We start from the raw sequence: 57,499 nt of genomic DNA on the forward strand, positions 1-57,499 counted from the left end.
TGCAGCGCACCGTCGAGGCGCTGTCGGGTGTGTTGCTGCACAAGGGCAATTTCCGCCGGCTGATCGAGCAGCAGCGCCTCGTCGAGGAGACCGGCGAGGCCACCTCCGAGACCGGCGGGCGGCCGGCGCGCCTCGTGCGCTTCCGCCGCGAGGTGCTATTGGAGCGCCCGGCGCCCGGCGTGCGCCTGCCCGGCGGCGGCGGGCGGCGCTGAGCCTCCCCTCATTCCCGACCCGAAAGCAAACGACATGGCCCGCCTCGACATAGCCCGTTTCGACTTGGCCCGCCTCGACATGGCCCGTTTCGACGGAAAGCGCATCCTCATCACCGGCGGCACCAGCGGCATGGGCCTTGCGGGCGCCCGCCGCATCGTCGCCGAGGGCGGCCGCGTGGCCGTCACCGGGCGCAATGCCGCCCGCCTTGCCGCCGCCGCGGGCGAATTGCCGGCCGGTACGCCGGTGCTCGACAACGACGCCGCCGACCCGGCCGCCGTCGCCGCCCTCGCCGGGGCCGCGGACGCCATGGGCGGCCTCGACGGGCTGTGGCTCAACGCCGCCTATGCCGAGATCGGCCCGGTGGAGGAGGTGACGGCCGCGGCCTTCGACCGCATGATGGCCGCCAATGTGCGCGGCCCGATGCTCCAGCTCGCCCGGCTGTCGCCGCTGCTCGCGCGCGGCGCCTCGGTGGTCGTCACCGCATCGAGCTCGGCCTATGAGGGGGCGGCGGCGACCAGCCTCTATGCCGCCACCAAGGGCGCGGCGATCGCCATGGCGCGCAGCTGGGCGAGCGCGCTGGCGCCCCGCGACATCCGCGTCAACGTGCTGGTGCCGGGGCCGATCGAGACCAATTTCCGGCATTTCCTGCCGGAGGAGGCGCGCGCGGGCTTCGAGGATTTCGTCGTCGGCCAGGTGCCGCTGCGCCGCGCCGGCACCGCGGAGGAAGCCGCCGCCGTCGCGCTGTTCCTGCTGTCGGACGACGCCTCCTATGTCACCGGCAGCCAGTATGCCGTCGATGGCGGACTGATCATGCAGTAGGCCGCCCATGGGGGCGGATGGGGGCGCGGTCATCCCCCGCCGACGATGCGCCGCCACCAGCCTCGCGCCGTCGGCGCCACGGGCTCCGGCCGAGGCTCCGGTGCCGGCGCGGGCTCCTGCGGCGCGGCGAGCCTGGCCTCGATGGCGTCGAGCCGGCGCATCAGCTCGGCCTGGTTGTCGCCGATCACCTTCAGCAGCGTCATCAGCGACCCGGCCGCCGCGGGGTCGGCGTCGAGATGGGCGCGCAGCAGCGCGTTGCGGTAGAGCGCGCCATAGCGGTTGTGCAGCGGGCGCCCGGCCTCGACCGAGTTGCCATAGGAGCCGGTCGCATCCGGCCGCAGGTGGTAACAGGCCAGCGGCTCGTCGAGCGTGCCGATATCGCCGACCGCGAAGATGCGCAGGTTGTAGTCCCAGTCGCCCAGCACCGGCAGCTGGTCGTTATACGCGCCGATCTGCCGCACCACCGCCATGCGGATGAGGAAGGCGATCGGCACGATGACGTTGCGCGCCAGCAGATGGCCGCCTTCGACATGCGGCCGCCAGTCGCTCCACGGGGCGCGGCTGAGCTCGACCACCCGGTCCGGCTCCAGCCGCTCGTAGACGCAGGTGATCCGCGTGGTGACCGCGGCATAGCGGCGGTTCTCCTCGCGGGAGAGGAAGGCCACGGTCTGCCGGAGGAAATCCGGGTGCCAGGCGTCGTCGTCGTCATGCACCACCACGAAGGCGCCGTCGGCCTGTTCGAGCGCCCGGTTCGAGGCTCCCTCCATGCCGAGGCTGACCGGGTTGTGGATCACCGTCAGCCGCCCGGCGAAGGCGGCGCGCCGCGGCGCGACCAGCGCCTCGACCGCCCCGGCATCGCCGCCGTCATTGACCAGGAACAGGTGCCAGTCGGCATGGCTCTGGCCGAGCACGCTCGCCAGCGCCCGCGCCAGCAGCAGCGGCCGGTCGCGGGTGCGGGTGATGACCACCACCCTGCCATCCGCCGGTGCGATGGCCGACATCCAGTCGCTCTGCGAGGGAAAGGGCGGCGTGAACGCGGTCATGCAAGGCTCCTGCAAGGCCCCTGGAGGGGGCGGCGCTCCCCCCAATACACGACATTCGGCGGGAATGCCGCTAGTGCCCCCCGCGCCGGCGCCGCTCGCCGACGGCCCGTCCGCTGCCGGTGCGAAAGCGGCATGGATCGATTTGTGACGGGCTGTTGACAACGACTTATACTCAGTCTTAGCATAAGCCAACTCAGGAACGGAAAGCCGGGCCATTGGCCCGGTTCTTCTTGGCCCTGGATATACTCAATTCGAGCATAAGGGAGGTCGCGATGCTCGATACCGCCATCGCCGCCCGTGACGTGCAGAATCCCGACTCCGCCGCGCCCGTCCCTGCCGGGCCCGTCCCCGCCGCCTTCCAGCCCTATCGGCCGGACGGCGACGACGAGCACGCGCGGCTGCCGCTGCCGCATCTCTATGCCCGCGTCGCGCGCCACGTCACCCCGGCCGAATGGCCGCTCCATGCCCGCGAGATCGCGGCGATCGAGCGGCTGAAGCGCGAGCGCAACGCCGTCATCCTCGGCCACAACTACCAGGCGCCGGAAATCTTCAACACCGTGGCCGACATCGTCGGCGACAGCCTGGCGCTGGCCCGCGAGGCGGTGAATGTCGAGGCCGACGTCATCGTCATGGCCGGCGTGCATTTCATGGCCGAGACGGCCAAGCTGCTCAACCCGTCGAAGACGGTGCTGATCCCCGACGCCAGGGCCGGCTGCTCGCTCGCCGAATCCATCACCGGCGCCGATATCCGCCTGCTGCGCCAGCACTATCCCGGCGTGCCGGTGGTCACCTACGTGAACACCTCGGCCGACGTGAAGGCCGAGAGCGACTATTGCTGCACCTCCGGCAATGCGGTGAAGGTGGTGCGCCACGTCGCCCGCGAATATGGCGTGAACCGCATCCTGATGCTGCCGGACGAGTATCTCGCCCAGAACGTGCAGAAGGAAGTGCCGGAGCTGGAGCTGATCGCCTGGAAGGGCCATTGCGAGGTGCATGAGCGCTTCACCCCGCAGGACATCCGCGACCTGCGCGAGAACCATCCCGGCCTCGTGGTGCTGGCGCATCCCGAATGCCCGCCGGAGGTGGTGGCGGAAGCCGACTATGCCGGCTCCACCGCCGACATGGCCAATTATGTCGGCAGCCACAAGCCGGGCCGGGTGGTGCTGATCACCGAATGCTCGATGGCCGACAATGTGGCGGTGAATCACCCGGACGTCGAGTTCGTGCGCCCGTGCAATCTCTGCCCGCACATGCGGCGCATCACGCTCGGCAATATCCGCCGGGCGCTGGAGACCATGGGGCCGCAGGTCGAGATCGATCCGGCGATCGCCGGGCGCGCCCGCGCCGCCGTCGAACGCATGATCGCCATCCGCTAGCGCCCGCGCTCCTTCGCCGGCCGGCCGCGTCGCGGCCCGGCCGGCCGGATCCTGCTTGGTTCGAGAACGCTCCAGGAGGGGCGACATGCACATATCCCCGGATCGCACCGTCGTCATCGGCGGCGGCGTCGCCGGGCTGGCGACCGCGCTGCGCCTCGCCGCCCTCGACCTGCCCGTCACCCTGCTGATCGCCGGCCTGCCCGGCGCGAATGGCGGTCTCCACGGCGCCGCGACCTTCTGGGCGCAGGGCGGCATCGCCGCGGCGATCGGCGACGACGACCGGCCGGACCTGCACGCCATCGACACGCTCAAGGCCGGCGCCGGGCTGTCCGAGCCGGAGGTGGCGCGCCGGGTGGCCGGCGCCGGGCCGGCCGCCGTCGACTGGCTGGTCGGGCTCGGCACCCCGTTCGACCGCGAGGCGGACGGGCGCATAGCGCTGGGGCTGGAGGCCGCGCATGCGCGCCGGCGCATCGTCCATGCCGCCGGCGACGGCACCGGCCGGGCGGTGCTGGAGACCCTCGTCGCGGCGGTGCGCGGCTCCTCGGCGATCACGGTTCTCGAAGGCGCCCGCGCCACCGCGTTGCTCGCCGACGCGCAGGGCCGCATCGCCGGCGTCGCGCTGCGCGACGCACGCGGCGGGACCACCGAGCTCGCCGCCCGCGCGGTGGTGCTGGCGACCGGCGGCCTCGGCGCGCTCTACGCCTCGACCACCAATCCGCTCGGCGCCACCGGCTCGGGGCTGGCACTGGCGGCCCGCGCGGGCGCGGTGATGCGCGACATGGAATTCGTGCAGTTCCACCCCACCGCCATCACCTGCGGCGCCGACCCTATGCCGCTCGCCACCGAGGCGCTGCGCGGCGAAGGCGCGCGCCTGTTCAACGAGCGCGGCGAGCGCTTCATGGCCGACATTCCCGGCGCCGAGCTCGCCCCGCGCGACGTGGTGGCCCGCGCCATCTTCGCTGAGATCGCCCGCGGCGGCCGCGTGGTGCTCGACGCGCGGCTGAAGGATGTCGAACGCCGCTTTCCCGGCGTCGTCGCGCTGTGCCGCGCCAACGGCCTCGACCCGGCGGCGGCGCCGATCCCGGTGCGCCCGGCGGCGCATTACCACATGGGCGGCGTCGAGGTGGACGGCGCCGGCCGCACCAGCCTGCCCGGCCTGTGGGCCTGCGGCGAGGTTGCCTCCACCGGCCTGCACGGCGCCAACCGGCTCGCCAGCAACTCGCTGCTGGAAGCCCTCGCCTATGCCGGGTGGATCGCCACCGATATCGCGACGACCGGCACCGCCGGCAGGCCGGAGCCGGCGGCCGCGACGCCGCTTGCCGCCCCGCCCTCGCCCACCCCCGCATTGCGGGCGCTGATGGACCGGCATGTCGGCGTGGTGCGCGAGGCCGGCGGCCTCGTCGAGGCGGTGCGCACCCTCGCCGAGGCGGGGCCGGACGACGATGCGGCGCTGGTCGCGCTGATGGTGGCGCAGGCGGCGCTGGAGCGCACCGAGAGCCGCGGCGGCCATTTCCGCGCCGACCATCCGCACCCGCAGGGCCATGCCCGCCACGGCCGCACCACCCTCGCCGAGACCCTGAGCGCCGTCGCCGCCGGCGGGCACGCCGCCGAGCGGCGGGTCGCCTGATCTCCCCTGCGCCTCCGACGCCATAGCCGTCCGGCCGATACCAGAGACGCCCACATGTCCGCTGCCCTCTCCCCGCTGCCGCGCCTGATGATCGAGCCGCTGGTGCGCGCCGCCTTCCTGGAAGATCTCGGCCGTGCCGGCGACATCACCACCGATGCGGTGATCCCGGAAGACGTCCGCTTCTCCGCCGTCATCGCCAGCCGGCAGAACGGCGTGCTGGCCGGCATCGACGTCGCCCGCCTCGCCTTCGAGCTGATCGACCCGGCGCTGTCCGTCGAGGCGGTGCGGGGCGACGGCAGCGCGGTGGCGCCGGGCGACGTGGCGCTGCGGCTCGAAGGCTCGGCGCGCTCCATCCTGACGGGCGAGCGGGTGGCGCTGAACTTCGCCAGCCACCTGTCCGGCATCGCCACCGCCACCGCCTCGCTGGTGGCGGTCGCCCGCGCCCATGGCAAGGCGCAGGTCGTGTGCACCCGCAAGACCACGCCGGGCCTGCGCGCCCTGGAGAAGCACGCGGTGAAGGCCGGCGGCGGCTCCAACCACCGCTTCGGCCTCGACGACGCGGTGCTGATAAAGGACAACCACATCGCGGTGGCCGGCGGCGTCGCCACCGCCATCGCCCGCGCGAAGGCGCATGCCGGCCACCTGGTGAAGATCGAGGTCGAGGTCGACACGCTCGCCCAGCTGGAGGAGGCGATGGCGGCCGGCGTCGACGCGGTGCTGCTCGACAACATGGACCCGACGACGCTGGCGCAGGCGGTGAGGATGGTCGGCGGCCGCGCGATCACCGAAGCCTCCGGCCGCATCTCGGCGGCGAGCATCGGCGCGGTGGCGGCGAGCGGGGTCGACCTGATCTCGGTCGGCTGGATCACCCACAGCGCCCCGGTGCTCGACCTCGGGCTGGACGCGATCACCGTGGTCTGAACCCGTCTCATCCCTTGGTCGGGGAGCGAATGTCGCCGCCCTGCCCTTGAATTGGGCATGCGTTTGTGCGATGCATATAGGTGTCTGCTAATGACCATGCGGGAGAGATCGACAGTCCTCCCGAGCCGCATGTTTTCGGATATGCGGCAAGGACGCGTGCCGGCGCCGACGGAGCAACCCCCCAGGAAACTCTCAGGCAAAAGGACCGCATGGTGAGGACAATCTGGAGAGAGGCGGCGGCGCTTCCTTGATGCGCGCCAGTCGCCCACCGAAGGGGAAGCCCGGGAAGGTGACGGTTTGTTGCCGTCGGTCTCGGGGCGAGCTCTCAGGTATCCGCGACAGATTGGGGACAGCCGGCCGAAACGCCAATGTGCCAGCCAGGCATGTGCGTTCCAGCCTCGTCGTCCTCAAGCGCGGGAGAGCCCCATGCGCAGCTTCGCCGTCATCGGCGCCGGCATCACCGGCATCACCACCGCCTATTCCCTGGTCCGCAAGGGCTATGACGTCACCGTCATCGATCGCCAGCGCTATCCGGCGATGGAGACCTCGTTCGCCAATGGCGGCCAGCTTTCGGCTTCCAATGCCGAGGTGTGGAATTCCTGGGCGACCGTGCTCAAGGGCATCAAGTGGATGCTCAAGCCGGACGCGCCGCTGCTGATGAACCCCATGCCCTCCTGGCACAAATACAGCTGGATGGCCGAGTTCCTCGCCAATATCCCGAACTACCGCGCCAACACGGTGGAGACCACCCGCCTCGCCATCCAGGCGCGCCACCACATGTTCGAGATGGCCGAGCGCGAGAAGATCGACTTCAATCTCGAGAAGCGCGGCATCCTCCACATCTACCGCGACAAGGCGAGCTTCGAGGGCGCCGGCCGCATCAGCAAGATGTACGCCGAGGGCGGGCTTGAGCGCCGGGCGGTGACGCCGGATGAGATGCGCGCCATCGAGCCGACGCTGCACGGCACCTATTTCGGCGGCTACTTCACCCCCTCCGACTCCACCGGCGACATCCACAAGTTCACCCGCGGCCTCGCCGATGCCTGCAAGCGGCTCGGCGTGACCTTCGTCAACGAGGCGACGGTGGAGAGCGTGAAGCACACCGGCAAGGGCCACGCCGGAACCGGGATCGACATCGCCTTCGCGATCGCCGCCTCCGACGAGAGCGGCCTCGTCACCCACCAGACGCTGTCCTTCGACGGCGTGGTGGTCTGCGCCGGCGTCGGCTCGCGCGACATCGCCGCCGCGCTGGGCGACCGGGTCAACATCTATCCGGTGAAGGGCTATTCGATCACCGTCATGCTCGACGACGAGGCGAGCCAGAACGGCGCGCCCTGGGTCAGCCTGCTCGACGACAAGACCAAGATCGTCACCAGCCGCCTCGGCAAGGAGCGTTTCCGCGTCGCCGGCACCGCCGAGTTCAACGGCGAGAACCGCGACATCCGCGACGACCGCGTGCGCCCGCTGGTCGACTGGACCCGCCGGCTGTTCCCGGACGTGAACACCAGCCGCGTGGTGCCGTGGGCCGGCCTGCGGCCGATGCTGCCGAGCATGCTGCCGCGCGTCGGCGCCGGCAAGCTGCCGGGCGTGTTCTACAATACCGGCCACGGCCATCTCGGCTGGACGCTGTCGGCGGTGACCGCGCATCTGGTCGCCGAGAAGATCGCCGCCGACATGCCGGTGGAGACCCCGGCGCCGTTCCGCGCCGCCGCGGAATAGTCGGCGGGGCGGCCCGCGGCGAAGAGACGTGGCAGGCCATGGCGGCAACGCACCGCGATGGCCTGTTCACACCCTGCCCGCTCACACCCTGCCTGCTCATGCCCTGCCCGCTCACACCCTGCCTGCTCATGCCCTGATCGAGGGACGCAGCGGATCGGCCGGCGGCGGCAGATCGAAGCGGGCGGCGGCGGCATCTTCCTGCGACATGGCGTGCACGAACTGCACCCGGCGATCGGCCAGCGCCCGAGCCATTTCCGGGAAACTCGACCAGTAGGGCTGAAGCACGAACGACGCGGATGCCAGCAGGTAGAGATCCGCGACGGCGGCCTGGAGACCGACCGGCGCATTGAACACGCCCTTGTCGTCCTGGACGATGACGCGATCGAAGCGCTGCTGGACGGCTTCCCGAGCCTCGGGCGAATCCGTGCTGAGGAAGAAGCCGATGCCGGGAAACCGCTCGACGAGCTCCTGCATCCGGCCGAGATACCATTCGACCGGCGAATGCTGCAGGGTGAGCGCGGGCGCCTGGTGCGCCCGGATCATCATGCCGACATAAGGGGCGGCACCGAGCCCCTTGCTCCATGTCTCGCGCACCCGGCGCTCGACCTCGGGAAGCGGCTTCAGGGCGCGGAACTCCTTGCGCCAGCCGGTCCTGAGCAGCGGATGACGCATCTCGCGCAAGGTCTTGATCCAGACCTGGTCCTCGAGATCGACCGAATCCAGATCGGCAAGATTCTCATCATGGAATTTCAGGTGGGCATTGCGGTCCTTCCAGCTGAAAGCATTGCTGACGCACTGGTAGCGGAAGTCCCACACATCGCAGATATGGGCGCTGAACTTCTCGTTCATCGGCCAGATATAGGTAAACGTCCTCTTCTGCATTTTTGCCAGGGTGAGCGCGCCAAGCAGTGTTCTCATGCGATTACCCAGACCGCCTTCCGTAAAGACGGTCAAAGATCGCGAACCCATATGCCGCTCCACACCACTGGAACACTATCCTTGCCAACTATACGTAGGGCATTTCCGCGCTACAAGGGCGACGCCTGAAGGATAGCCGAGGTCTTCACAGCCGCGCCGCCCTGAGCCGCAGCGCATTGGCGATGACGCTCACCGAGGAGAGCGACATGGCAAGCGCCGCCACCATCGGCGACAGCAGCAGGCCGAACGCGGGATAGAGCACGCCCGCCGCGATCGGCACGCCGGCGGCGTTGTAGACGAAGGCGAAGAACAGGTTCTGCCGGATGTTCGCCATGGTCGCCGCCGACAGCCGCCGCGCCCGCACGATGCCCATCAGGTCGCCCTTGAGCAGCGTCACCCCGGCGCTCTCGATGGCGACGTCGGTGCCGTGGCCCATGGCGATGCCGACATCGGCGCCCGCCAGCGCCGGGGCGTCGTTCACCCCGTCGCCGGCCATGGCGACGACGCGGCCTTCCTTCTTCAGCCGGGCGATCACCTCGGCCTTGTCCTCCGGCGACACCTCCGCCTCGACCTCGGCAATGCCCAGCCGCCTCGCCACCGCCTGCGCGGTGGTGCGGTTGTCGCCGGTGAGCATGACCACGCGCACCCCGTCGGCCGCCAGCGCCTTCAGGGCATCCGGCGTGGTCGCCTTCACCGCGTCGGCGATGGCGAGGATGGCGGCCGGCTTGCCGTTCACCGCGAGATAGATCGCGCTCGCCCCGTCGGCGCGCAGTTCGTCGGCGCGGGCGGCGAGCGGCGCGACGTCGATGCCGTTCTCTTTCAGGAAGCCGGCCGAGCCGATCATCACCCGCTTGCCCTCCACCAGGCCATAGGCGCCCCTGCCGACCGGCGAATCGAAGCCGCGCACCTTGGGAACCTCGATGCCGCGTGCCTTCGCCGCCTCCATGATCGCGTGCGCCAGCGGATGCTCGGACGGCGCCTCGACGGCGGCGGCGAGCCGCAGCGCGCCCTCCGCGTCGAAGCCCTCCGCCGGCTCGATGGCGATGAGGCTCGGCCGGCCTTCGGTGAGGGTGCCGGTCTTGTCGACCACCAGCGTATCGACGGCGGCGAGCCGCTCCAGCGCCTCGGCATTCTTGATCAGCACGCCCATCTGCGCCCCGCGCCCGACCCCGACCATGATCGACATCGGCGTCGCCAGCCCGAGCGCGCAGGGGCAGGCGATGATCAGCACCGCCACCGCCGCGATCAGGCCATGGGCGAATTTCGGGTCCGGCCCGAACATCGCCCAGGCGGCGAAGGCGACCAGCGCGCACAGAACCACCAGCGGCACGAACCAGCCGGCGACGCGGTCGGCGAGGCGCTGGATCGGCGCGCGGGACCGTTGAGCCTCCGCCACCATCTGCACGATGCGCGCCAGCATGGTGTCGCGCCCGACCTTGGTCGCCACCATGGTCAGGCCGCCGGAGCGGTTGAGCGTGCCGCCGATCAGGCCGTCGCCGACATCCTTGGTAACCGGCATGGATTCGCCGGTGACGAGGGATTCGTCGATGGCCGAGCGCCCCTCCGCCACCGTGCCGTCGACCGGCACCTTCTCGCCGGGCCGCACCCGCAGCCGGTCGCCGACGGCGATGGCGTCGAGCGCGATCTCCTCCTCGGAACCGTCGGCGTTCAGGCGTCGCGCAGTCTTGGGCGCAAGGTCGAGCAACGCCTTCAGCGCGCCGGAGGTCTGCTCGCGGGCGCGCAGTTCCAGCACCTGCCCGAGCAGCACCAGCACGGTGATCACCGCCGCCGCCTCGAAATACACCGCCACCGTGCCGTCGGCGGCGCGGAAGGCGGCTGGGAACAGACCGGGGGCCAGCACGGCGACCACGCTGTAGAGCCAGGCGACGCCGGTGCCGAGCGCGATCAGCGTGAACATGTTGAGGTTGCGGGTGACCAGCGACTGCCAGCCGCGCTGGAAGAACGGCCAGCCGGCCCACAGCACCACCGGGGTGGCGAGCGCCAGCTGCAGCCAGTTCGACACGTCCGGCGGCACCAGATGGTGCAGCGCCGGGATCAGGTGCCCACCCATTTCCAGCGCCAAGACCGGCACGGCCAACGCGAGGCCGATCCAGAAGCGCCGCGTCATGTCGATCAGTTCATGGTTCGGCCCGTCGTCGAGGCTGACCAGCATCGGCTCCAGCGCCATGCCGCAGATCGGGCAGGAGCCGGGTCCGATCTGGCGGATCTCCGGGTGCATCGGGCAGGTATATTCGGTGCCCTCCGGCACCGGCTCGGCCGGCGCCTTGTCGCCGAGATATTTCTGCGGGTCGGCGATGAACTTGGTGCGGCAGCCCGGCGCGCAGAAATAATAGGTGACGCCGTTGTGGTCCGCCTTCAGCGTCGCGGTGTGCGGGTCGACATCCATGCCGCAGACCGGGTCCTTCGCCATGTGGGCGGCCGGGGCGGCGCGATGGGCGTGCGCGTCATGGGCGTGCGCATCATGTGCGTGATCGTGCGGATGGGCAGGCGCGGCGGCATGGTCATGATCCTGATGCCCGCCGCAGCACGACTTGCCCTCGCCGTGCCCGTGAGCTGCGTGCCCGTGAGCCGCTTGAACGGGATCGCTGTCAGCCATGGCACCCTCCTTATACCCCCTCAGGGTATCGAACATGCTTGCGATATATACCCCCCAAGGGTATATGACAAGCATGCAGAACGAGACCCGCAGTGCCTGCCTGAAACGCCTCAGCCGCATCGAGGGCCAGGTGCGCGGCCTCTCGCGCATGGTCGAGGACAACCGCTATTGCATCGACATCGTCACCCAGGTGGCGGCGGTGCGGGCGGCGCTGAAGCGGGTGGAGGAAGAGGTGCTGCGCGACCACGTCGCCCATTGCGTCGAGCACGCCATCGCCTCCGGCGACCCGGACGAGCAGCGCCGCAAGATCACCGAGCTGGTGGAGACGCTGGGCAAGGTGAACGGCTGAGCCGCCTCAGGGCGCGTTCAGCCCCAGCGAGGCGACGTAGCCGCGATTGACCTCGGCATTGGCGAAGCGGGCATTGTCGATATAGGCGCGCAGGGTCGCCGCCACCGCCTCGCGCGAGGGCTTCGGCATCCCGTCCCATTGCGCGCGCGGCACCGAGCCGAAGGCGGCGATGGCGTCCCAGCCCTCGGGCTTCCTGATCGACACCACGGTGGAGCGGGAATCGAGGTTCTTGAAGGTCCAGAAGCTCCAGCCGATGCCGAATGTCTCGTTCATCGCCCGATATTTGGCGTTCCACTCGTCGGTGAGCTCGCCGGTCTCGCCGAGGAAGATCGGCACCCCCCAGCGATTGGCGAAGTTGACGTAGTCCTGCACCTCGCGCCGCTCCGGGCTGGCCCAGAACTTGTGGTAGGTGTAGCCGACATTCCGAGTGAAGGGCGGGCCGAACACGCCGAAATTGGTGCTCCACTGCGCCGCCGCCAGGATCACCGGGTGGTTCGGGTCCACGGCGCGGATCGCCTGCGTGATCTCGGCATAGAAGGGTTCGAGGCGCGGATTGAGATAATCCGTGTCGTGATAGGGCGAGATCGGCTCGTTGAGCAGGTCATAGGCCAGCACCGCGGTCTCGTCGCGGTAGCGCGCGGCGATCGCCTGCCACAGCGCGACGGTGCGGCGACGGAATTCCGGCACGTAGAAGGTCAGCGGGTAGCCGACGCCGTCGTCATGGTTCACCCCGGTCTGCCCGCCCGGCGCGGCGTGGATGTCGAGGATCACCTTGATGTCGTGCGCCCTGGCCCAGCCGATGGCGCGGTCGATCAGCGCCCAGCCCTCGCCGTCCGGGTCGACCCGCGCGGGGTCGGCGGGGTCCATGAAGAACTTCCAGTGCAGCGGGATGCGCACGGTGGTGAAGCCGGCCGCCTGCATGAAGGCGAGGTCGTCCTCGCCGATATAGACGTCGCGGAAATCGCGCCAGAACCGCGCCGCCTCCTCCGGGCCGGCGAGGTAGTCGATCACGTCCTCGATCTCGCGCGGCGAGCGCTGCACCTTGAACTTGAACATGTAGCCTTCCGGCAGCAGCCAGTTGCCGAAGCTCATGCCCTTGATGGGAAAGGTGGACCCGTCCGGGTTGACGAAGCGGGTGCCCTCGGCGCGCACGAAGCCGGGCGCCGCGACGGCCGGGGCGCGCGCGTCCGGCACGGCATCCTGGGCGGAAGCCGGCGCGGCGAGCGCAACGAGGGCGGCAAGAAGAACGACGGCGCAGCGGATCATGCGCGGGAAGCTAGAGCATTTCCCGACGGGTGAACATCACCCGATCGACGCCAGCCGCGGCGACGACCGGCGAGCGGGGCGTCGCGCGCCGCCGGCATGCTGCAATGCGATGAGTTGAGGTGACAGCGCCGCCCGCGCGGGCTAATCCAGGGCGTCCCTCCGCATCGCCCCGGCTTCTCCCGCTCATGTCGCTTCCGCCCGTCTCGCTTCAGCAGGCCGCCTTCTTCCTCGTCGCCATCGTCCTCGTCATCGCGCTCACGGCGCGCGGGCGGGTGCTGCCGCCCCTGGCGCTCGTCATCGCCAGTGCCGGCTTCGGCGCGGCGGCGGGCATGTCGACCAGCCATTTCGCCAAGGCGTTCGGCCTCGGCTTCTCGCAGGCGGTGAGCGGGCTCGGCCTCACCGTGCTGACGGCGGCCTTTATCGCCTCCATTGCCGACGCCGCCGGCGCCACCGCCTTCATCAGGGAGAAGGCGCGCGGCTGGCGCAGCCGCTCGGTGCCGCTGGCGCTCGTGGGCCTCGTCGCCGGCATCGCCTCGACGCCGGCCGCCGCCTTCGCCGTGCTCTCGCCGCTGCGCCGGGCGGTCAGCGGCAGCCCGCGCGCGGTGCTGGTGCTGGGCCTCGCGCTTTCCGGCGCGCACGGGCTGCTGCTGCCGGCCCCGGTGATGCTGGCGAGCGCCACCATCCTCGGCGCCGACTGGTCGCTGGTCCTCACCTATGGAATGCCGGTGGCGCTCGTGGTCGTGCTTGCCGGCACGCTGTTCGCCCGCGCCGCCGCCTCCGGCCTGCCGGTGGCCGATGACGGCACGCAGGCGATGAGCGGGGCGAGCCTGCATGCGCCGCGGCGCGCGGCGCTGGCGCTGATCGCGGTCGGCATCGGCCTCGTCGCGCTGCTCGTCGTCCAGTCGCTCGGCGACATCGCCTCCGAACCGCTCGGCGGCGGCTCCAACCGCGAATTCCTGCTGGCGCTGGGCCGCCCGCCGGTGCTGCTGCTGGCCGGCGTGGCGCTGATGCTGGCGCTCAGCTGGCATTGGGAAGAGAACGCCTTCGGCGAGAAGGGCTGGGCCGGCCGTGGGCTGGCGGCCGCCGCCGGGCTGATCATCCTCATCGGCGTCGCCGGCGGGCTGTCGAAGATCGCGCAGGAAACCGGCATGCCGGAGATGAATGCCGAGCGGCTGCTGTCCTGCCGTCCGCCGGGCGCGCTGGCGCTGCTCGTGCCCTTCGCCGTCGCCGCGGTGATGAAGACGCTGCAGGGCTCCTCGCTGGTCGCCGCCATCACCAGCGCCGGCATGATGATGGAGCTCGCCGTCCCGCTCGGCCTCGGCGATCCCACCGGGCGGGCGCTGGCGGCGCTGGCCATCGGCGCCGGCGCGATGACCGCCGCGCATGTCAACGACGCGCTGTTCTGGCTGGTGGCGAGCGCCGGGCGCTTCGATGCCGGCACCGCGCTGGCGCGGTTCTCGCTCGGCACGGTACTCCAGGGCGCAGTAGCGCTGGTCGCCCTGGTCTTGCTACGTTCCGCGCTTCCCTGAGCGTCCCGGAAGGCTGCTTCATGATCCGACGCCGCGATCTTCTGCTGTCCGTTCCCGCCGGCCTCGCCCTGTCGGCGTTTTCGCGTGACCTGCTGCAGGCACAGGCCGTGGCCGAGCCCAAGCTGCCGGCCGGCTTCGTCTGGGGCGCCTCGACCTCGTCCTACCAGATCGAGGGCGCGGTGAACGAGGACGGGCGCGGGCGCTCGATCTGGGACACGTTCTCGCACCAGCCGGGCCGCATCAAGGACGGCAGCAACGGCGATGTCGCCTGCGACCACTACCACCGCTTCGCCGAGGACGTGGAGCTGATGGCGCAGGCCGGCTTCGGCTCCTACCGCTTCTCCATCGCCTGGCCGCGCGTCCAGCCCGCCGGCGCCGGCGCCCCCAACGTGCCGGGCCTCGATTTCTACGACCGGCTGACCGACCGGCTGCTGGCGCGCGGGGTGAAGCCCTTCGCCTGCCTCTATCACTGGGACCTGCCGCAGGCGCTGCAGGACAAGGGCGGCTGGACCGATCGCGACATCGTCCAGCGCTTCGCGGACTATGCGCAGCTGGTGGTGGCCCGCCTCGGCGACCGGGTGCCGCGCTGGGCGATGCTGAACGAGCCCTCGGTGCACGCCATCTTCGGCCATGCCTTCGGCAATCACGCGCCGGGCCTCACCGGCTGGAAGAACTACCTCGCCGCGCAGCACCACATGAACCTCGCGCAGGGCACCGCCATCCGCGCGCTGCGGGCGTCGCACCCGGCTCTCGGCCTCGGCACGGTGTTCTCGCTGCAGCCGGTGCTGCCGGCGACCGACAAGCCCTCGGACGCCGCCGCCGCCGTGCGCTTCGACGCGGCGTGGAACGGCAACAATCTCGACCCGCTGTTCCACGGCCGCTATCCCGAGGTCAGCGCGCCCGACTTCGCGCCGCTGATCAGGGACGGCGACCTCGAGACCATCAAGGTGCCGGTCGACTTCCTCGGGGTGAACTATTACGGCCGCGCCCATGTGGTGGACGATCCGAACGGCGTCATCGCCGACGCCGGCTGGGGTCCGCACCCGCCCGGCACCCAGGTGACCGCCATGGGCTGGCCGATCGAGCCGCACGGCCTCGTCGAGGTGCTGGCCCGGCTGCGCGACGATTACGGCAACCCCGCCAGCTTCGTCACCGAGAACGGCGCCGCCTATGACGACCCGGCGCCGAAGGGCGGGGTGGTGGAGGACCCGCAGCGGGTCGCGTTCCTCCGCGCGCATCTCCTCGCCTGCCAGCAGGCGATCGCCGAGGGCTGCGCGCTCAAGGGCTATTACGTCTGGTCGCTGCTCGACAATTTCGAATGGGCGGAGGGCTACAGCCGGCGCTTCGGCGTGGTGCATGTCGATTTCGCCACGCTGGCGCGCACGCCGAAGGCCTCGCTCGCCTATCTCGCCGCGGTGATGCGCGCCCCGGCCGGCGGGGTCGCCGCAAGCCCGTGAGCGCCCATAAGCCACCCGTGAGCCGCCGCCCGGCCATTGCGCCGCGACGCCGACATGCAAGCGACACATATCTCGGTCAATTGACGCCTATTGCTCGAACCTCCCGGGTTCGTGCTACCTAAACATACCCTTTCAAGGCCTCGCGCCGCCGGCGCGGCGCAAGACAAACCGAGCATTGGCATGCAGACAGACGACCCCGCCGTCGCCGACATCGTCGAGTTCATCTCCGCCGAGGTGGGCGTCGATTCCAGCCTGCTCACGCCGGATACCCCGGTGTCGGAGCTCGGCATCTCCTCGCTCGACCTCATCGAGACCATCTTCAAGCTGGAGACCCGCTTCGGCATCGAGATCCCCAATGACGGCCCGCTCAACGGCACCGACGTCACCGTCGGCACGCTGGTCGAGCATGTCGCGACGCTGCTGCGCGCCAAGCAGGCCGGCGCCGCCTGATGGCGCGCGTCGCGATCACCGGGCTCGGCTCGCTCTCCGCGCTCGGCAATGATGTCGCCGCCCATCTGGCGGGGCTGCGCGCGGGCACCGTCGGCATCGGCGAGACGCAGGGCGTCGACGTCTCCACCATGAAGACCAGGATCTCCGCCGAGGTTCGCGGCTTCGTGCCGGAGCAACATTTCGAGCCGCGCCAGCTCGGGCTCGTCGATCGCACCGCGCAATTCGCCGTGGTCGTCGCCCGCCAGGCGCTGGCCGATGCCGGCCCGGCGCTGGAGGGCGTGGCGCGCCACCGCGCCGGCGCCATCTTCGCCGCCTCGGTCGGCTTCCACGCCGTCGACGACAGCTACCGCAAGCTCTATGCCGACAAGGCGCCGCGCCCGCACCCGTTCACGGTGCCGCGCGCCATGCCGAGCGGGCAGGTGAGCCATGTCACCATGGATCTCGGCATCCACGGCCCCGCCTTCTCCATCGCCTCGGCCTGCTCCTCGGCCTCCCATGCCGTCGGCACCGCGTTTCACATGATCCGCTCCGGCATGCTGGACGTCGCCATCGCCGGCGGCGGCGAATCGCAGCTGACCTACGGCATGCTGAAGAGCTGGGAAGCCCTGCGGGTGCTCGCCCCGGATGGCTGCCGTCCGTTCTCCAAGGATCGCGGCGGTCTCGTCATCGGCGAGGGCGCCGGCGCGGTGGTGCTGGAGAACATGGAGCGCGCCGTCGCTCGCGGCGCCGTCATCCATGGCGAGATGATCGGCTTCGGCATGAGCGCCGACGGCATGGACATCACCGCCCCCGACATGGCGAGCGCGGCGGCCTCCATGCGCTTCGCGCTGGAGGATGCCGGCGTCGCGCCGGACCGGGTCGACTATGTGAGCGCCCACGGCACCGCCACGGTGCTGAACGACAGGACCGAGACGGCAGCGCTGCGCCAGGTGTTCGGCGACCGCCTCGGCAAGCTGCCCGTCTCCTCGTCGAAATCGCAGTACGGCCATACGATGAACGCCTCGGGCGCGCTCGACCTCGTCACCACGGTTCTCGCCCTGCGCGAAGGCTTCCTGCCGCCGACCATGGGCTATCGCGAATTCGACCCCGACTGCGACATCGACTGCGTGCCGAACGCGGCGCGCGCCGGCTCGCCGGAGATCGCCATCTCCTCCAGCTTCGCCTTTGGCGGCCTCAACGCCGTGCTGGCGCTGCGCCGCTACGACGGCTGAGAACCGGCCTCCTCGACGCGGATCCGCCCGGCGATCTCCGCCCCGACGAGGCGCTCCAGCGCCGGCGCCAGCCCCGCCAGCCGCGCCCGGCAGAAGGCGGCGATCTCGCGCGGCAGCCGGCCGAGCTCCTGCCGCCGGGCGATCAGCGTGAGATGGCGGGCGACCGCCGGGCCGGGCATCGGCCGGCAGGCGAGGCCGTCCATCGGCAGCGCCGCCTCCATGACGCAGAGCGGGGTGGTGACGGCGAAGCCGCCGCCGGCCGCCACGCTCGCGGTCACCCCGTAGGGCGTGTCGAATTCCAGCCGGCGCGGCAGGTCGAGCCGCAGCCGCCGCAGGTGCCGCTCCACCTCCATGCCGGTCTTGGAGCGGGCGGAGAAGCGCACCAGCGGCAGCCTTTCCGCCAGCTCGACGAGATCGGCCGCCCGCGCCGGGGCGGGAAGGCCCGCCGGCATCAGCAGCACATAGGGCTCGGAGAACAGCGGCCAGCGCTCCAGCCCCTCGATCTCGTCGAGATCGTCGGCCCCGACCAGAAGGTCGAGCTGGCGGGTGAGCAGCGCGCCGGCATGCGAGGCGGTGAGGCCGGACAGCACCGAGGCCTGCTCGGCCATCTCGTTGAGCTTGCCGGCCAGCGGCGCCATCAGCGCCCGCGACAGCGAATCGACGAGGCCGGCGCGCAGCAGCGGCAGCCTCGCATGCTCGGCCTCGCGCAGCAGCGGCGCGATCTGCCGGGCTTCGGAGATCAGCGCGCTCGCCCGCTGGCGCAGCGCGCCGCCGGCGGCGGTGAGCGCCAGCGGGCGGGCGCCGCGGTCGAACAGGCCGACGCCGATGCGCCGCTCCAGCTCGGCCACCGCCTGCGACACCGCCGGCTGGGTGAGGAACAGCCGCCGCGCCGCCTCCGCCATGGTGCCGGCGTCGCAGACCGCGAGGAAGATTTCGAGGCCGCGCAGGTCGAAGGGCAGCGTGTCGGGGATGGGGGGCATGGCGTTGCTTTGCTCTCGCCAACATGACGGCTACCGACACCGTACAGGATCAACAGTTTGGGCGGCCGGTCCCCGCCTCCGTGAGAACACCGTCATCCTGAGGTGCCCGGCCACCGGCCGGGCCTCGGAGGATGGCCGCCCGATGCGCTCAAGACCCATCCTTCGAGGCTCGCTCCGCTCGCACCCCAGGATGACGGTGCATCTACGGGAGATGCACTATAAGCAAAACTTATATTACAACCAGCATCCGCACGCTCTATAGCTTCCTGCACAGAGCAAGCGAGCCGCCTGATGCGCTATTCCTTCCTCAGCCTTCTCCGCAACGGATTTTCCGGCCAGTCGAGCTGGAAGCCGGCCTGGCGCGATGCCAGCCCCAGGCCCGCCTATGACGTGATCATCGTCGGCGGCGGCGGCCACGGGCTCGCCACCGCCTTCTACCTCGCCAGCGAGCACGGCATCCGCAATATCGCGGTGATCGAGAAGGGCCATGTCGGCTCGGGCAATGCCGGGCGGAACACCACCATCATCCGCTCCAACTATCTGCTGCCCGGCAACGAGCCGTTCTACGAATGGTCGATGAAGCTGTGGGAGGGGCTGGAGCAGGCGCTGAACTACAACGCCATGGTCAGCCAGCGTGGCGTGCTCAACCTCTACCATTCCGATGCCCAGCGCGACGCCTATGCGCGGCGCGGCAACGCCATGCGGCTCGCCGGCGCCGATGGCGAACTGCTCGATAAGGAGCAGGTGCGGGCGATGTACCCGTTCCTCAACTTCGACAATGCGCGCTTCCCCATCCAGGGCGGGCTGCTGCAGAAGCGCGGCGGCACCGCCCGCCACGACGCGGTGGTGTGGGGCTATGCCCGCGCCGCCGACCGGCTCGGCGTCGACATCATCCAGAACTGCGAGGTGACGGGCTTCCTCACCGCGGGCGACACCGTCACCGGCGTCGAGACCACGCGCGGGCCGATCCGCGCCGGCAAGGTCGGGCTGGCGGTGGCCGGTTCCTCCTCGCGCCTCGCCCGGCATGCCGGGCTCAGGCTGCCGATGGAGAGCCACGTGCTGCAGGCCTTCGTCTCCGAGGGGCTGAAGCCGCTGGTCGACGGGGTCGTCACCTTCGGCGCCGGGCATTTCTACATCAGCCAGTCCGACAAGGGCGGCCTGGTGTTCGGCGGCGACATCGACGGCTACAATTCCTACGCCCAGCGCGGCAACCTGCCGGTGGTCGAGGACGTCGCCGAGAGCGGCATGGCGCTGATGCCGCGCATCGGCCGGCTGCGGCTGCTGCGCATGTGGGGCGGCATCATGGACATGTCGATGGACGGCTCGCCGATCATCGACCGCACGCCGCGGCCCGGCCTCTATCTCAATTCCGGCTGGTGCTATGGCGGCTTCAAGGCGACGCCGGCCTCGGGCTGGTGCTTCGCGCACCTGCTGGCGACCGACGACCCGCACGCCACCGCGGCGGCCTATCGCCTCGATCGCTTCCGCACCGGTCATCTCATCGACGAAAAGGGAGTCGGCGCCCAGCCGAACCTGCACTGATGACGCACGCTCTCCCCTTCACCGCCGCAGGAAACGGCTTCTGATGCGCATCCCCTGCCCCTATTGCGGCGCGCGCGACGCGCATGAATTCGCCTATCTCGGCGACGCCACGGTGAGCCGCCCCGACCCGGCGGCGCCGGATGCGGCCGACCAGTTCCACGATTACGTCTATCTGCGCGACAACCCGGCCGGCGCGCATTCCGAGTGGTGGTACCATTCCGCCGGTTGCCGGCGCTGGGTGAAGGTTGAGCGCGACACCACCACCCATGCCGTCGCCGGCGCCGAACTGGCGGGGGGCGCCCGATGAGCCGGCTCGCGAAAGGCGGCCTCGTCGACCGCGCCCGCCCGCTCTCGTTCGCCTTCGACGGCAAGGCCCACACCGGTCTCGCCGGCGACACGCTGGCCTCGGCGCTGCTGGCGAACGGGGTGCGCCTCGTCGGCCGCTCGTTCAAATATCACCGCCCGCGCGGCATCTTCTCGGCCGGGCCGGAGGAGCCGAACGCCCTCGTCGAGCTGCGCTCCGGCGCCCGCCGCGAGCCCGATACCCGCGCCACCGTGGTCGAGCTGTTCGACGGGCTGGAGGCGTCGAGCCAGAACCGCTGGCCCTCGCTGGCGCTGGACGCGCTCAGCCTCAACGGCCTCGTCGCGCCCTTCCTCGGCGCGGGCTTCTACTACAAGACCTTCATGTGGCCGGCGAGCTTCTGGGAGAAGGTCTACGAGCCCGCGATCCGCCGCGCCGCCGGCCTCGGCCGCGCCGCCGAGGGCGACGACCCCGACGCTTACGAGAAGGCCAACGCGTTCTGCGACGTGCTGGTCGTCGGCGCCGGCCCGGCCGGGCTGATGGCAGCGCTGGCGGCCGGCCGCGCCGGCGCCCGCGTCATCCTCGCCGACGAGGACTTCCTGCCCGGCGGCCGGCTGAACGCGGAGATCGCCGAGATCGACGGCATGCCGTCGAAGGACTGGGCGGCGCGGACCGTCGCCGAGCTGGCGGGCCTGCCCAATGTCCGCCTGATGACCCGCACCACCGTGTTCGGGGTCTATGACGGCGAATATGGCGCGGTGGAGCGGGTGTCCGACCACCTGCCCGTTCCCGCGCCGTTCCAGCCGCGCCAGCGCCTGTGGCGCATCGCGGCCCGGCGCGCCGTGCTCTGCGCCGGCGCCACCGAGCGGCCGATCGTGTTCGGCGGCAACGACCGGCCGGGCGTCATGCTCGCCGGTGCCGCCCTCACCTATGCCAATCGCTACGGCGTGGCGGCGGGAAACAACATCGCCGTCTTCGCCAACAACGATTCCGCTTGGGCCTCGGCCTTCGACATGAAGGCGGCCGGCGTCAATGTCGCCACGCTCATCGACATACGCGACGAGATCGCGCCGGCGCTGACGGAGCGCGCGGATGCGCTCGGCATCCACACCCTGCTCGACACCCAGGTCGTCGGCACCGCGGGACGGCGGATCGGCGGCGCGCTCACCCGCCTCGCCCTGCGCGTCGGAGGCTACCGCGACACCGTGGATGCCGACACGCTCGCCATGTCCGGCGGCTGGTCGCCGAACCTGCATCTCACCTGCCACCATGGCGGCAAGCCGGTGTGGAACCCCGACATCGCCGCCTTCGTGCCCGGCCGCACCCCGCCGGGAATGGCGGTGGCCGGCGCGGCGGCCGGCACGTTCGAGCTCCGGCGCATCCTTGCCGACGGCGCGCATCGCGGCGCCGAGGCCGCCGCCGATCTCGGCTTCGCCACCGCGGCGCCCCATGTGCCCCGCACCGAGGACACCCCGCACGCCATCACCGCCTTCTGGCAGGTCGACGGCTCGAAGGGGCCGGCCTTCGTCGACCAGCAGAACGACGTCACCACCAAGGACATCGCCATCGCCTGGGAGGAAGGCTTCCGCTCGGTCGAGCTGATGAAGCGCTACACCACGCTCGGCATGGCGACCGACCAGGGCCGCACCTCCAACGTCGCCGGCCTCGCCATCATGGGCGAGCTGACCGGCGCCGGCATTGCCGAGACCGGCACCACCATCTTCCGCCCGCCCTATACGCCGGTGTCGCTCGGCGCGCTGGCCGGCCATCATCGGGGCAAGGACTTCCGCCCCACCCGGCTGACCCCCACCCATGACTGGGCGGTCGAGCAGGGCGCCGTCTTCGTCGAGACCGGCGCGTGGCTGCGCGCGCAATATTTCCCGCAGGCGGGCGAGACGAACTGGCTGCAAACGGTGAACCGCGAGGTGAAGGCGGTGCGCGCCTCGGTCGGCCTGATCGACGTGTCGACCTTCGGCAAGATCGACCTTCAGGGCGCGGATGCCGGCGCCTTCCTCGACCGGGTCTATATCAACACCTTCTCGACGCTGGCCGTCGGCAAGGCGCGCTACGGCGTCATGCTGCGCGAGGACGGCATGGTGATGGATGACGGCACCACCGCCCGGCTGGCGCCCGAGCACTATGTGATGACCACCACCACCGCCAATGCCGCCAAGGTCTACCAGCACCTCGAATTCTGCCTGCAGGTGCTGTGGCCGGAACTGGAGGTGACGCTGGCCTCGGTCTCCGAGCAATGGGCGCAGATCGCCGTTGCCGGGCCGCGCTCGCGCGAGGTGCTCGCGCGGGTGGTGGACGCGGGTATCGACGTCTCCAATGCCGGCCTGCCCTTCATGGGCGCCATCGAGGCCGGCGTGATGGGCGGGGTGAAGGCGCGGCTGTTCCGCCTCTCCTTCTCCGGCGAGCTCGGCTTCGAGATCGCGGTGCCGGCCCGCCACGGCGCGGCGCTGGCGCGGGCGCTGATGGCGGCCGGCGCCGAATTCGGCATCACGCCCTATGGCACCGAGGCGCTCGGCGTCATGCGCATCGAGAAGGGGCATGTCTCCGGCAACGAGCTTTCCGGCCAGACCACCGCCGGCGATCTCGGCTTCGGGCGCATGGCCTCGAAGAAGAAGGACCATATCGGCCGCGTCATGGCGCAGCGCCCCGGCCTTGCCGACCCGGACCGGCCGAGCTTTGTCGGCTTCCGGCCGGTGGACCGCTCGCAACGCCTCCGCGCGGGCGCGCATTTCCTTTCCCCCGGCAAGCCGGCCGATACCGCCCATGACGAGGGCTACATGACCTCGGTGGCCTATTCGCCGCATCTCGGCCACTGGATCGGCCTCGGCCTGCTGAAGAACGGGCCGGAGCGCATCGGCCATCGCGTGCGCGCCTACGATCCGATACGCGGCGGCGATTTCGAGGTGGAGGTCTGCTCGCCCGGCTTCATCGACCCGGACGGGGAGCGGCTGCGTGGCTGATCTCGCGTTGAAAACGATGCCGGGCAGGGCCGGCGTGCCTCGAAACGCGGGGCTGCGCCCCGCTCTCCGACGACGGCTCCCTGCTTGCCTCTCCCCGACGGGGAGAGGGAGCCTGGCGCTCCTGCCGTACGCACCCGACCTTCCGTGCGAGGAAGACATGCCTCATTCCCTCCCCGCCGCATGGAGGCCGGCCCGATGACCTCAGCGCTCGACAGCATCCCGGTGACGACGATGCCGCCGGACGGCCATTACGGCCCGGCCGGCATGCTCGGCGTCACCGCCCGCTTCTTCGACATGCCCGGCATCGCCACGCTCGCCGCACGGCGCGGCAAGGGGGCGGCGCTGGCGGATGCCGGCCGCGCCGCCCTCGGCCTCGACCTCGCCGACGGGCCGCGGCTCTCACGGGCGGGCGACCTGACGGCGGTCGGCACCGGGCCGGGCCGCTGGCTGCTGCTCGCCGACACGCCGGGCGATCTTGCCGCCCGCCTCGCCCCGCTCGCCGCCCATGCCGCCATCACCGAGCAGACCGACGCCTATGTCGCGGTCGAATTGTCCGGCGCGCATGCGCGGGACCTGCTGGCCAAGGGCGCGACCATCGATCTCGACCCCGCCGCCTTCCCGGCCGGGGCGGCGGCGACCACCGCCATCGCCCATGTCGGCGTCACCCTGTGGCGTCCGGGCGAGGCGTCCGCCTACCGTTTCCTGGTCGGGCGCAGCTATCGCATCGCCTTTGCCCGCTTCCTCGCGGCTTCCGGCGCGGAATTCGGCCTCGATCTGGTCCATCGAGGTTGATGGCGGCGTGCCGCGCGCTTCCCTCAACCCCGCATCTCCCCTAAAACCCGCGCCGAACCGCCCCCGCCCGACCCCGCGTGCCCTGCGCCGCCGGGCGGCGGCCGACGCCCCGACGAGAACCGCCATGCCCGACGCCGCCAACAGCTACATTCTCACCCTCTCCTGCCCGGACCGCCCCGGCATCGTCGCCGGCGTCGCCAATTTCCTGTTCGAGCACGGCTGCAACATCCTCGAGGCGCAGCAATTCGACGATGTCGAGAGCGGCCGCTTCTTCATGCGCGTCTCCTTCGAGCGCGTCGCCGGCCACCCGACCGCCGAGTTCGGCACGCTGGAGAGCCTGACCGCTGGGTTCGGCGCGGTGGCGGAAACCTTCAGCCTCGACTGGCAGATGCGCCCGCGTTCGCGCAAGCGCCGGGTGATGCTGCTGGTCTCCAAGTTCGACCATTGCCTCGCCGACCTGCTCTATCGCTGGCGCATCGGCGAGATCCCGATGGAGATCACCGCCATCGCCGCCAATTACCCGCGCGAGACCTATGCGCATCTCGATTTCGACGGCATCCCGTTCCATTACCTGCCGGTCGCCAAGGCGACCAAGATGGAGCAGGAGGCCCAGCTCTGGGAGCTGTTCCAGAAGACCGGCTCGGAAGTCGCGGTGCTCGCGCGCTACATGCAGGTGCTGTCGGACGGCCTGTCGGCCAAGCTGTCCGGCCGCTGCATCAATATCCACCATTCGTTCCTGCCCGGCTTCAAGGGCGCCAAGCCCTATCACCAGGCGCATGTGCGCGGGGTGAAGCTGATCGGCGCCACCGCGCATTACGTCACCTCCGACCTCGACGAGGGCCCGATCATCGAGCAGGACGTCGAGCGGATCACCCATCAGGATTCCGCCGAGGACCTGGTGCGCAAGGGCCGCGACATCGAGCGCCGGGTGCTCGCCCGCGCGCTCGCCTGGCATCTCGACGACCGGGTGCTGGTGAACGGCCACAAGACCGTCGTGTTCCGCGACTGATCGTTTGAGTATCCCTGGGGAGGACAGCATGGTCGACACCCGCCTCATCGACGGCAAGGCCTTCGCGCAGGAGATGCGCGCCCGCCTCAAGGGCGAGGTCGCCGATTTCACCGCCGCCACCGGCGTCACGCCGGGCCTGGCGGTGGTGCTGGTGGGGGAGGATCCCGCCAGCGCGGTCTATGTCCGCAACAAGGGCAGGCAGACCGTCGAGGCCGGCATGGCCTCCATCGAGCACAGGCTGCCGGCCTCGGTCGCCGAGGGCGAGCTGCTGGCGCTGGTCACCGCGCTGAACGGCGATCCGGCGGTGCACGGCATCCTCGTCCAGCTTCCGCTGCCCGCCCATATCGACGCGCAGAAGGTGCTCGCCACCATCGATCCGGCCAAGGATGTCGACGGCTTCCATGTGGTGAATGCCGGCCGGCTCGCGGTGGGGCTCGACGCGCTGGTGCCCTGCACCCCGCTCGGCTGCGTGATGCTGCTGAAGCACCATCTCGGCAGCCTCGCAGGAGCGCGCGCGGTGGTGGTCGGCCGCTCGAACATCGTCGGCAAGCCGCTGGCGCAATTGCTGCTTCGCGAGGACTGCACCGTCACCATCGCCCATTCGCGCACCCGCGACCTGCCGGAGGAATGCCGGCGGGCCGATATCCTGATCGGCGCGGTCGGGCGGCCGGAGATGATCCGCGGCGCCTGGATCAAGCCGGGCGCGACGGTGATCGATGTCGGCATCAACCGGGTGGAGAAGCCCGACGGCGGAACGAAACTGGTCGGCGACGTCGCCTTCGTCGAGGCGCAGGGCATTGCCGGGCTGATCACCCCGGTGCCGGGCGGCGTCGGCCCGATGACCATCGCCTGCCTGCTGCAGAACACGCTGACCGCCGCGCGGCGACAGGTGGGAGCGTAAGTGGGGCCAAGCTCCCTCTCCCCAATGGGGAGCGGGAAAGGGACGGGGTCCCTACTGCGAGCTCCCTCCGCCAATGCGAAAACGCCCGCGACGGCCTCCCGTCGCGGGCGTTCCGCGTTTGGCGGGCGGGTGCCTCAGCGCTCGATGTCGACGTCCTTGGTCTCCGGGCCCAGCAGCAGCGCGACCAGCGTGATGAAGGCCATGGAGGAAAGGTAGATGCCGACCCAGAACGGCGAGCCATTGCCGTAGCGCCACAGCGCCACCGCGATGAACGGCGCCACCGCCGCGCCGAGGATGGAGGACACGTTGTAGGCGATGCCCGAGCCGGTGTAGCGCACATTGGCCGGGAACAGCTCCGGCAGCAGCGCGCCCATCGGCCCGAAGGTCATGCCCATCAGCGTGAAGCCGAGGATCAGCCATGCCATCACCCCGGCCGGGCCGGCGGCCAGCATCGGCACCCAGAGGAAGCCGAAGGCGACGATGCCGAGCGTGATGCAGACCAGCGTGCGGCGGCGGCCCCAGCGGTCGGCCCACGGGCCCGACAGCAGGGTGAAGATGCCGAAGAACACCACGCCGACGATCATCATCAGCACGAAGGTGCGATAGTCGTAGCCGAGGCCCGGCACCGGTCCGCCGGGCGCGGCGCGGCCATAGCTGAGCGAGAAGGTGGTCATCAGGTAGAACAGCACATAGGTCGCCAGCATGTAGAAGGTGCCGAGCACGATCTCCTTGAAATGGCTCCTGAAAGCGGTCGCCAGCGGCAGGCGCCTCACCTGGCCCTTCTTCACCGTCTTCTCGAAGGCGGCGCTCTCGACGAGGTTGAGGCGCACCCACAGGCCGACGATGACCATCACCACCGAGAACAGGAACGGGATGCGCCAGCCCCAGTCGAGGAAGGCGAGCGACGGCCGCGAGGGATCGTCGGAGGGCATCAGCGCCGCAATGACCAGGAACAGGCCGTTGGCGACGATGAAGCCGAGCGGCGCGCCGAGCTGCGGGAAGGTGCCGTAGACCGCGCGCTTGCCGGCCGGCGCGTTCTCGGTGGCGACCAGCGCCGCGCCGCTCCACTCGCCGCCGAGCGCGAAGCCCTGGGCGAGGCGCAGCACGACGAGCAGCGCCGGGGCGATCCAGCCGGCCATCGCATAGGTCGGCAGCAGGCCGATGAGGAAAGTGGCGACGCCCATGGTCAGCAGCGCGCCGACCAGCGTCGCCTTGCGGCCGCGCTTGTCGCCGAGATGGCCGAAGAAGATCGCGCCGAGCGGACGCGCCACCATCGCCGCGCCGAAGATGGCGAGCGAGGCGAGCAGCGCCACGGTGTCGTCGCCGGCGGGGAAGAACAGGTGCGGGAACACCAGCACCGCCGCGGTGGCGTAGACGTAGAAGTCGTAGAACTCGATCGTGGTGCCGATCAGGCTGGCGAGGATGACGCGGGAGCGCGGATTGGCGACGGCAGGCTCGGCGCGCGCCGCGGTAGTGGCAAAAGACATCGTCGATGAGGCTCCGTGGGTGGCGCGGCCGCTCCCAGGGGCGACGGCGCCAACGAAAGCGCGGCGGGGCCGTGACGGCCCAGGCCCGCGCGCGATTGGCGCCCGTCATATACCGAGCCGGCGGCGGAATGAACCGCTCTTGTCGCCGGCTTTATAATTCTATGGTCGTATATGCGGTGACGCGCGACATATTCTTTCGCGCCACCGGCATCACGCCCGCGCCATCCGGTTCCAGGCGTCGAGACCGGCGATCTTGTAGGCCTCGGCGAGCGTCGGGTAGTTGAAGGTGTTCTCGATGAAATAGTCGATGGTGCCCTTCAGGTTCAGCACCGCCTGGCCGATATGGATGAGCTCCGTGGCTCCCTCGCCGACAATGTGCACGCCGAGCAGGCGCCGGGTCTTCACCGAGAAGATCATCTTCATCATCCCGTTGTTCAGGCCCATGATGTGGCCGCGCGAGGTCTCGCGGAAGCGGGCTATGCCGCATTCATAGGGAATCTCGCGCCGGCGCACCTCCTCCTCGCTCATGCCCACCGTCGACATTTCCGGCACCGAATAGATGCCATAGGGGAAGAATTCCGGCGGCGGCGGCGGCTCCAGTCCGAAGGCATGGCAGGCGGCGACGCGGCCCTGCTCCATCGAGGTCGAGGCGAGGCTGGGAAAGCCGATGACGTCGCCGGCGGCATAGATATGCGGCACCGCGGTCTGCAGCGTCTTCGGGTCGACGGTGATGCGCCCGCGATGGTCGACCGCCAGCCCCGCCGCCTCCAGGTTGAGCGTATCCGTCGCCCCGACCCGGCCGGCGGCGAACAGCAGCATGTCGCTCGTCACCGTGCGGCCGTCGGCGAGCTTGCAGTTCGGGCGGCCGTCATTGCCGAGCTGGATGGAGGCCACCGCCGAGCCGAACCGCAGCGCCACGTTGCGGTCGCGCAGCTCGTGGACGAATTCCTCGATCAGCTCCTTGTCGATGAAGTCGAGGAAGCTGGAGCGCGGCTCGATCAGCGTCACCTGCACGTCGAGCGCGCTGAAGATGGTGGCATATTCGACGCCGATCACGCCGGCGCCGATCACCGCCAGGCTGCGCGGCAGGCGGGGCAGCTCGACGATCTCGTCGCTGTCGAAGACGTTGTTGCCGTTGAACGGCACGTAGTCCGGCCGGAACGGGCGGGTGCCGACGGCGATCAGCACATGCGCGCCGGAGACGGTGGTGTGCTCGCCGGTCTCGTTGGTGATCTCCACGGAGTGCGGCGACACGAAACGCGCCTCGCCGCGGGCGGTCTTCACGCCGTTGCGGCTGAACTGGTGTTCGAGCACCTCGACCTCATGGTCGAGCGTCTTGTGCAGCCGCGCCATGAGGTCGGCGGCGCCGATATCCTGCTTCACCCGGTAGGCGCGGCCGTAGAAGCCGCGCTCGCGCCAGCCGGACAGGTTGAGCACCGTCTCGCGCAGCGTCTTGGAGGGGATGGTGCCGGTATGCACCGAAACGCCGCCGACGCGCCGGCCCTTCTCGATCACCAGCACCGACTTGCCGATCTTGGCAGCCTGCACGGCGGCGCGGCGGCCGGAAGGGCCGCTGCCGATGACGATCAGCTCAAAATCATGCATAGCTTGCCGGCCACTCGCTGTCGGAACCCTCATGGCCGACCGATGCACGATGAATGCCAAGACGGTATGACGCTCCCGCGTTTCGCCTTGCGCATTTCCCGGCTAGAACGGCTCGGGTGAAGAGACGCAGGAGGCGGGCGTTGGCAGACGAACAGCGGCGACAGGCGGCAGGGGCGGGCGAGACCGCGGCGGCAGAGGACCTGCGGACCGGCTCGGGCGCGCCGGCCACCAATGAACGCACGCTCGAACAGGCGCTCGGCCTGCAGGTGCGCGCGATCCGGCGCGAGCTCGACCTCACCGTCTCGGACCTCGCCAGCGCCGCCGGCATCTCGGTCGGCATGCTGTCCAAGATCGAGAACGGCCTGATCTCGCCCTCGCTCGGCACGCTGCAATCGATCTCCTCGGTGCTGAACGTGCCGATCTCCAGCCTGTTCTCCGGTTTCGAGGAGAAGCGCGACTGCTCCTTCGTGCCCGCCGGCCAGGGCGTGCATATCGAGCGGCGCGGCACCAAGGTCGGGCATCAATACGAGCTGCTCGGCCATGCGCTGGGCGGCGAGGTGGCGGTCGAGCCCTATCTCATCACGCTGAGCGAGGAGGCGGTGCCCTATACCGGCTTCCGCCATGCCGGGGTGGAGTTCATCCACATGCTGAGCGGCGAGGTGAACTACCGCCACGGCGACCGCACCTATCACCTGCGCCCCGGCGATTCGCTGATGTTCGATTCCGCCGCCACCCACGGGCCGGAGGAATTGCTGGTGCGGCCGATGACCTATCTCTCGATCATCATCTACCCGCGCGATCCGATCTGAGGGGCGAGAGCCTTTTTCTTCCCTCTCCCCAATGGGGAGAGGGAGTATCGCCCTTCGCACAACACGCAATTTCCTCACAGGAAAAATTTATTCTCACGTCATTGACGACCCGCCGGCTTGCCCGTACATCTCGACCTCACGAACAACCGACGTGGATAGTGAGGAGTCGCGCTGATGTGCGGGATTGTCGGCCTCTTCCTGAAGGACCCGAAGCTGGAGCCGCAGCTCGGCGCCCTGCTGGCGGACATGCTGGACGTGATGTGCGACCGCGGGCCGGATTCGGCCGGCTTCGCCGTCTATGGCAACGGCGTCGATGGCACGGTGAAGCTCACCCTGCGCGGCCCGGCCGGCACCGATTTCGCGGCGCTGGGCGCGGCGCTCGGCCATGAGGTGACGCCGCGCGACACCCATGCGGTGCTCACCGTTCCCGCCGCCGCGGAGGCGGATGTGCGCACGGCGCTCAAGAACCGGTTCCCGGCGGTCGACGTGATCAGCACCGGCGCCCGCATGGAGCTCTACAAGGAAGTCGGCCTGCCCGCCGACGTCGCCAGGCGCTTCAGGCTGGAGACCATGAGCGGCACCCACGCCATCGGCCATACCCGCATGGCGACCGAGAGCGCCGTCACCACCGCCGGCGCCCACCCCTTCTCCACCGGGCTCGACCAGTGCCTCGTGCATAACGGCTCGCTGTCGAACCATGCCGGCCTGCGCCGCCGGCTGGAGCGCGAGGGCCTGACGCTCACCACCGAGAACGACAGCGAGGTCGCCGCCGCCTATCTCACCTACCGCATGCGGCAGGGCGATACGCTGGGGGAGGCGCTGGAGCATTCGCTCGGCGATCTCGACGGCTTCTACACCTTCGTGGTCGGCACCGAGAGCGGCTTCGGCGTGCTGCGCGACCCGATCGCCTGCAAGCCGGCCGTCATGGCCGAGACCGATTCCTATGTCGCCTTCGGCTCCGAATACCGGGCGCTCGCCGGCCTGCCGGGCATCGAGGGCGCCCGCCTGTGGGAGCCGGAGCCGGGCCACGTCTATTTCTGGGACCGCGCAGCATGAACCTCTCCGTCAAGCAGGCCGGCGTCGTGGACGGCGCCAAGCTGGTCGACCTGTCGACGTCCAGCGTGCGCGAGCTGAACGCCGCGCTGCACGCCCTCGCCCCCGACACCAACGAGACCTTCTGGAAGGTGGCGCATCCCAGCGGGCGCCACGCCATCGCCGCCGGGCTCGACGCCGATATCGACGTCGAGATCGACGGGCCGGTCGGCTATTACTGCGCCGGCATGATCAAGCAGGCGCGGATCGTGGTGAACGGCAATGCCGGCGTCGGCGTCGGCGAGAACATGATGAGCGGCCTCATCCATGTGAAGGGCGATGCCAGCCAGTCGGCCGGCGCCACCGGCTGCGGCGGCCTGCTGATCGTCGACGGCAATGCCTCGGCGCGCTGCGGCATCTCGATGAAGGGCATCGACATCGTGGTGAAGGGCTCGGTCGGCCATCTCTCGGCCTTCATGGGGCAGGCCGGCACGCTCACCGTGCTGGGCGACGCCGGCGAGGCGCTGGGCGACAGCCTCTACGAGGCCAGGCTGTTCGTGCGCGGCAAGGTCGCCGGGCTCGGCGCCGACTGCATCGAGAAGGAGATGCGCGACGAGCACAAGGCGCTGCTGGCCGCGAAGCTGGAGGCTGCCGGCATCCTCGGCGAGGTCGATATAGGCGAGTTCCGCCGCTACGGCTCGGCCCGCACGCTCTACCATTTCCACGTCGACAACGTGTCGAGCTACTGAGGCGCGCGATGAACGATTTCACCAACACCCCGCGGACCACCGCGCGCGCCTCGGCGACCTTCGACGAGTACACGCTGTCGGAAATCCGCCGTGCCGCCGCCACCGGCATCTACGACATCCGTGGCGGCGGGGCGAAGCGCAAGCTGCCGCATTTCGACGATCTGCTGTTCCTCGGCGCCTCGATGTCGCGCTACCCGCTCGAGGGCTATCGCGAGAAGTGCTCGACCGAGGTGGTGCTGGGCACCCGCCATGCGAAGAAGCCGATCGAGCTCAAGATCCCGATCACCATTGCCGGCATGAGCTTCGGCTCGCTCTCGGCCAATGCCAAGGAAGCGCTTGGGCGCGGCGCCTCGGCCATGGGCACCTCGACCACCACCGGCGACGGCGGCATGACCAACGAGGAGCGCGGGCACTCGACGCAGCTCGTCTACCAGTACCTGCCCTCGCGCTACGGCATGAACCCGGACGACCTGAAGCGCGCCGACGCCATCGAGGTGGTGGTCGGCCAGGGCGCCAAGCCCGGTGGCGGCGGCATGCTGCTCGGCCAGAAGATCACCGAGCGCGTCGCCTCCATGCGCACGCTGCCGGTCGGCATCGACCAGCGCTCGGCCTGCCGCCACCCCGACTGGACCGGCCCCGACGACCTCGAGATCAAGATCGAGGAACTGCGCGAGATCACCGACTGGGAAAAGCCGATCTATGTGAAGGTCGGCGCCGCCCGCCCCTATTACGACACCGCGCTGGCGGTGAAGTCCGGCGCCGACGTGGTGGTCGTCGACGGCATGCAGGGCGGCACCGCGGCGACGCAGGAGATCTTCATCGAGCATGTCGGCATCCCGACGCTGGCCGCCGTGCGTCAGGCGGTGAAGGCGCTGCAGGACCTCGGCATGCACCGCAAGGTGCAGCTCATCGTCTCCGGCGGCATCCGCAACGGCGCCGACGTGGCGAAGGCGCTGGCGCTCGGCGCCGATGCGGTGTCGATCGGCACCGCGGCGCTGGTGGCGCTCGGCGACAACGACCCGCATTGGGAAGGCGAGTACGAGAAGCTCGGCACCCGCGCCGGCGCCTATGACGACTGGCACGAGGGCCGCGACCCCGCCGGCATCACCACGCAGGATCCGGCGCTGATGGCGCGGCTGGACCCGGTCGCCGCCGGCCGCCGCCTCGCCAACTACCTCGCGGTGCTGACGCTGGAATGCCAGACCATCGCGCGGGCCTGCGGCAAGAGCCACGTCCACAATCTGGAGCCGGAGGACCTGGTGGCGCTCACCATCGAGGCGGCCGCCATGGCGAATGTTCCGCTCGCCGGCACCAGCTGGATCCCCGGCAGCAACGGGAATTTCTGACCGGATGCCGTGCCCCGGCGCGGCATTTGCACATTTCACGCACGCAACGAGCCCCAACGGGCCGGGGAACAGCACGGATTGCACATGGCAAATGATCTTGCTCACGTCGCCAAAGAGCTCGGCATCAAGTATTTCCTGATCTCCTATGTCGACCTGTTCGGCAGCCTCAGGGCCAAGCTGGCGCCGGCCACCGCCATAAGCGGCATGCAGAAGGCCGGTGCCGGTTTCGCCGGCTTCGCCACCTGGCTCGACATGACCCCGGCCGACCCCGACCTGTTCGCGGTGCCGGACGCCGACAGCCTGATCCAGCTGCCGTGGAAACCGGAGGTCGGCTGGCTGGCCTCCGACCTCGTCATGAACGACGAGCTGGTGGCGCAGGCGCCGCGCAACGTGCTGAAGAGCACCATTCTCGGTGCCGAATCCATCGGCTACCAGATGAAGACCGGCGTCGAGTGCGAGTTCTTCCTGACCACGCCGGACGGCCTGAGGATCTCCGACGGGTCCGACAACGCCACCAAGCCCTGCTACGACCAGTCCGCCCTGATGCGCCGCTACGAGGTGATCAAGGAAATCTGCGACTGCATGCTCACGCTCGGCTGGGGCCCCTACCAGAACGACCACGAGGACGCCAACGGCCAGTTCGAGATGAACTGGGACTTCGACGACGCCCTCGTCACCGCCGACCGGCACGTGTTCTTCAAGTACATGGCGCGCTCGATCGCCGAGAAGCACGGCCTGCGCGCCACCTTCATGCCCAAGCCGTTCATCGACCTCACCGGCTCGGGCTGCCACATGCACACCTCGCTGTGGCAGGGCGACACCAACCTGTTCGCGGACGAGGACGGCGAGCTCGGCGTCTCCGACCTCTGCTACAATTTCATCGGCGGCCTGATCCACTCGGCCGACGCCCTGTGCGCCTTCACCAACCCGACGGTGAATTCCTACAAGCGCATCAACGCCCCGCGCACCGTCTCCGGCGCCACCTGGGCGCCCAACACCGTCACCTATACCGGCAATAACCGCACCCACATGATCCGCATTCCCGATGCGGGCCGGCTGGAGCTGCGGCTGCCGGACGGCGCGGCCAACCCGTATCTCGCGCCCGCCGCCGTGCTCGCCGCCGGCCTCGACGGCATCCAGAACCAGCGCGATCCGGGCAAGCGGCTCGACATCAACATGTATACCGACGGCCACAAGGTGCGCGGCGCCAAGAAGCTGCCGTTGAACCTGCTCGACGCGCTCAGGGCGCTGGAGAAGTCCAACGTGCTGCGCAATGCGCTCGGCGCGCCGCTCATCGACGGCTTCCTCAAGCTGAAGCACGAGGAATGGAACGCCTATTCGCGTCACCTCACCCAGTGGGAACGCGACAACACGCTGGACATCTGATCAGGTTCGGCCTTTCCGAGTAGCGCCCCTTTCCTTCCCTCTCCCCGTTGGGGAGAGGTGGCCCGCCCACGGGTCTCGCCTTCGGCGAGCCCGAGGACAGGCTCCGCGGGTCGGTGAGGGGCGACGCCATCGGGAAGCGGAAGCCCCCTCACCCCACCCCTCTCCCCCACGGGGAGAGGGAGGCTCCATGCTTCCCCACCCCTCTCCCCGATAGGGAGAGGGAGGCTCCGTGCTTCCCCATCACGTCCCTCAGGGGGAGAGGGAGGCTCCACACCTCCCCACCCCTCTCCTCCACGGGGAGAGGGGGGCTCCATGCTTCCCCATCGCCCGCTCAGTCCCGTATCGCGAACGGCACCACGCCGCGCCGGTCGGGGTCGAGCACGATCTCCCGGTCGAGCGGCGGGAAGGCGCGCTCGGGGCAATTGGTGCGCGGGCAGATGCGGCAATTGACGCCGAGCGGCGCCACGCTCGCCGCCTTGAGGTCGAGCCCGTCGGCATAGACGATCTCGCCGGCATAGGAGATCTCGCAACCGATCCCCAGCGCGTAGCGCCGCTCGCGCTGGCCGAAGCGCAGCGCCGGCTTCACGCTGCCGCGGGCGAGGCAGAGATAGCGCACCCCGTCCGGCATCTCGCCGAGCTGGACCAGGGTGCGCGAGGGCTGCTCGAACGCCTCGTGCACGTTCCACACCGGGCAGGCGCCGCCATAGCGGGCGAACTGGAAGCGGGTGGCGCTGTGGCGCTTGATGACGTTGCCGGCGCGATCGACCTTGAGGAAATAGAACGGCACCCCCTTCTCCCCCGGCCGCTGCAGCGTCGAGAGCCGGTGGCAGACCTGTTCGAGGCTCGCCCCGGTCATCACCGAGATCAGGTCGAGATCGTGCCGCTTCTCGCGGGCAAGGCGGGCGAAGCGCCGATACGGCAGGATCAGCGCGCCGGCATAGTAGTTCTGCAACGAGAGACGGCACACCTCGCGGGCGGCGGCGCTGCGGAAGCCGGCCTCCACCACATGTTTCTCGATCAGCGCGCTCTGCTCGAAGCGGGCGAGCAGCGCGGCGAGGCGGAAGAGGCGGCTCGCCGGATCGAGCCCGCGCGCCAGTGTCGCCACCCGGCGGTGGCGGTCGAAGCGCAGCAGCGGGGCGTCCACCTCGTCCGGCGGGGCGGTCTCGACGCCGATATCGTGCCGCTCGCGCAGATGCCGCTCCAGCACCGTGCCGGCATCGGCTCGGGCGAACAGGTCGAGCGCGGCGCTGCGCTCCTCCGCCGCCCGGTCGAGGCCGTCGACATAATTGTCGATGTAGTGGAAGTGGTCGCGCACCTCCTCATAGGGCGCGAGGTTGCGCGCCTCGCCATCCGTCTCGCCGGCGACGCTCACCGCCTCGTCGAGGGCGGCGCGGCGCTCGACCAGCCGCCGCATCGCCCCGTGCAGCCGCAGGAAGGCATGGGCGAAGGCCGGCGCATGGGTGGTGGCGTTCTTCAGGTCCTGCAGGCTCGGCTCCAGCCCGCGGAACACCGGGTCGGCCAAGGCCTCGCGCAGGTCGGCGACGATGCGGTCGAGGTCGTCGGCGCCGAAACGGGTGATGTCGAGCTCGAACGTGCGGCCGACGGCCAGCAGCACGGCGGCGGTCAGCGGGCGCTGGTTGCTCTCAATCTGGTTGATATAGCTCGGCGACAGCGACAGCCGGCGGGCGAAGTCCATCTGGGTCAGGCCGAACTTCTCGCGCAGATTGCGCACGGCATGGCCGGCAAATACCTTCTTGGACATGCTGGCCCCCTGACGCCCGCAAGGAGTGCTGTTGACCCACCCCTCTCCCCGGCGGGAGAGGGAGCAGACCCGCTCTACTCCCCATCGTTGATTTTGTGAAATTTTTACAGTTTTACGATCCGCATTTTCACAGCTTACCCTGCCGGCGACAAGGGCTTAGAACAGCGGTGTTACCGGGCGCCGCCGGCGGCCGATGAGAAGGTGCGTGGCCATGAAGCACATCCTCGACGAACTCGACCAGCGCCGGGCCGACGCCCGCCTCGGCGGCGGCAGGAAGCGCATCGACGCCCAGCACAGGCGCGGCAAGCTCACCGCCCGCGAGCGCCTCGAGCTGCTGCTCGACAGCGGCTCGTTCGAGGAATTCGACACCTTCGTGCAGCACCGCTGCACCGATTTCGGCATGGACAAGGCCGAGAAGATCCCCGGCGACGGCGTCGTCACCGGCTGGGGCACGGTGAACGGCCGCCAGGTCTTCGTCTTCGCCAAGGACTTCACCGTGTTCGGCGGCTCGCTCTCCGAGGCGCATGCCGCCAAGATCACCAAGATCCAGGACATGGCGCTGAAGACCCGCTCGCCGGTCATCGGCCTGTTCGACGCCGGCGGCGCGCGCATCCAGGAGGGCGTGGCGGCGCTCGGCGGCTATGGCGAGGTGTTCAAGCGCAATGTGCGCGCCTCCGGCGTCATCCCGCAGATCTCGCTGATCATGGGCCCCTGCGCCGGCGGCGACGTCTATTCCCCCGCGATGACCGACTTCATCTTCATGGTGCGCGACACCTCCTACATGTTCGTCACCGGGCCGGACGTGGTGAAGACGGTGACCAACGAGACCGTCACTGCCGAGGAGCTCGGCGGCGCCAAGGTGCACACCAGCAAATCCTCGGTCGCCGACGGCGCCTTCGACAACGATGTCGAGGCGCTGCTGCAGATGCGCCGGCTGATCGACTTCCTGCCCGCCAACAACACCTCCGGCGTGCCGGAATGGCCGAGCTTCGACGATGGCGAGCGGCTCGACGCCTCGCTCGACACGCTGGTGCCCGACAACCCGAACAAGCCCTACGACATGAAGGAGCTGATCGGGAAGGTGGTCGACGAGGGCGACTTCTTCGAGATCCAGCAATCCTTCGCCGGCAACATCGTCACCGGCTTCGGGCGTATCGAGGGGCGCACGATCGGCATCGTCGCCAACCAGCCGATGGTGCTGGCCGGCGTGCTCGATGCCGACGCCTCGCGCAAGGCGGCGCGCTTCGTGCGCTTCTGCGACGCGTTCGAGATCCCGATCGTCACCTTCGTCGACGTGCCCGGCTTCCTGCCCGGCACGGCGCAGGAATATGGCGGGCTGATCAAGCACGGCGCCAAGCTCTTGTTCGCCTATTCGGAGGCGACGGTGCCGCTGGTCACGGTGATCACCCGCAAGGCCTTCGGCGGCGCCTATGACGTGATGGCGTCCAAGCATATTGGCGGCGACGTCAACTATGCCTGGCCGACGGCACAGATCGCGGTGATGGGCGCCAAGGGGGCGGTGGAGATCATCTTCCGCGCCGATATCGACGATCCCGCGAAGATCGCCGAGCGGACCCGGGAGTACGAGGCGCGCTTCCTCTCGCCCTTCGTGGCGGCCGAGCGCGGCTATATCGACGAGGTCATCACGCCGCGCTCGACCCGCAAGCGCATCGCCCGCGCCTTCGCCATGCTGCGCTCGAAGAAGATCGAGGCGCCGCTCAAGAAGCACGACAACCTGCCGCTGTGAGGCTCTGACATGTTCTCCAAGATCCTCATCGCCAATCGCGGCGAGATCGCCTGCCGGGTCATCAAGACCGCCCGGAAGATGGGCATCAAGACGGTCGCCGTGTTCTCCGACGCCGACAAGGACGCGCTGCACGTCGCCATGGCGGACGAGGCGGTGCATATCGGCCCGCCGGCCGCCGCGCAGTCCTACCTGCTGATCGACAGGATCATCGCCGCCTGCAAGGCGACCGGCGCCGAGGCGGTGCATCCGGGCTACGGCTTCCTGTCCGAGCGCGCCGCCTTCCCGGCCGCGCTGGCGGCGGAAGGCATCGTCTTCATAGGCCCCAACCCCGGCGCCATCGACGCCATGGGCGACAAGATCGAGTCGAAGAAGGCGGCGGCGGCGGCGAACGTGTCGACCGTTCCCGGCTATCTCGGGGTGATCGAGGATGCCGGGCAGGCGGCGAAGATCGCCGACGAGATCGGCTATCCCGTGATGATCAAGGCCTCGGCCGGCGGCGGCGGCAAGGGCATGCGCATCGCCCATTCGCGCGACGAGGTGCAGGACGGCTTCGACCGCGCCCGCTCGGAGGCGAAGTCCTCCTTCGGCGACGACCGGGTGTTCGTCGAGAAATTCATCGTTGACCCGCGCCACATCGAGATCCAGGTGCTCGGCGACAAGCACGGCAACGTCGTCTATCTCGGCGAGCGCGAATGCTCGATCCAGCGCCGCAACCAGAAGGTCGTCGAGGAAGCCCCCTCGCCGCTTCTGGACGAAGCGACCCGCCGGAAGATGGGCGAGCAGGCGGTCGCGCTCGCCAGGGCGGTGAACTATGACAGCGCCGGCACGGTGGAATTCGTCGCCGGGCAGGACAAGAGCTTCTACTTCCTGGAAATGAACACCCGCCTGCAGGTGGAGCATCCGGTCACCGAGCTGGTCACCGGCATCGACCTCGTCGAGCAGATGATCCGCGTCGCCGCCGGCGAGCCGCTCGCCTTCACGCAGGCCGACGTGAAGCTGACCGGCTGGGCGGTGGAGAGCCGCGTCTATGCCGAGGACCCCTATCGCAACTTCCTGCCCTCCATCGGCCGGCTCACCCGCTACAGGCCCCCGGCGGAAGGCGTGACGAACGGCGTCACCGTGCGCAACGATACCGGCGTGTACGAGGGCGGGGAGATCTCGCTCTATTACGACCCGATGATCGCCAAGCTGATCACCCACGCGCCGACGCGGGACCGGGCGATCCTCGCCCAGACGGATGCGCTCGACGCCTTCGCCATCGACGGCATCCAGCACAACATCCCGTTCCTGTCGGCGCTGATGTCGCATGAGCGCTGGCGCGAAGGGCGGCTCTCCACCGGCTTCATCGCCGAGGAATACAAGGGCGGCTTCGCCGGCGCCGAGCTGACGCCGGCGCTGGCCCGGCGCCTGGCGGCGGTGGCGGCGGTGATCGACAATGTCGGCAATGCCCGCAAGCGCGGCATCTCGCACCAGCTGCCGGGCCGCAAGGTCGTGTTCGAGCATAAAAGGGTGGTGCGGCTTGGCGGGCTCTCCCTGCCCTGCGAGGTCGATCGCGCCGCCGGCGGCTATATCGTCACCTTCCTCGACGACCAGGGCCGGCCGGCCGGCACCCATGAGCTGCGCTCGGGCTGGAAGCCGGGCGAGCCGGTCTGGCAGGGCGCCTTCGACGACGACCTCATCCATGTGCAGGTTCGCCCGCGCCTCAACGGCGTCACCCTCGCCCATCGCGGCATCGCGGTGGACGCGGTGGTCTATACCGAGCGCGAGGCGGCCCTGGCCGCGCTGATGCCGGAGAAGATCGAGACCGGCAGCGGCAAGCAGCTGCTCTGCCCGATGCCGGGCCTCGTCGTCTCCATCGCCGTCAGCGAGGGGCAGGAGGTGAAGGCCGGCGAGGCGCTTGCCGTGGTCGAGGCGATGAAGATGGAGAACGTGCTGCGCGCCGAGCGCGACGCCACGGTGAAGAAGGTGCTCGCCAAGGCCGGCGACAGCCTCGCCGTCGACGCCGTCATCCTCGAATTCGCCTGAGGCGCGCCGATGGAACGCCGCATGGATCTCGACCTCGCCTCCTTCCCCGCCGAGACCCGCGCGGACTGGCTGAAGCTGGTCGAAGGCGTGCTGAAGGGCGCGCCCTATGACAAGCGCATGGTGACCCGGACCGCCGACGGGTTCGATCTCGACGCGCTGCCGCCCCGGCATCCCGACGCCGGGCTGGTCGCCGGACGGCCGGCGGGCGCGCCGTGGAAGGTGATGGCCCGCATCGACCATGCCGATCCCGCCGCGGCCAATGCACAGGCGCTCGAAGACCTCGCCGGCGGTGCGGACGGCCTCGCCCTCGTCTTCGCCGGCGCGCCCTCGGCGCATGGCTTCGGCCTGCCGGTGACGCGCGAGGCCATCGCGACGGCGCTGGACGGGGTGATGGCCGATCTCGTCACCCTACGCGTCGAGGCCGGGCGCTTCCAGGGGCGCGACGTGGCGCTGGCGCTGGCCTCGCTGCTGGACGGTCTTCCGGCGGAGACGCTCGACATCCGCTTCGGGCTCGACCCGCTCGGCGATCTCGCCGCGCTGGGCGCCGCGCCGCTGGAATGGGACAGCCTGTCGCTGCGGCTCGCGCAGACGGTGTCGGCCCTGCGCCTGCGCGGCTTCGCCTCGCCGATGGTGCGCGCCGACGGGCGCCTGCATCATGCGGCGGGCGCCACCGACGCGCAGGAGCTCGCCGCCGTGCTGGCCACCGGCATCGCCTATCTCAGGGCGCTGGAGGCTTCCGGCCTCGATGTCGCCGAGGCGGCGGCGCTGATCGAGGTGACGCTTACCGCCGATGTCGACCAGTTCCTGACGCTCGCCAAGCCGCGCGCCTTCCGCCTGCTGTGGGCGGCGGCGCTCGGCGCCTGCGGGATCGACAGCCCGCCACCGCCGCGCCTCCACATGGAAACCGCGTGGCGCAGCCTGACCCGGCTCGATCCGCACACCAACCTGCTGCGCGGCACCATCGCCGCCTTCGCCGCCGGCGTCGGCGGGGCGGACAGCCTCTCCGTGCTGCCCTTCACCCAGGCGCTCGGCCTGCCGGACGCGAGCGCCCGCCGTCTCGCCCGCAACACCCAGCTGATCCTGATCGAGGAATCCAACGTCCATCGCGTCGCCGACCCGGCCGCCGGCGCCGGCGCGGTGGAGGAGCGGACGTCAAAGCTCGCCGCCGCGGCGTGGGAGCTGTTCCGGGCGATCGAGAAGGAGGGCGGCCTCGTCGAGGCGCTGCAATCGGGCAGCTGGCAGCGGCGGATCGTCGCCGCGCGCGCCGCCCGCTCCAGGGACGTCGCCACCCGCAAGGCACCGATCACCGGCACCTCGGAATTCCCGCTGCTCGGCACCGCAGTGCCGACCGTGCTCGCCCCGCTGCCAGCCGCCGCTCCGTACGTGCCGTCGGAAGGCGCGCTCGTCGTCGAGCCGCTGATGCCGCATCGCCTTGCCGAGCCGTTCGAGGCGCTGCGCGCCGCCGCGGAGAGGGCGACGCCGAGGCCCGTGGCCTTCCTCGCCAATCTCGGCACGCCGGCCGATTTCACCGCCCGCGCCGGCTTCGCCGCCAACCTGCTGGAGGCCGGCGGCATCGCGGCAACGGGCCATGATGGCTTCCCCGACCCCGCTGCGCTGGTCGCGACCTTCCGCGCCACGGGCGCCCGCCTCGCCTGCCTGTGCTCGTCGGATGCGCTCTATCTCGAACAGGCGGCAGCCGCCGCCGGCGCCCTGAAGGATGCCGGCGCCATGGCGGTCTACCTCGCCGGCCGCCTGCCGGAGCAGGAAGCCGCCTTGCGCACCGCCGGGGTCGACGGCTTCCTCTTCGCCGGCTGCGACGCCGTCGAGGTACTGCGCGGCATCCATGCGCGCCTGGCTGTTCCGCCGACGGGAGCCGCGTAGGATGATCGCTCGGGACGGCCCTGCCGGTGGGACACGCGCCGCGACGGCGCGGATGGAGACGAGACGATGAGCCGTATCCCGAACTTCGCCGATATCGCGTGGCGGCCCCCGAGCCTCGCCGCGCCCGCCGGCAACGCGGCTCGCTGGATGACGCCGGAAGGGCTGTCGGTGAAGACCGCCTACGGCCCGGCCGACATTGCGGGCCTCGCCTTCGTCGACAGCTATCCGGGCATGGCGCCGTTCCTGCGCGGGCCGTACCCGACCATGTACGCCACCCAGCCCTGGACCATCCGCCAATATGCCGGCTTCTCGACGGCGGAGGATTCCAACGCCTTCTACCGGCGCAACCTCGCCGCCGGGCAGAAGGGATTGTCGGTCGCCTTCGACCTCGCCACCCATCGCGGCTATGACAGCGACCACCCGCGCGTCGCCGGCGATGTCGGCATGGCCGGCGTCGCCATCGATTCCATCCTCGACATGCGCACCCTGTTCTCCGGCATCCCGCTCGACCGGATGAGCGTGTCGATGACGATGAACGGCGCGGTGATCCCGATCCTGGCGCTCTATGTCGTCGCGGCCGAGGAGCAGGGCGTGAAGCCGGCGCAGCTCTCCGGGACCATCCAGAACGACATCCTCAAGGAGTTCATGGTCCGCAACACCTATATCTATCCCCCCGCCCCCTCGATGCGGATCATCTCCGACATCTTCGCCTTCACGTCCAAGGAGATGCCGCGCTTCAACTCGATCTCGATTTCCGGCTACCACATGCAGGAGGCGGGAGCGACGCAGGACCTCGAACTCGCCTATACGCTCGCCGACGGCGTCGACTATGTGCGTGCCGGCATCAAGGCCGGGCTGCCGATCGACGCCTTCGCGCCGCGGCTGTCGTTCTTCTGGGCGATCGGCATGAACTTCTTCATGGAGGTCGCCAAGCTGCGCGCCGCCCGCCTCATCTGGGCGAAGCTGATGACGGATCTCGGCGCGAAAAACCCGAAATCGCTGCCGCTGCGCACCCATTCGCAGACCTCGGGCTGGAGCCTGACCGCGCAGGACGTGTTCAACAACGTCATGCGCACCATGATCGAGGCGATGGCGGCGACGCAGGGCCATACCCAGTCGCTGCACACCAACGCGCTCGACGAGGCGCTGGCGCTGCCGACCGACTTCTCCGCCCGCATCGCCCGCAACACCCAGATCCTGCTGCAGCAGGAGAGCGGCACCACCCGCGCCATCGACCCGTGGGGCGGCTCCTTCCATGTGGAAAGGCTGACCGCCGACCTCGCCGCCAGGGCGCTCGCCCACATCGCCGAGGTGGAGCAGCTCGGCGGCATGGCCAAGGCCATCGAGGCCGGCATCCCCAAGCTGCGCATCGAGGAGGCGGCCGCGACGACGCAGGCGCATATCGACGCCGGCGCGCAGACGGTGGTCGGCGTCAACAAATACAAGCCGGACCGCGAGACCGCGATCGACGTGCTCAAGGTCGACAATTCCGCCGTGCGCGCCGCCCAGCTGGAAAAGCTGAAGCGGCTCAAGGCCGAACGCGACCCGCAGGCGCTCGGCGCCGCGCTCGCGGCCTTGCGAAACGGCGCCGCCGGCAACGGCAACCTGCTGGCGCTGGCCATCGACGCCGCGCGGGCGCGGGCGACGGTCGGCGAGATTTCCGATACGCTGGAGAGCGTCTTCGGCCGGCATCGGGCGGATATCCGCGCGGTGTCGGGCATCTACCGGCGGGAGGCGGGGCTCATGGGCGACAAGGTGGCGCGGGTGCGCGCGCGCGTCGAGGCGTTCGAGGCCGAGGAAGGCCGGCGCCCGCGCATCCTCGTCGCCAAGCTCGGGCAGGACGGCCACGACCGCGGCCAGAAGGTGATCGCCTCCGCCTTCGCCGATCTCGGCTTCGACGTCGATATCGGCCCGCTCTTCGCCACCCCGCAGGAAGCGGCGCGGCAGGCGGTGGAGAACGACGTCCACGTCATCGGCATCTCCTCGCTGGCCGCCGGCCATCTCACGCTGGTGCCGCAGGTGAGGGCCGCGCTGGCGGCGGAAGGCCGGCCGGACATCATGATCGTGGTCGGCGGCGTGGTGCCCCCGCAGGATCATGAGGCCGTGCGCGCCGCCGGTGCCGAGGCGATCTACCCGCCCGGCACGGTGATCGCCGAAGCGGCGGAACAACTGGTCGACGCGATCGGCCGCCGGCTGGGCCATCGCGTCGAGGCCGCCTGAGCCGAACCGCCTGAGCCGAACCGCCCGGGCCGAACCGCCCGGGCCGAACCGCCCGGGCCGAACCGCCCGAGCCCTACGCAACTGCGCGCAGCTTATGCATCGATGACGTGCAACGCCCTGGCGCGACGATGAGGCGCCGAGGCTTGCCGTGGCCTTCGCCGCGCCGAACGCCCTACGAAGGTCGAGGACGGCACGGGGCCTAAACGCCAGAATCGTCATTGGTGCGGCCGCCGGATCCACCGCAGACGGCCGCGCGCCACGACGGATAGCTTTGGCACGGCACTTGCTTACATGACTTGTATACAAGTCTGTGAGCCCAGCGTGATGAACCCGTCTACCGCCAATATCGAGGAAGCGATCCTCTCCGCCATCCTGGCCGGCCGGATTCCGCCTGGCACAAGGCTTGGCGAGCAGAAGCTGGCCGACCTGTTCGGCGTCTCCCGCACCCGCGTGCGCGAGGCGATGATGCGGCTGGAGACCCGCGGCATCGTGCAGGTGAGCGCCCGGCGCGGCTGGTTCGTGGTCGAGCCCTCGGCCGACGAGGCGCGCGAGGCGTTCCAGACCCGCCGGGTCATCGAGACCGGCCTGCTGCAGACCGTCCGCACGGTGTCGCCGCAGGTGCTCGCCAGCCTCAAGGAGCATGTCGCCGTGGAGCGGCAGGCGATCGAGACGGGGGACGTGTCGTCACGCGCGTGCCTGCTCGGCGACTTCCACATCCATCTCGCCGATGCGCTCGGCAACCGCATGCTGACCGAGATCATCCGCGACCTCACCGCGCGCACCACGCTGATCTCGATGCTCTACCAGCCCACCGAGAAGGCGGAGGAATCCAGCAGCGACCACGAGGACATCGTCGCGGCGATGGAGGCCGGCGACCTCGCCCGCGCCGCCCGGCTGATGGACGAGCATATCGGCAAGGTGGAAGCCGGCCTCGACCTCAACGCCAAGCCCGATCCGCTCGCCAGCCTGCGCGAGCTGCTCACCCCGTCGACCTTCACCGACGTCGCCCCTTCCATGCCGCACGCCCAAGCCCCCCACGGTCAAGCCCCGCACGCCCAAGGCCCCCGCGGCCAAGGCCCCCACGGTCAAGGCCCGCACGGTCATGGGTCGGCGGCACCGCATGCCCATCGTCACCCATCGCAGAAAGAGGACTGACCCATGAACCGCCGCATGCTTCTCGCCCTCCTTGCCGGCGCCATCGTCGCCACGCAGGCCCCGCTCCCGGCACATGCCGACGCGCTCGCCACCATCGAGCAGACCAAGCTCCTCCGCGTGGCGGTGCCGCAGGATTTCGCCCCCTTCGGCAGCGTCGGCGCCGACATGCAGCCCAAGGGCTATGACGTCGACATGGCCAAGCTGATCGCCGACAAGCTCGGGGTGAAGCTGGAGCTGGTGCCGGTAACCAGCGCCAACCGCATCCCCTATCTCCAGACCAACAAGGTCGACCTCGTCATCTCCAGCCTCGGCAAGAATCCCGAGCGCGAGAAGGTGATCGACTTCTCCGCCGCCTATGCGCCGTTCTTCAGCGGCGTGTTCGGCCCGGCCGATGTCAAGGCGGCCGAAGCCAAGGACGTCGCCGGCAAGACCGTCGGCGTCACCCGCGGCGCGATGGAAGATCTGGAACTGTCCAAGATCGCCCCGGCCGACACCACCATCAAGCGCTACGAGGACAATAACGGCACCATCTCCGCCTTCCTGTCCGGGCAGGTGGACCTGATCGCCACCGGCAACGTCGTGGCCGCCGCCATCCTGGCGCGCAACCCGCCGAAGAAGCCGGAGATCAAGTTCCTGATCAAGGATTCGCCCTGCTATATCGGCCTCAACAAGAACGAGCCGGCGCTGCTCGCCAAGGTCGACGACATCATCAAGACCGCCAAGGCCGACGGCTCGCTGAGCGCCATTTCCGAGAAGTGGCTCGGCACCAAGCTGCCCGCGAGCCTCTGACCGACTGCTCCTTTCCTCTCCCCGTCGGGGAGAGGCGACCCGCCCACGGGCCTCGCCTTGGGCGAGCCCGAGGACAGGCTCCGCGGGTTGGTGAGGGGGCTGCTTGCCGGGGAACCGAAGAACCCCTCACCCCAGCCCTCTCCCCGTCGGGGAGAGGGAGCTTCCCTTCCCCTCGCCGGTCGGCAGGGGCAGCCCCCTCTTCATCGTCCCATCAGCGGGAGCTCACGCGATGACATACGCGTTCGATTTCGGATGGCTGGCCGACTATTGGCCGGTCCTCCTCAAGGGCATCGGTATAACCGTCGAGCTCACGCTGGTCGGCGGCCTGCTGGGCGTCAGCCTCGGCATCGCCTGCGCCTGGGCGCGGGCGCTGGGACCCGTCTGGCTGCGCCCGATCGTTTCCGCCTATGTGGAGATGATCCGCAACACGCCGTTCCTGATCCAGCTGTTCTTCATCTTCTTCGGCCTCCCCGCGCTCGGGGTGCGCATGGGGGAGCTGCCGGCGGCCAATCTCGCCATGGTGATCAATCTCGGCGCCTATGGCTGCGAGATCGTGCGCGCCGGCATCCAGGCGACGCCGAAGGGCCAGTTCGAGGCCGGCGCCAGCCTCGGCATGAGCCGCATCCAGACCTTCTGGCATGTGGTGCTCATCCCGGCGCTGCAGCGCATCTGGCCGGCGCTTTCCTCGCAGATCGTCATCGTCATGCTGGGTTCGGCGGCGGTGTCGCAGATCGCGGCGGAGGACCTCACCTTTGCGGCGAACTTCATCCAGTCGCGGACCTTCCGCGCCTTCGAGACCTATTTCGCGGCGACGCTGATCTATCTCGCGCTCGCCATCGTGCTGCGGCAGTTGCTGCGCGGGCTCGGCTGGACGCTGTTCCCGCGGCGCGCGGCACGGTGAGGAGGGCGGGCACATGAACGACTTCTCGACCTGGGACATCCTGCGCAACCTGCTGCTGGCGGCGCGCTGGACCGTCCTTCTCTCCATCGTCTCCTTCGTCGGCGGCAGCCTCGCCGGCGTGGCGCTGCTGTTCGCCCGCATCGGCAAGGGCAAGCCCGGCCAGGTCTTCGCCAAGACCTATATCGAGGTCTTCCAGGGCACGCCGCTGCTGATGCAGCTGTTCCTCGCGTTCTTCGGCCTCGGCCTGTTCGGCATCGACGTGCCGGCCTGGCTCGCCGCCACGCTGGCACTCATCCTGTGGACCGCCGCCTTCCTCGCCGAGATCTGGCGCGGCTGCGTCGAGTCCATCGCCAAGGGCCAGTGGGAAGCCTCCTCCAGCCTCGGCATGGGGTACCTGCAGCAGATGCGCTACGTCATCCTGCCGCAGGCGCTGCGCATCGCCGTGCCGCCCACGGTCGGCTTCTCGGTGCAGGTGGTGAAGGGCACGGCGCTCACCTCGATCATCGGCTTCGTGGAGCTCTCCAAGGCCGGGACCATGGTGACCAACGCCACCTTCGAGCCCTTCACCGTCTACGGCTTCGTCGCCCTCATCTATTTCTGCCTGTGCTGGCCCCTGTCCAAGTCTTCCCAAATCCTCGAGAGGAAGCTCAATGTCGCTCATCGAAATCACTGAGGTGAAGAAGCGCTTCGGCGACAACGAAGTGCTCAAGGGCATCAATATCGATGTCGATCCCGGCGAGGTCATCGCCATCATCGGCAAGTCGGGCTCCGGCAAGTCGACGCTGCTGCGCTGCATAAACGGGCTGGAGACCATCGACGAGGGCTCGATCTCGGTCGCCGGCGCCCAGTTGCTGCCGGACGAATTGCACCTCAAGGCCCTGCGCCTGAAGGTCGGGATGATCTTCCAGGGGTTCAACCTGTTCCCGCATCTCACCGCCGGCAAGAACGTCATGCTCTCGCAGATGGTGGTGAGGAAGACGCCGAAGGCCGAGGCCGAAATCATGGCCAAGAAGATGCTGGAGCGCGTCGGGCTCGGCCACAAGTTCGACGCCTATCCCGACCAGCTCTCCGGCGGCCAGCAGCAGCGCGTCGCCATCGCCCGAGCGCTCGCCATGCAGCCGATCGCGCTGCTGTGCGACGAGATCACCTCGGCGCTCGACCCCGAGCTGGTCAACGAGGTGCTGGCGGTGGTGAAGGAGCTCGCCTCCGAGGGCATGACGCTGCTCATGGTCACCCATGAGATGCGCTTCGCCCGCGACGTGTGCTCGCGCGTCGTGTTCATGCACCAGGGCCGGGTGCACGAGATCGGGCCGCCGTCGGAAGTGTTCGCCAACCCGAAAACGCCCGAACTGCAGCAGTTCCTCGGCGTCACGCACTGAGGCCGGATCGTTCCGGCAATTCTCAGCCCTGCCGCGCCGGCTCGCTCACGCGGGCCGGCGCGCGCGCATTTATGACCCAGACGATGATCGACATGATGGCGACGCCGACCACGATGCCGATCAGTCGGTTCAGCGCCGGCGTTATGCTGTCCGGCGGCCCGGTATCGACCATGGTGACGATCAGCGCCAGCGCCGACTGGGTGCCGACATAGGCATTGGGCGAGCCGCCCAGATGCACGCGCGCGCTCAGGAAGATGCCGGCGAACAGCACCGCGCACCAGACCACGAATTCCGGCCCGATCGCGGCGATGGCGACGATGCCGGCGCCGCCGCCGATGATGCAGCCGAGAATGCGCTGCCAGCCCTTGTGGCGCGTCGCGTCCGCGGTGCTGTCGATCACCACCAGGCTGGAGATGACCACCTGCACCACCGAGGGCAGGTCGAACAGGTCCCAGATCAGCACGATGGTCATGACGCCGATTCCGGCGGCGAGCGCCTGGCGGAACGCCGGCGCCGGCTCCAGCGCCGGCTTTCCCGGCAGAAAGTGCACGGCATCGACCGGCGGGCCGATCGCCCAATGCGCCAGCGTCGCGGCGATCACCCCGAACACGATCTCGTAGAAGCGGTACCAGGCGAAGCTGTAGAGCTGGTCCGGCGTGATCATGCTGGCAAGGATGATCAGCATGAAGCTGAGCGCGCCGTAGAACCAGGCATAGGCGAAGACCGTGCGCTGGCGGGCATAGGTGCCGAGGCCGGCGGCCAGCATCAGCAGCGGCGCCTGGAACAGCGGCAGCCCCTCGATCGACAACGCCACCACAAAGCCGAGGCTGACCCCGCCGATGGTGCCGAGCACCCGCAGCACGCCCTTGGTGAGCAGCGCCGAGCGGTCGGCATTGGCGATGATCAGCGCGCTGATCGCCGCCCAATAGGGCTGCTCCAGCCCCACGAGCAGGGCGGCGAGCACCGCGACCAATACCCCGGTCGCGGTGGCGAGCGCATGCCGGGTGAGATGATCCATCGCCCCGGCCCCGGCCTAGAACCAGATCAACGCGCGGGCGTCGGCGCCGACATAGAGGCCGAGACCGGCCGGCCAGTCGTCGAGCGTGATCTCCACCGGGAAACGCCGGGGCAGGCGCACCCAGTCGGTGGACGGCTCGACATAGGGCACGACCTGCGGATCGCCCTGCGAGCGGGCGACGCCGGCCGAGACGCCGGTCACCGTGCCGCGATGGATCACCCACGGGTCGGAGCCGAGCGTCACCCAGGCGCGCTGGCCGATGCGCACCCGCGAGAGATGGCGTTCGGCGACATTGGCGACCACGCGGCGGCGCTCGCCGGTGACGATGGCCAGCACCTGCTTGCCGGGCGTCACATAGTCGCCGACCCGGATGACGAAGGGTGTCACCCGCCCCGGCGCCGGCGCGGCGACCGTGGTCTTGGACAGATCATATTGCGCCCGCTCCAGCGCCGCCTGCGCCGAGGCGATGGCGGCACCCGACACCGCGACGCGGCGATTGGCGACGCTGAGCGCCGCCTGCGCCGACTGCGTGCCGGCGGTGGCGGTGGCGAGGTCGCGGGTGGCGAGGTCGAGGCCGGCCGTGGTGGAGAAGCCGTCCTTGTTCAGCGCCTTGACGCGCACCAGCTCGGCATTGGCGTTGACCTCGATGGCCTGCGCCGATTCCACGCTCGCCCTGGCCGACTGCACCTCGTCCTGCGCGAGGCCGAGATCGGCCTGCGCCTGCGCCAGAGCCGCTTGCGCCGCCTTCACCTTCAGGGCGAAGGGCGTCGGGTCGATATGGAACAGCAACTGGCCGGCGGCGACGGTCTGGTTGTCCTCCACCGCAAGCTGAGAGATCGGCCCCTCGATCTGGGCGGAGATCACGATGACATTGCTGTCGATATAGGAATCGCCAGTATAGGCGAAGAAGCGCACGCTCAATTCGTAGAGGAGGAACAGCCCCACCAGCGACAGGGCGACCACGGAAGCGGGATGGCGCAGAAAACGCAGCGATGAACGCAGCGACATGAACAAGCCACCTCAGGAACGATCCGACATGCCGCTCCTGTGTGACCGGGTCCGGCGTCCGGCGCAAGAGCGCGCCGCCGGATCAGATCGGCGGGTGCGGAATCGAGGCCAGCAGCTCGCGGGTATATTCCGCCTGCGGCGCCGCCATGATCGCCTCGGTATTGCCCTCCTCGACGATGCGGCCGGTGCGCATGACGATCACCCGGTCGCACAGCATGCGCACCACTTCGAGGTCGTGGCTGACGAAGATGTAGCTCATGCCGAGCCGCTGCTTCAGGTCTTGCAGCAGGTTGAGCACCACCGCCTGCACCGAGACGTCCAGCGCCGCCGTCGGCTCGTCGAGGATGACCAGGTCCGGGTCGGGCGCGATGGCGCGGGCGATGCCGACGCGCGCCTTCTGGCCGCCGGAAAGCTGGTGCGGGAAGCGGTCGAGCAGGTTCGTCGGCAGGCCGACCAGCCCGGCGAGCTCATCGACCTTGGCCCGCAGCGCGGCGCCGGACAGGCCGGAGCCCAGCTGCAGCAGCGGGTCGGCGATGGCGCGCGCGGCGGTGTAGCGCGGGTTGAGGCTGTCGGTCGGGTCCTGGAACACCAGCTGGATGCGCGAGCGCCAGGGCGAGCGGGCGAAGCTCTTCGCCGGGATGGCGGAGAGCTCCTCGCCCTTGAAGACGATCCGTCCCGAGGTCGGGTCGAGCAGCCGCATCAGCATCATCGAGGTGGTCGACTTGCCGCAGCCGGATTCGCCCACCAGCCCGAGGCTCTCCCCGCGCGCCACCGAGAAGCCGATGCCGTCGACGGCGCGGAACGGATCCTCCTGCGGACCCTTGATGCCGAACAGGGCGGCGAGACCCTTGGTCGTCGACTGGCGCTTATATTCCTTCACCAGGTTCTCGACCACCAGCAGCGGCTCGCCGGCACCCGCCGGCGGGGTCGACGGCGCCGGCGTGGCGGGCGCCGCGTCTTCCGGCAGCAGGTCGCGCAGCGAGACGCCCCGGCGCGGGGTCGCCCGCATCAGCTTGCGCGTATAGGGATGCTGCGGCGCGCGGAAGATGTCGGAGGCCTTGGCGGTCTCCACCACCTTGCCCTTCTCCATCACCATCACCCGGTCGCAATAGGCGGCCGCGAGGCCGAGATCATGGGTGATGAGGATGGTCGACATGTTGCGCTCGCGGGTGAGCTCGACCACGAGGTCCATCACCGCCTTCTGCGTCGTCACGTCGAGGCCGGTGGTCGGCTCGTCGGCGATCAGCAATTGCGGCCGGCAGGCCAGCGCCAGCGCGATGACGATGCGCTGGCACATGCCGCCGGAGAGCTCGAACGGATAGGCGTGGTAGCGCTCCTCCGGCCGGGCGATGCGCACCGCTTTGAGCACCTCGATCGCCTTCTCCCTGGCGTCGCTCGGCTGCGCCTGCACATGCTCGATAAGCACGTCCTCGATCTGCCTGCCGACCTTGCGGATCGGGTTCAGCGCCGCGCGCGGGTTCTGGAAGATCATCGACATCTCCCGCCCGCGCAGCGCACGCACCTCGCTCTCCGAGGCCGCACCGATATCCACGCCGCCGAAGCGGATCGCCCCTTCCGCGATACGGCCGGCGCGGTCGAGAATGCGCATCACCGCATAGGAGGTGACGGATTTCCCCGAGCCGGATTCGCCGACGATGCCCAGCGTCTCGCCCTTGGCCAGCGTCAGGTCGACCTTCTCGACTGCGCGCACCGTGCCGCGGCGGGTGGCGAATTCGACCGTGAGGTCCTGCACCTCGAGAAGTGGCGGCTGCATGAAATTGGCTCCAGCATGGACGTTCATCGCCAGCCTCCTCAGGTGCGCCGCTGCGGATCGACGAGGTCGCGCAGGCCATCGCCGAGCAGGTTGAAGCAGAACACCGCCAGCATCAGCGTCACGCCGGGGAAGAAGGCGATCCACCATTCGCCGGAGATGATGAAGGAGGCGCCCTCCGCCACCATGATTCCCCATTCCGGGGTGGGCGGGCGCACGCCGAGGCCGATGAAGGAGAGCCCCGCCGCGTTGAGGATGGCGTAGCCCATGGTCAGCGACACCTGCACCATCATGATCGGCAGGATGTTCGGGGCGATATGGCCGAGCAGGATGCGCATCTCCGAATTGCCGGACAGCCGCGCCGCCTGCACGAAGCCGGCCTCGCGGCGGATATTGGCCTCGGCGCGGGCGACACGCACATAGAGCGGGAAGTTGATGATGGCGGTGGCGATGACGATGTTGGTCACCGTGTTGCCGAGCGCCGCGACGATGCCCATGGCCAGCACGAACAGCGGGAAGGCCATGATGGTGTCGGACACCCGCCCGACGATGCGGTCGGTCCAGCCGCCGAAATAGCCCGAGGCGATGCCGGCGAAGCCGCCGCCGACGAAGACCAGCGCCACCGAGGCGACGGCGATGATCATGTCGAGCCGCGCCGCCACCACGACGCGCGAGAAGATGTCGCGCCCGAGCTGGTCGGTGCCGAACCAGTGCGCGGCGGAGGGCGGCTGCAGCGCTGCGGCGGTGTCGCTCGCCAGCGGGTCGACCGGCACCACATAGGGGCCGACCAGCGCCGCGAGCGCGAATAGCGCGAACAGGCCGAAGGCAATGCCGGTCACCGGGTTCTCCGCCACGATATGGCGGGCATGGGAGAGGAGGCTGTCGCTGGGCGGGGCCGGGGTCTGCGTGGTGGCGAGGCTCATCGGCGTTTCTCCTCAGGCTTCGATGCGCACGCGCGGGTCGACCAGCCCGTAGAGGATGTCGATCGCGAGGTTGAGCAGCACGTAGAGAATAGCCATGGCGAGCACGAAGCCCTGCACCGGCGCGTAGTCGGAGGTGATCAGCGCCTCGATGGCGTAGGAGCCGATGCCGGGCCAGGCGAACACCTTCTCCACCAGCACGTTGGCGCCGAGCAGGAAGGAGAACACCATGCCCAGCGTGGTGATGACCGGCAGCAGCGCGTTGCGGAAGGCATAGCCCATCACCACCTTGGACGGCCGCAGCCCGCTCGCCCGCGCGGTACGCACGAAATCGGAGGCGAGCACGGCGAGCATGGAGGCGCGGGTCATGCGGGCGATCGGCGCCAGCGAGAAGATGGCGAGCGTCACCGCCGGCAGCCAGATCTGCGACCAGGCGGCGCGGAACACCTCGATGTCGCCGACGAGCAGGCTGTCGACCAGGAAGAAACCGGTGATGGTCGGCGGCGCGGAATAGAAGAAGTCGAGCCGCCCCAGCGGCGCCGGCGCCCAGCCGAGCCGGTAGTAGAACACATAGACCAGCAGCAGCCCGGTGAAGAACACCGGCAGCGACACGCCGGCGGTGGCGACGATGCGGCACAGATGGTCGACCCACGAGCCCTGCCGCACCGCCGCGAGGATGCCGAGCGGCACCGACACCGCCACCGAGATGAGAAGGCCGAGCAGCGTCAGTTCGGCCGAGGCCGGCAGCCGCGCCTTGATGTCCTCGAACACCGGCTGGCCGGTGGTGAGCGACATGCCGAGATTGCCGGTGGCGAGGTCCTTCACATAGGCGAGGAACTGCACCGGCAGCGGCTGGTCGAGGCCGAGCGTGGCCTTGATCTCGGCGATGGCCTGCGGCGTCGCCGCCGGGCCGGCGAAATAGGCGGCGGTGTCGCCGGGCAGCACCCGCGTCAGCAGGAAGGTGACGATGATGACGCCGATAATGCTCGGTATGGCGGTGCCGAGACGCTTGGCGATCTGGTTCAGCACGGCGGCCTCCATGAGGGCGGACAGGACGGGCAGCAACGCGAAGGCGGGGTCCGGACAGGCTCAGCGTGGAAAAGGTCGGCGTATCAGGGATCACATCGACCGGATATGTGCCGGATCGGCGGCCCGTGCTGGAACGGCACGCTCCCTCTCCCCGTGGGGGAGAGGGCTGGGGTGAGGGGTCTTCGGCGCTTCCCGATGTTGTCGCCCCTCACCGACCCGCGGAGCCTGTCCTCGGGCTCGCCGAAGGCGAGACCCGTGGGCGGGCCACCTCTCCCCAACGGGGAGAGGAAAAGTTGAGGAGCCCGTCATCCCGAGGTGCCCGGCGCAGCCGGGCTTTGAGGAACGCGCGACGTCGCCGTCCCTCCCGCCGTCACGCCTTCTTCAGCGTGCGGTAGTCGAGCTGGCGGTGGAACCAGTATTGATAGCCGGATATCGATTTCTGCATGGCGACGTTCAGATAGGGCTGGAACAGCGGCACGCGCGGAATGTCGGCGAAGGCGAGATCGATGAAGCCGGTGACGTCCTTGTTGTAGGTCGGCCAGTCGGCGGAGGCCGCGGCGGCGCGGGCGCCGTCGATCAGCTTGTCCATCTCCGGGTTCTTGTAGGACATCGTGTTGAACACGGCGTTCTGGCCGTGATAGCACCAGAAGAAGAAGTATTCGGGATAGTCGAGCCAGCCCGAGAAGAAGTTGGCGATCAGCGGCATCTCCTTCTTGGTGATCTCGCCGCGCCAGTTGGCGCCCGGAATCTTGTTCAGCGTCGCCTTGATGCCGATCTGGGCGAGGCTCTCCTGCACCAGCGTGCAGAGCGGCTCGTTGATCGCCGCCGAGCCGAGGTCGAAGGACAGCGTGGTCTCGAAGCCGTCGGGATAGCCGGCCTTGGCCAGCAGCGCCTTGGCCTTGGCGATGTCGGTGTCGTAGCCGTGCGCCTGCGGCCAGACCGGCTCGCTCACCGTGTTGGAGGCCGCGCCATAGAGCGGCTTGCCGAGGCCGAACATCACCGCGTCCATGATCTTCTTGTAGGGAATGGCATAGGCCACCGCCTGGCGCACCTCGAGCTTGTCGAAGGGCGGCTTGGTGACGTTCATGCCGATATACTGGATGCCGTTGCTGATCGGGTTCGACACCACCTTCACCTTGCCGGCCTGGTTCAGCTCGACGAAATCCTTGGCCGGCAGGTCGAAGGAGATGTCGGCATCGCCGCGCTCGATCAGCGCCCGCCGGTTGCCGGCGGAAGGCACCATGCGCCACACGACGCGCTTCAGCGACGGCAGCGGGCCGCAGGCCCAGGCATCGTTGCGCTCGAACACCACCTCGGTGCCGGACTGCCACTTCGCCACCTTGTAGGCGCCGCCGCCGGCGGTGTTCTGCTTGGTGAACTCCATGCCCCACTTGTCCTGCTCGGTGGCCTTGGACTGCACCAGCTTGGAATTGAACACCGAGGGCACGATCACCGCGAGGTCGGGCATGGTCAGCCGGTCGGGGCGGATGAAGTCGACGCGGAAAGTGTGGTCGTCCACCACCACGAACTGCTCGGGCTTCTCCAGCGAGCCGGCCTTCATCTGGAAGGTGGGGAAGCCGCCGACCGATACCGAGCGATCGAACGACCATTTCACGTCCTGCGCCGTCACCGGCGAGCCGTCGTGGAAGGTGGCGTTCTTGCGCAGCTTGAAGGTGGCGGAATTGGCGGAGAGTTCCCAGCTCTCGGCGAGCTCGGGCACCAGCTTGTCGCGGTCATAGCTCACCGAGCCGTCCGGCAGGGTCTTGGAACCGTAGCTCATCAGCCGGTCGTAGCAGTTCCACGCCACCTCGTAGCCGGGACGGTTGGTGCCGACGCCATGAATGTCGAGATTGTTCGGGCCGCCCTCGCTCACCAGCAGCAGCGTTTCCTGCCGGGCCGACTGGGCCCTCGCCGACGACCAGATGGCGGGTGCGGCGACGCCGGCGGCGACGGCCGAGGACAGGACGGAAGCGGATTTGAGGAAGTCGCGACGATTCATGAGGCGAGGCTCCGAGTGGTGTGCCGGGCGGCGGGGGCGGACACGTTTCTGTACTCTCGGAGAGGTATAGTGCATGCAATTTTACAATATTGCGTGCTTAAATTGCCGTCACGGACGCTCAAATTCTATGCTGTATGCGATTGGCGATTCATGCGATCAAGTCACGGTACGGGATGGGCAATTCGTTCGAACAGGCGACACCTCGAATGTCCGATGAACGGCAGACGCGCACGGAGAAGCTGGCGGGCGAGATTGCCGATGCCATTCTCGACGGCTCGCTGGAACCCGGGACGCGGCTCGACGAGCACATGCTGGCCGCCCGCTACGGCACGTCGCGCACGCCGGTGCGCGAGGCGCTGCGCCAGCTCGCCACCACCGGCCTCATCGATCTGCGCCCGCGCCGCGGCGCCATCGTCGCCGAAGTCACCTCCGACCAGCTGGAAACGCTGTTCATCGCCATGGGCGAGCTGGAAGCCACATGCGCCCGCCTCTCGGCGCTGAGCATGACCCCGATCGAGCGCCGGCGGCTCGGCGCGCTCTACGATTCCATGGCCGACATGGTGGCCCGCGACGACGTCGAGGCCTATACCGCCGCCAATACCGGCTTCCACACCCTGTTCTATGCCGGCTCGCACAATCCGGTTCTGGCGGACATGACCGCCTCGCTGCGCCGGCGGCTGGCACCGTTCCGCCGCGCCCAGTTCCGCGCCCCCGGCCGGCTCGCCCTGTCGCATTCCGAGCATGGCGTGGTGGTGCGGGCGGTGCTGGGGGGCGATGCGGCCGGCGCCCATGCGGCGATGCTGCACCATGTCAGCCTGGTCGAGGACGCCTTCGAGCAGCTGAGCGCGCCCTCGTCCGCCCAGCGGCAGGCCCACTGAACCACATCCTTCCACCGGTTTGCGCGGCCCCCGGCAATGCCGGGGCGCTTTCTGTCGATCGGATGATTCCACCCGATGGGAAAACGCTCTAGCTTCGCCGCCCCGCTGCTTTCAGGAGACGTGCCGATGCGCTTTTACGCCGCCGAGGAGATCGAGGCCGCCCTCGACTATCCCCGCCTTGTCGAGGCGCTGCGCGAGGCCTTCGCCACCCATGACGAGCCGATGCCGGTGCGCGCCGCCTTCGAAGTGGGCACGCGCGAGGCACCCGGCCACCTGCTCACCATGCCAGCCTGGAGCCGCGGCGAAGCCATCGGCACCAAGCTGGTCACGGTATTTCCCGGCAATGCCGCGCACGGGCTGGGCGCGGTCGCCTCGCTCTATGTGCTGTTCGACGGCATTACCGGCCAGCCGCGCGCGGTGCTGGAGGGCGACGCGCTCACCAATCGCCGCACCGCCGCCGCCTCGGCGCTCGCCGCCTCCTATCTGGCCCGGCACGACAGCCGCACGCTGCTCATCGTCGGCACCGGCAACGTCGCCGCCCATCTCGCCGAGGCGCATCGCGCGGTACGGCCGATCGAGCGCGTGCTG

Annotated in this window: 47 protein-coding genes and 2 riboswitches (2 of these 49 cut by a window edge); of the genes, 33 read left to right on the forward strand and 14 right to left on the reverse strand. The window is 69.6% G+C overall.

Annotated elements, in window-relative coordinates:
• Together AC1RU4_RS05030 and AC1RU4_RS05035 are read left to right on the forward strand one after the other, a co-directional pair.
• Window positions 1-212, forward strand: partial view of an NUDIX hydrolase gene (locus AC1RU4_RS05030; protein WP_492889930.1) — the end only. Its footprint begins 805 nt before the window's first position; the window shows 212 of its 1,017 coding nt (coding positions 806-1,017); its start codon lies beyond the left edge, outside the window; the stop codon is at window positions 210-212.
• A gap of 34 nt (window positions 213-246) precedes the next feature.
• Window positions 247-1,032: an SDR family oxidoreductase gene (locus tag AC1RU4_RS05035; protein WP_492889931.1), complete on the forward strand. Its 786-nt coding sequence runs from the start codon at window positions 247-249 to the stop codon at window positions 1,030-1,032.
• A 29-nt stretch (window positions 1,033-1,061) separates the two neighbouring features.
• Here AC1RU4_RS05035 and AC1RU4_RS05040 read toward each other — a convergent pair whose 3' ends face one another.
• Window positions 1,062-2,075, reverse strand: coding sequence for a glycosyltransferase family 2 protein (locus AC1RU4_RS05040; protein ID WP_492889932.1), 1,014 nt, complete (start codon window positions 2,073-2,075; stop codon window positions 1,062-1,064).
• A 272-nt stretch (window positions 2,076-2,347) separates the two neighbouring features.
• On the opposite strand from AC1RU4_RS05040, the gene nadA reads away from it, so the two are divergent.
• The 4 genes from nadA (at window position 2,348) to AC1RU4_RS05060 (ending at window position 7,718) form a co-directional block, all read left to right on the forward strand.
• Window positions 2,348-3,451 (forward strand): quinolinate synthase NadA, encoded by a 1,104-nt coding sequence (gene nadA, locus AC1RU4_RS05045; RefSeq protein ID WP_492889933.1) that lies wholly within the window; start codon window positions 2,348-2,350, stop codon window positions 3,449-3,451.
• Window positions 3,452-3,536: 85 nt separating this feature from the next.
• On the forward strand, window positions 3,537-5,078 hold the full coding sequence (locus AC1RU4_RS05050) for an L-aspartate oxidase (RefSeq protein WP_492889934.1): 1,542 nt from the start codon (window positions 3,537-3,539) through the stop codon (window positions 5,076-5,078).
• 54 nt (window positions 5,079-5,132) lie between these two features.
• Entirely contained in the window at window positions 5,133-5,999 is an 867-nt protein-coding gene (gene nadC / locus AC1RU4_RS05055; protein WP_492889935.1) for a carboxylating nicotinate-nucleotide diphosphorylase, read from the forward strand.
• A gap of 89 nt (window positions 6,000-6,088) precedes the next feature.
• Window positions 6,089-6,217, forward strand: a riboswitch (glycine riboswitch).
• Window positions 6,218-6,349, forward strand: a riboswitch (glycine riboswitch).
• 76 nt (window positions 6,350-6,425) lie between these two features.
• Complete coding sequence (locus AC1RU4_RS05060; protein WP_492889936.1) at window positions 6,426-7,718, forward strand: D-amino acid dehydrogenase; 1,293 nt, start codon at window positions 6,426-6,428, stop codon at window positions 7,716-7,718.
• 126 nt (window positions 7,719-7,844) lie between these two features.
• On the opposite strand, the gene AC1RU4_RS05065 is transcribed toward AC1RU4_RS05060, so the two are convergent.
• Together AC1RU4_RS05065 and AC1RU4_RS05070 are read right to left on the reverse strand one after the other, a co-directional pair.
• Entirely contained in the window at window positions 7,845-8,636 is a 792-nt protein-coding gene (locus AC1RU4_RS05065) for an O-fucosyltransferase family protein (RefSeq protein ID WP_492889937.1), read from the reverse strand.
• 145 nt (window positions 8,637-8,781) lie between these two features.
• Complete coding sequence (locus AC1RU4_RS05070; protein WP_492889938.1) at window positions 8,782-11,253, reverse strand: heavy metal translocating P-type ATPase; 2,472 nt, start codon at window positions 11,251-11,253, stop codon at window positions 8,782-8,784.
• A gap of 73 nt (window positions 11,254-11,326) precedes the next feature.
• Between AC1RU4_RS05070 and AC1RU4_RS05075 the strand changes: the two genes are divergently transcribed.
• Entirely contained in the window at window positions 11,327-11,602 is a 276-nt protein-coding gene (locus tag AC1RU4_RS05075; protein WP_492889939.1) for a metal-sensitive transcriptional regulator, read from the forward strand.
• A gap of 6 nt (window positions 11,603-11,608) precedes the next feature.
• Here the strand turns inward: AC1RU4_RS05075 and AC1RU4_RS05080 are convergent, their stop codons facing one another.
• Entirely contained in the window at window positions 11,609-12,868 is a 1,260-nt protein-coding gene (locus AC1RU4_RS05080; RefSeq protein WP_492889940.1) for a glycoside hydrolase family 5 protein, read from the reverse strand.
• A 185-nt stretch (window positions 12,869-13,053) separates the two neighbouring features.
• Here AC1RU4_RS05080 and AC1RU4_RS05085 point away from each other — a divergent pair, with 185 nt between their 5' ends.
• The 4 genes from AC1RU4_RS05085 (at window position 13,054) to AC1RU4_RS05100 (ending at window position 17,515) form a co-directional block, all read left to right on the forward strand.
• Window positions 13,054-14,397, forward strand: a complete 1,344-nt coding sequence (locus tag AC1RU4_RS05085; RefSeq protein WP_492889941.1) for a GntT/GntP/DsdX family permease — start codon at window positions 13,054-13,056, stop codon at window positions 14,395-14,397.
• A 20-nt stretch (window positions 14,398-14,417) separates the two neighbouring features.
• A complete protein-coding gene (locus AC1RU4_RS05090; RefSeq protein ID WP_492889942.1) occupies window positions 14,418-15,854 on the forward strand; it encodes a GH1 family beta-glucosidase in 1,437 nt (478 codons plus the stop codon).
• Between the two features lie 180 nt (window positions 15,855-16,034).
• Window positions 16,035-16,304: an acyl carrier protein gene (locus AC1RU4_RS05095; protein WP_492889943.1), complete on the forward strand. Its 270-nt coding sequence runs from the start codon at window positions 16,035-16,037 to the stop codon at window positions 16,302-16,304.
• Window positions 16,304-17,515, forward strand: a complete 1,212-nt coding sequence (locus tag AC1RU4_RS05100) for a beta-ketoacyl-[acyl-carrier-protein] synthase family protein (RefSeq protein WP_492889944.1) — start codon at window positions 16,304-16,306, stop codon at window positions 17,513-17,515. The genes AC1RU4_RS05095 and AC1RU4_RS05100 overlap by 1 nt, the downstream gene beginning before the upstream one ends.
• Here the strand turns inward: AC1RU4_RS05100 and AC1RU4_RS05105 are convergent.
• Window positions 17,503-18,495: a LysR family transcriptional regulator gene (locus AC1RU4_RS05105; protein ID WP_492889945.1), complete on the reverse strand. Its 993-nt coding sequence runs from the start codon at window positions 18,493-18,495 to the stop codon at window positions 17,503-17,505. The genes AC1RU4_RS05100 and AC1RU4_RS05105 overlap by 13 nt on opposite strands.
• A 291-nt stretch (window positions 18,496-18,786) precedes the next feature.
• Between AC1RU4_RS05105 and AC1RU4_RS05110 the strand changes: the two genes are divergently transcribed.
• The 6 genes from AC1RU4_RS05110 (at window position 18,787) to folD (ending at window position 26,015) form a co-directional block, all read left to right on the forward strand.
• Window positions 18,787-20,037 carry a sarcosine oxidase subunit beta family protein gene (locus AC1RU4_RS05110; RefSeq protein ID WP_492889946.1) on the forward strand — a complete coding sequence of 417 codons (1,251 nt, stop codon included), beginning with the start codon at window positions 18,787-18,789 and terminating at the stop codon, window positions 20,035-20,037.
• A gap of 43 nt (window positions 20,038-20,080) precedes the next feature.
• Complete coding sequence (locus AC1RU4_RS05115; protein WP_492889947.1) at window positions 20,081-20,344, forward strand: sarcosine oxidase subunit delta; 264 nt, start codon at window positions 20,081-20,083, stop codon at window positions 20,342-20,344.
• A complete protein-coding gene (locus tag AC1RU4_RS05120; protein WP_492889948.1) occupies window positions 20,341-23,313 on the forward strand; it encodes a sarcosine oxidase subunit alpha family protein in 2,973 nt (990 codons plus the stop codon). Before AC1RU4_RS05115 ends, AC1RU4_RS05120 begins: the two co-directional genes overlap by 4 nt.
• Window positions 23,314-23,508: 195 nt before the next feature.
• Entirely contained in the window at window positions 23,509-24,105 is a 597-nt protein-coding gene (locus tag AC1RU4_RS05125; RefSeq protein WP_492889949.1) for a sarcosine oxidase subunit gamma family protein, read from the forward strand.
• A gap of 124 nt (window positions 24,106-24,229) precedes the next feature.
• The gene (purU, locus tag AC1RU4_RS05130; protein WP_492889950.1) at window positions 24,230-25,114 is read left to right on the forward strand and encodes a formyltetrahydrofolate deformylase; all 885 of its coding nucleotides are present in this window, start codon (window positions 24,230-24,232) and stop codon (window positions 25,112-25,114) included.
• A gap of 28 nt (window positions 25,115-25,142) precedes the next feature.
• On the forward strand, window positions 25,143-26,015 hold the full coding sequence (gene folD / locus AC1RU4_RS05135; RefSeq protein WP_492889951.1) for a bifunctional methylenetetrahydrofolate dehydrogenase/methenyltetrahydrofolate cyclohydrolase FolD: 873 nt from the start codon (window positions 25,143-25,145) through the stop codon (window positions 26,013-26,015).
• A gap of 134 nt (window positions 26,016-26,149) precedes the next feature.
• On the opposite strand, the gene AC1RU4_RS05140 is transcribed toward folD, so the two are convergent.
• Together AC1RU4_RS05140 and sthA are read right to left on the reverse strand one after the other, a co-directional pair.
• Complete coding sequence (locus tag AC1RU4_RS05140; RefSeq protein ID WP_492889952.1) at window positions 26,150-27,502, reverse strand: MFS transporter; 1,353 nt, start codon at window positions 27,500-27,502, stop codon at window positions 26,150-26,152.
• Window positions 27,503-27,712: 210 nt separating this feature from the next.
• Window positions 27,713-29,107, reverse strand: a complete 1,395-nt coding sequence (gene sthA, locus AC1RU4_RS05145; RefSeq protein WP_492889953.1) for a Si-specific NAD(P)(+) transhydrogenase — start codon at window positions 29,105-29,107, stop codon at window positions 27,713-27,715.
• A gap of 140 nt (window positions 29,108-29,247) precedes the next feature.
• On the opposite strand from sthA, the gene AC1RU4_RS05150 reads away from it, so the two are divergent.
• The 5 genes from AC1RU4_RS05150 to glnT all read left to right on the forward strand — a co-directional run bounded on the left by AC1RU4_RS05150 (window position 29,248) and on the right by glnT (window position 34,429).
• Window positions 29,248-29,916: a helix-turn-helix domain-containing protein gene (locus AC1RU4_RS05150; protein WP_492889954.1), complete on the forward strand. Its 669-nt coding sequence runs from the start codon at window positions 29,248-29,250 to the stop codon at window positions 29,914-29,916.
• 174 nt (window positions 29,917-30,090) lie between these two features.
• On the forward strand, window positions 30,091-30,972 hold the full coding sequence (locus tag AC1RU4_RS05155; RefSeq protein WP_492889955.1) for a class II glutamine amidotransferase: 882 nt from the start codon (window positions 30,091-30,093) through the stop codon (window positions 30,970-30,972).
• Entirely contained in the window at window positions 30,969-31,697 is a 729-nt protein-coding gene (locus tag AC1RU4_RS05160; protein WP_492889956.1) for a protein glxC, read from the forward strand. The genes AC1RU4_RS05155 and AC1RU4_RS05160 overlap by 4 nt, the downstream gene beginning before the upstream one ends.
• An 8-nt stretch (window positions 31,698-31,705) precedes the next feature.
• Window positions 31,706-33,043, forward strand: coding sequence for an FMN-binding glutamate synthase family protein (locus AC1RU4_RS05165; RefSeq protein WP_492889957.1), 1,338 nt, complete (start codon window positions 31,706-31,708; stop codon window positions 33,041-33,043).
• 84 nt (window positions 33,044-33,127) lie between these two features.
• Window positions 33,128-34,429, forward strand: a complete 1,302-nt coding sequence (glnT, locus tag AC1RU4_RS05170) for a type III glutamate--ammonia ligase (RefSeq protein WP_492889958.1) — start codon at window positions 33,128-33,130, stop codon at window positions 34,427-34,429.
• Window positions 34,430-34,760: 331 nt separating this feature from the next.
• Here glnT and AC1RU4_RS05175 read toward each other — a convergent pair whose 3' ends face one another.
• Complete coding sequence (locus AC1RU4_RS05175; protein WP_492889959.1) at window positions 34,761-36,191, reverse strand: helix-turn-helix domain-containing protein; 1,431 nt, start codon at window positions 36,189-36,191, stop codon at window positions 34,761-34,763.
• A 211-nt stretch (window positions 36,192-36,402) separates the two neighbouring features.
• On the opposite strand from AC1RU4_RS05175, the gene AC1RU4_RS05180 reads away from it, so the two are divergent.
• The 9 genes from AC1RU4_RS05180 (at window position 36,403) to AC1RU4_RS05220 (ending at window position 48,288) form a co-directional block, all read left to right on the forward strand.
• Entirely contained in the window at window positions 36,403-37,938 is a 1,536-nt protein-coding gene (locus AC1RU4_RS05180) for an acyl-CoA carboxylase subunit beta (RefSeq protein WP_492890119.1), read from the forward strand.
• Window positions 37,939-37,947: 9 nt separating this feature from the next.
• A complete protein-coding gene (locus tag AC1RU4_RS05185) occupies window positions 37,948-39,963 on the forward strand; it encodes an acetyl-CoA carboxylase biotin carboxylase subunit (protein WP_492889960.1) in 2,016 nt (671 codons plus the stop codon).
• A gap of 9 nt (window positions 39,964-39,972) precedes the next feature.
• Window positions 39,973-41,844 (forward strand): methylmalonyl-CoA mutase family protein, encoded by a 1,872-nt coding sequence (locus AC1RU4_RS05190; RefSeq protein WP_492889961.1) that lies wholly within the window; start codon window positions 39,973-39,975, stop codon window positions 41,842-41,844.
• A 66-nt stretch (window positions 41,845-41,910) separates the two neighbouring features.
• On the forward strand, window positions 41,911-44,064 hold the full coding sequence (gene scpA, locus AC1RU4_RS05195; protein ID WP_492889962.1) for a methylmalonyl-CoA mutase: 2,154 nt from the start codon (window positions 41,911-41,913) through the stop codon (window positions 44,062-44,064).
• Window positions 44,065-44,388: 324 nt separating this feature from the next.
• Entirely contained in the window at window positions 44,389-45,219 is an 831-nt protein-coding gene (locus AC1RU4_RS05200; RefSeq protein ID WP_492889963.1) for a GntR family transcriptional regulator, read from the forward strand.
• Between the two features lie 15 nt (window positions 45,220-45,234).
• Window positions 45,235-46,008, forward strand: a complete 774-nt coding sequence (locus AC1RU4_RS05205) for a transporter substrate-binding domain-containing protein (RefSeq protein WP_492890120.1) — start codon at window positions 45,235-45,237, stop codon at window positions 46,006-46,008.
• Between the two features lie 229 nt (window positions 46,009-46,237).
• On the forward strand, window positions 46,238-46,909 hold the full coding sequence (locus tag AC1RU4_RS05210) for an amino acid ABC transporter permease (RefSeq protein WP_492889964.1): 672 nt from the start codon (window positions 46,238-46,240) through the stop codon (window positions 46,907-46,909).
• A 13-nt stretch (window positions 46,910-46,922) separates the two neighbouring features.
• Window positions 46,923-47,582 (forward strand): amino acid ABC transporter permease, encoded by a 660-nt coding sequence (locus AC1RU4_RS05215; protein WP_492889965.1) that lies wholly within the window; start codon window positions 46,923-46,925, stop codon window positions 47,580-47,582.
• Window positions 47,560-48,288: an amino acid ABC transporter ATP-binding protein gene (locus AC1RU4_RS05220; protein ID WP_492889966.1), complete on the forward strand. Its 729-nt coding sequence runs from the start codon at window positions 47,560-47,562 to the stop codon at window positions 48,286-48,288. The genes AC1RU4_RS05215 and AC1RU4_RS05220 overlap by 23 nt, the downstream gene beginning before the upstream one ends.
• 22 nt (window positions 48,289-48,310) lie before the next feature.
• On the opposite strand, the gene AC1RU4_RS05225 is transcribed toward AC1RU4_RS05220, so the two are convergent.
• The 6 genes from AC1RU4_RS05225 to AC1RU4_RS05250 all read right to left on the reverse strand — a co-directional run bounded on the left by AC1RU4_RS05225 (window position 48,311) and on the right by AC1RU4_RS05250 (window position 56,033).
• Window positions 48,311-49,306: an FUSC family protein gene (locus AC1RU4_RS05225; protein ID WP_492889967.1), complete on the reverse strand. Its 996-nt coding sequence runs from the start codon at window positions 49,304-49,306 to the stop codon at window positions 48,311-48,313.
• Window positions 49,307-49,321: 15 nt separating this feature from the next.
• Window positions 49,322-50,314: an HlyD family secretion protein gene (locus AC1RU4_RS05230; protein ID WP_492889968.1), complete on the reverse strand. Its 993-nt coding sequence runs from the start codon at window positions 50,312-50,314 to the stop codon at window positions 49,322-49,324.
• Between the two features lie 82 nt (window positions 50,315-50,396).
• The gene (locus AC1RU4_RS05235) at window positions 50,397-52,115 is read right to left on the reverse strand and encodes a dipeptide ABC transporter ATP-binding protein (protein ID WP_492889969.1); all 1,719 of its coding nucleotides are present in this window, start codon (window positions 52,113-52,115) and stop codon (window positions 50,397-50,399) included.
• Between the two features lie 11 nt (window positions 52,116-52,126).
• Window positions 52,127-53,008: an ABC transporter permease gene (locus tag AC1RU4_RS05240; RefSeq protein WP_492889970.1), complete on the reverse strand. Its 882-nt coding sequence runs from the start codon at window positions 53,006-53,008 to the stop codon at window positions 52,127-52,129.
• Between the two features lie 12 nt (window positions 53,009-53,020).
• Window positions 53,021-54,034, reverse strand: a complete 1,014-nt coding sequence (locus AC1RU4_RS05245; protein ID WP_492889971.1) for an ABC transporter permease — start codon at window positions 54,032-54,034, stop codon at window positions 53,021-53,023.
• 370 nt (window positions 54,035-54,404) lie between these two features.
• On the reverse strand, window positions 54,405-56,033 hold the full coding sequence (locus AC1RU4_RS05250) for an ABC transporter substrate-binding protein (RefSeq protein ID WP_492889972.1): 1,629 nt from the start codon (window positions 56,031-56,033) through the stop codon (window positions 54,405-54,407).
• A 206-nt stretch (window positions 56,034-56,239) separates the two neighbouring features.
• Here AC1RU4_RS05250 and AC1RU4_RS05255 point away from each other — a divergent pair, with 206 nt between their 5' ends.
• Window positions 56,240-56,911, forward strand: a complete 672-nt coding sequence (locus AC1RU4_RS05255; RefSeq protein WP_492889973.1) for a GntR family transcriptional regulator — start codon at window positions 56,240-56,242, stop codon at window positions 56,909-56,911.
• Window positions 56,912-56,986: 75 nt separating this feature from the next.
• A protein-coding gene (gene lhpI / locus AC1RU4_RS05260; protein ID WP_492889974.1) for a bifunctional Delta(1)-pyrroline-2-carboxylate/Delta(1)-piperideine-2-carboxylate reductase crosses the window boundary here: on the forward strand, window positions 56,987-57,499 show its 5' portion. It continues 471 nt past the right edge of the window; 513 of the gene's 984 nt are visible here — the first part of the coding sequence; the start codon lies at window positions 56,987-56,989; its stop codon lies off the right edge, out of view.

The sequence above is a fragment of the Ancylobacter sp. GW821-FHT10E12 genome, assembly GCF_058809335.1.

Coding starts and splice junctions, on each gene's coding strand:
- AC1RU4_RS05125 (WP_492889949.1), top strand. CDS start 23,509: ATGACCTCAGCGCTCGACAGCATCCCGGTGACGACGATGCCGCCGGAC.
- AC1RU4_RS05070 (WP_492889938.1), bottom strand. CDS start 11,253: ATGGCTGACAGCGATCCCGTTCAAGCGGCTCACGGGCACGCAGCTCAC.
- AC1RU4_RS05105 (WP_492889945.1), bottom strand. CDS start 18,495: ATGCCCCCCATCCCCGACACGCTGCCCTTCGACCTGCGCGGCCTCGAA.
- AC1RU4_RS05115 (WP_492889947.1), top strand. CDS start 20,081: ATGCGCATCCCCTGCCCCTATTGCGGCGCGCGCGACGCGCATGAATTC.
- AC1RU4_RS05165 (WP_492889957.1), top strand. CDS start 31,706: ATGAACGATTTCACCAACACCCCGCGGACCACCGCGCGCGCCTCGGCG.
- AC1RU4_RS05210 (WP_492889964.1), top strand. CDS start 46,238: ATGACATACGCGTTCGATTTCGGATGGCTGGCCGACTATTGGCCGGTC.
- AC1RU4_RS05090 (WP_492889942.1), top strand. CDS start 14,418: ATGATCCGACGCCGCGATCTTCTGCTGTCCGTTCCCGCCGGCCTCGCC.
- AC1RU4_RS05050 (WP_492889934.1), top strand. CDS start 3,537: ATGCACATATCCCCGGATCGCACCGTCGTCATCGGCGGCGGCGTCGCC.
- AC1RU4_RS05080 (WP_492889940.1), bottom strand. CDS start 12,868: ATGATCCGCTGCGCCGTCGTTCTTCTTGCCGCCCTCGTTGCGCTCGCC.
- sthA (WP_492889953.1), bottom strand. CDS start 29,107: ATGCATGATTTTGAGCTGATCGTCATCGGCAGCGGCCCTTCCGGCCGC.
- AC1RU4_RS05160 (WP_492889956.1), top strand. CDS start 30,969: ATGAACCTCTCCGTCAAGCAGGCCGGCGTCGTGGACGGCGCCAAGCTG.
- AC1RU4_RS05205 (WP_492890120.1), top strand. CDS start 45,235: ATGCTTCTCGCCCTCCTTGCCGGCGCCATCGTCGCCACGCAGGCCCCG.
- AC1RU4_RS05040 (WP_492889932.1), bottom strand. CDS start 2,075: ATGACCGCGTTCACGCCGCCCTTTCCCTCGCAGAGCGACTGGATGTCG.
- AC1RU4_RS05175 (WP_492889959.1), bottom strand. CDS start 36,191: ATGTCCAAGAAGGTATTTGCCGGCCATGCCGTGCGCAATCTGCGCGAG.
- AC1RU4_RS05250 (WP_492889972.1), bottom strand. CDS start 56,033: ATGAATCGTCGCGACTTCCTCAAATCCGCTTCCGTCCTGTCCTCGGCC.
- AC1RU4_RS05240 (WP_492889970.1), bottom strand. CDS start 53,008: ATGAGCCTCGCCACCACGCAGACCCCGGCCCCGCCCAGCGACAGCCTC.
- AC1RU4_RS05200 (WP_492889963.1), top strand. CDS start 44,389: ATGAACCCGTCTACCGCCAATATCGAGGAAGCGATCCTCTCCGCCATC.
- AC1RU4_RS05140 (WP_492889952.1), bottom strand. CDS start 27,502: ATGTCTTTTGCCACTACCGCGGCGCGCGCCGAGCCTGCCGTCGCCAAT.
- AC1RU4_RS05065 (WP_492889937.1), bottom strand. CDS start 8,636: ATGAGAACACTGCTTGGCGCGCTCACCCTGGCAAAAATGCAGAAGAGG.
- AC1RU4_RS05180 (WP_492890119.1), top strand. CDS start 36,403: ATGAAGCACATCCTCGACGAACTCGACCAGCGCCGGGCCGACGCCCGC.
- AC1RU4_RS05255 (WP_492889973.1), top strand. CDS start 56,240: ATGTCCGATGAACGGCAGACGCGCACGGAGAAGCTGGCGGGCGAGATT.
- AC1RU4_RS05075 (WP_492889939.1), top strand. CDS start 11,327: ATGCAGAACGAGACCCGCAGTGCCTGCCTGAAACGCCTCAGCCGCATC.
- AC1RU4_RS05185 (WP_492889960.1), top strand. CDS start 37,948: ATGTTCTCCAAGATCCTCATCGCCAATCGCGGCGAGATCGCCTGCCGG.
- AC1RU4_RS05215 (WP_492889965.1), top strand. CDS start 46,923: ATGAACGACTTCTCGACCTGGGACATCCTGCGCAACCTGCTGCTGGCG.
- AC1RU4_RS05190 (WP_492889961.1), top strand. CDS start 39,973: ATGGAACGCCGCATGGATCTCGACCTCGCCTCCTTCCCCGCCGAGACC.
- scpA (WP_492889962.1), top strand. CDS start 41,911: ATGAGCCGTATCCCGAACTTCGCCGATATCGCGTGGCGGCCCCCGAGC.
- glnT (WP_492889958.1), top strand. CDS start 33,128: ATGGCAAATGATCTTGCTCACGTCGCCAAAGAGCTCGGCATCAAGTAT.
- nadA (WP_492889933.1), top strand. CDS start 2,348: ATGCTCGATACCGCCATCGCCGCCCGTGACGTGCAGAATCCCGACTCC.
- AC1RU4_RS05235 (WP_492889969.1), bottom strand. CDS start 52,115: ATGAACGTCCATGCTGGAGCCAATTTCATGCAGCCGCCACTTCTCGAG.
- AC1RU4_RS05155 (WP_492889955.1), top strand. CDS start 30,091: ATGTGCGGGATTGTCGGCCTCTTCCTGAAGGACCCGAAGCTGGAGCCG.
- AC1RU4_RS05220 (WP_492889966.1), top strand. CDS start 47,560: ATGTCGCTCATCGAAATCACTGAGGTGAAGAAGCGCTTCGGCGACAAC.
- AC1RU4_RS05035 (WP_492889931.1), top strand. CDS start 247: ATGGCCCGCCTCGACATAGCCCGTTTCGACTTGGCCCGCCTCGACATG.
- AC1RU4_RS05100 (WP_492889944.1), top strand. CDS start 16,304: ATGGCGCGCGTCGCGATCACCGGGCTCGGCTCGCTCTCCGCGCTCGGC.
- AC1RU4_RS05085 (WP_492889941.1), top strand. CDS start 13,054: ATGTCGCTTCCGCCCGTCTCGCTTCAGCAGGCCGCCTTCTTCCTCGTC.
- nadC (WP_492889935.1), top strand. CDS start 5,133: ATGTCCGCTGCCCTCTCCCCGCTGCCGCGCCTGATGATCGAGCCGCTG.
- folD (WP_492889951.1), top strand. CDS start 25,143: ATGGTCGACACCCGCCTCATCGACGGCAAGGCCTTCGCGCAGGAGATG.
- purU (WP_492889950.1), top strand. CDS start 24,230: ATGCCCGACGCCGCCAACAGCTACATTCTCACCCTCTCCTGCCCGGAC.
- AC1RU4_RS05110 (WP_492889946.1), top strand. CDS start 18,787: ATGCGCTATTCCTTCCTCAGCCTTCTCCGCAACGGATTTTCCGGCCAG.
- AC1RU4_RS05230 (WP_492889968.1), bottom strand. CDS start 50,314: ATGTCGCTGCGTTCATCGCTGCGTTTTCTGCGCCATCCCGCTTCCGTG.
- AC1RU4_RS05225 (WP_492889967.1), bottom strand. CDS start 49,306: ATGGATCATCTCACCCGGCATGCGCTCGCCACCGCGACCGGGGTATTG.
- AC1RU4_RS05060 (WP_492889936.1), top strand. CDS start 6,426: ATGCGCAGCTTCGCCGTCATCGGCGCCGGCATCACCGGCATCACCACC.
- AC1RU4_RS05120 (WP_492889948.1), top strand. CDS start 20,341: ATGAGCCGGCTCGCGAAAGGCGGCCTCGTCGACCGCGCCCGCCCGCTC.
- AC1RU4_RS05095 (WP_492889943.1), top strand. CDS start 16,035: ATGCAGACAGACGACCCCGCCGTCGCCGACATCGTCGAGTTCATCTCC.